This window comes from Methanobrevibacter sp. (assembly GCF_017432245.1).
In the GTDB taxonomy this organism is placed as follows: domain Archaea; phylum Methanobacteriota; class Methanobacteria; order Methanobacteriales; family Methanobacteriaceae; genus Methanobrevibacter.
The window spans coordinates 1-51,048 of the sequence record NZ_JAFRJO010000028.1; the positions used below are offsets into that span (position 1 = coordinate 1).

Below are 51,048 nucleotides of genomic sequence, written 5' to 3' on the forward strand. Positions count from 1 at the left end.
AATAAAAATTATTAATAATAATAAAATTTAAAATCATTCTGGACGATGAACTGCCTCTTGAGGAGTCATTCCAGAAGGCGCTTGAATATATATTGCATGCTCACTCGTTTTAATCTGAACATCACCTTGGTCAAGCACTCTTGCATGAACACCGACAGCATTTCCTCTTATCTCAGAAGACATATCTACACCATTTACAACAACTTTCTGCAGTCCTGCAACTGGCAGCAAATAATACTCTGCATCTCCAGTAGTGTCAGTCATATTTGGTTTTCCAGTGCCTGTGCCAGTGTCATCACCAGTTACAGATGCCGCACCGAAAGTACTGGTCACCACTAAAAAGATTAGTAAAGTAAATAAAATGTCAATAAAAGGAACTAGCTTAATCTCAGGTTCATCCCGATTCATCTTTTCCTTATGACGCTTAATGTCAATTGCCAACTTAACAGCCCCTTGATTATTGTCTTAATTTACTTTCAGTAATTTCAGATTTGACATCACATTTTTCCAATATGATGTTACTTATACTCTTTTCAAGCATACTTGGCTTAAATGAGATTTGAATATTTGAATAAGGATCAGAGATTTCCTTTACGCTAACAATACCTTCTGCTTCCTGAAGCGCTTCAATTACACAAGGCAATTTTTCATAAACTCTGATTTTAATTACTGCATAACTCCAATTGGTCATTTTAGTAGCTAATTCAATCTTATCCATCTCAGCATCAATTAAACCTTTGATATAAGTGTATAATGGCATAAGAACAATAGCTACAGTTAACCCTGCAATAGTAGTGATAAGAGCAATATAAATACCTTCAGCCATAGCTGCAGCATCAGGATTTACACCTAAATTCTTAAATGTCATCCAAATACCCAATACAGTACCAATCAATCCTAAGAAAGGAGCAAGTTCAATGATGGTTTTTAATGCGCTAATTCCATTGGTCATCTTTGAGAGTTCAACAATGAAGATTTGCTCCATACTTTCTTCTACTTCAATTTTGTTTTTATAACCGATTTTCAATGCTTCAGACATGATTCTTGAAACAGGGTTCTTATAGTGACTGATATTCTTTAAAGCTTCAATAGCTCCACCTTGTTCCATGGATGAGGTAATTGTCCCCATAATCTCTGTAGCATCAATTTTACTTATTTTTCTAAGGTAAAATATCTTCCTTATAGATATTAACAGACCATAGATACCAAGCAAAAGAATTATATAAGTGATAACTCCCCCACTTTGGAGCATCTCCATAATCATGTCAAATCCATTAATAAGACCTTCTATAATCATAATATCCTCTAAAGAATTCAATTAATAATTAAATAATCTAATAAATTAATAATAAAAGTGATTATTAATCATACTAATAATAGATTTATTATTTTTAATATAAAAGCATATTGTTAATTTTTAAAAAAAATAAAGCATAATCGTTAATTTTAAAAATAAATTTACAACAATACAAATTTATAGTGAATAACAATAGTTTTTTATATTTTATTAATATAACATTTAAATATGACTTTAAAATTATATGGATTAAAAGAAATTCCTTTAGTTAAAAAAGGAGACGATATAGCTAAGATTATTGAAGATGATTTGGAAAAGGAAAATATTGTTCTTGAAGATGGAGATATTTTGCTTATTGCTGAAACATTGATTTCAAAGGCTGAAGGCAACTACATTAAAATTGATGAACTTGAGCCAAGCGAAGAAACAATTAAAATCGCAGAACAATGCAAAAAAGATCCAAAACTTGTTGAAGCGATTTTACAGGAATCAAATGAAATTGTTGCAGTAGGACCTAATTTCATTGTAACTGAGACTAAACATGGATTCGTTTGTGCAAACTCAGGAATTGATGAATCCAATGTGGAAGAAGGATTGGCAACTCCAATGCCTAAGAATCCTGACCAATCCGCTAAGGAAATAAGAGAATATCTAGAAGAAAAAACTGATAAGGAAATTGCAGTAATAATTACAGATACTCAAGGAAGAGCATTTAGAGTAGGTGCAATTGGAACCGCTATTGGTTGCTCTGGAATTAATCCACTTTGGGTAAGAATCGGTGAAGAGGACCTATTCGGCAGAGCTCTTGAAACAACCGAAGTTGCTACCGCAGATGAACTTGCAGCAGCGGCATCATTATTGATGGGTCAAGCAAATGAGGGAATTCCTATCGTATTGATTAGAGGATTTACTGCATTTGACCATCTTAGAGACATTGAAACTGGAATCAAACCATTGCTTAGGCCTAAAGAGTTTGATGTATTCAGAAAATAAATTAATAAATAAATAGGTAAACCATTAAAAATTAATTATCAAAAGGAACAACCAAAGAGCGATAAAATGGCTGAAATTAAATTTAAATGCACTAATTGCGATTTTGCATTTACAGACAAGAATTTGATATTCTACTTGAATTCCAAACTTGAGGATTTGGAATCCATCTTAAATTCAAATTCAGAAGATCTGGAACTTATTGAGGAAAGTTTGAATAAGGAAAATTCAGACAAAATGACCAAAGCATTAATTTCAGGCTTTTTATATGAAAACTACTGTCCTCACTGCAATGAATTAATCAGGACTTATGTTCCCGAAGCCAATGAACTCTTTAATCTGGAAGAAATCGAAAAGATACTGAATAAAGAGATTTCCAAAAATGCTTCTGAATATAAGATACTGTTTTTTGATTTCAAAAAGACATTGTATAGAGACAGACGAAAGATTCTTGAGAATAACCAATGTCCAAACTGTGAAAATGAAATGTCTTTAGTAATTTCTGAAAAGACTCCATGTCCCAAATGTGGAGCTTCATTAAAAGAAGAATTTTAAAGTTATAAAACCAATGATCCTTTGCTTATTAAGCATTATATTTATAAAGCAAATTATTTTAAAATCAATATTATTCAATTTTATTATATTTAAGAAGTGATATCATGATTACCATACTTTCTGGAGGTACTGGAACTCCAAAATTAATTCAAGGAATTAAGGAAATCTATCCTGAAGAAGATATTACAGTTATTGTAAATACTGTTGAAAACCTATACATGTCTAGAGGATACATTGCAGCAGACATTGATACTGTTATGTATACATTTGCAGATATGATTGATGAAGAATTCTGGTACGGAATCAAAGGTGACACATTTATAGTTAGAGAACAGCTAATTGAAATGGGAACTGAAGAATTGCTTAGATTAGGTGACAAAGACAGAGCAACCAAACTTCAAAAAGCCATTCTCTTAGAGGAAGGATGGACATTGACTGATATTGTGGAACTTCAAAAAAATAAATTAGGCATTAAGGCAAGCATATTGCCAATGAGTGATGATGAATCCGATATAACCATTGCAACAAAGGAATATGGTGATATTGAGTTCCATGACTTCTTAATCAAATACCAATGCAACTGTGAAGTTCTTGAAGTGAAATATGGGGATGTGAAACCTAGCCCTAAGATTATTGAAGCAATTGAAAAGGCAGATAAGGTTATATTCGGACCATCAAATCCAATCACTTCAATAAGACCAATCATATCCCTTGAAGGTGTGGAAGATACATTGAAAGAAAAAGAAGTCATCGCAGTTTCACCATTTGTAGGCAAATCCGCATTTAGTGGACCTGCAGGACAATTCATGAATGCATTTGGTTATGAAACCTCTTCCAAAGGTGTTGCAGAGCTTTATAAATCATTCCTAAACACATTGGTGATTGACAAGCAAGACGAAGAGTTTAAAGAGGAGATTGAAGAGATTGTTCCAAATGTCATAGTAACCAACACTTTCATGAAAACAATTGATGATAAAATCAATCTTGCAAAAACTGTTTTAGAATAACAAATTCAATCAAAAATTTTTTTAAAAAATTTATTAATAAAAAAGCATGAAAAATTATTAAAAACTATAAGATTTTTAAAAAAATAATTAATTAAATGCTTAAAGTTTAAATACTAATTTAGTTATAACTAAATATATTACTATTAGGTGAAAATATATGATACAAATGACTTTGATACAAATCGATAATTATGGTCCATGGACAGTAACTCCAAGACCACGTACAGAATCTGACCTTCAAATTTTACAAGCAGAACTTTTTGCAGATGTACAAAGATTAATAGCTGCTAAAAAAGGTTTAGTGTTCTTTACAAGATTTGATAATTTACTTGCAGTCACAAACGGTCTTAACGAAGAAGACCACATGAGAATCCAAAGATCTATTAGAAACAGATACCCAATTACCATCAGTATGGGTGTAGGAGCAGCAGAAACTGCACACGAAGCTCAAAGATTAGCAACCATCGCACTTCAAAAAGAAGGTGGAGCTCAATCTTCTGGAAGAAAAGAAATTTTAGCAATAAACAACTTAATTGAAAACCCAGAAGACAGTTTCGTACAAGCTGCACATATTGACATCAACAGTGTAACTGAAACATTGACTGATATTGAATCTGCTTTCGATACAAGCTTTATGGTAAACAAGGCTCAACACTACTTAATGACTAAACTCAGAGAAAAAGGAGCATTATTATTCTTCATTGGTGGAGACAACTTCATGTCCCCTTGTAACGGATTAAGTGAAGAGGACATTACCCAAATCCTTAAGGAAATCTACGATGAAATTGGTATTGGCTTGAAAGCAGGAATCGGAAGAGCAGACAACATGGAAGATGCTGCATATATGGCTGACATCGGACTTGAAATTATTCGTGCAGGAAATAATAAAGATTGGATACACGTAATTGAAGAACTTTAATTATAGCATATTTTCACTTAATTTAACTTTTCTTTTTATTTCCAAACTTTTAAAAAAAGTTTGATCAAAACTTTTTTCTTTTTATTTTTCAATTTTATCTATTTTTATTTTAATTTTATAAATGAATGTAAAACTATTTTTAGAATAAAAACTTAAATTTAAATAAACAGTATTTAAGGAAGTGTTAACATAAAAGTACTTGCGCCTATGGCAGGGATAACAAATGCAGAATTTGCAATGAAACTCATACCTTACGGATTTGACACAGTCACTATTGGAGGATACAATACAGATAATGAGTCAATAGATGCTTGTGAAAAAATCATTGCAAGAGGCAGGAAAGAATTCAATTACCCTAAAGAAGAGATTTACAGTGTAATTGAAAATGAAGTTAACACAATAAAAGATAGTTTTGATGTGACTGTAAGCGCTAACTTAAGGGGAACCACTCCAGACCCTCTTATTGAAATCAGCAAAATAAAAAACCTTGACATAGTTGAAATCAACTGCCATTGCAGACAGGAAGAGCTTGTTGCAGTTGGATGTGGACAAAGCATGTTGCTCAGACCAGACTTGGAAGATTACATTAAAGAAGTTGTCAAAAAATCAAAATCAAAAGTTTCAATGAAAATGAGAGCAAATGTTGAAGGTGTTGACAACCTTGAAATAGCAAAATTAGCTGAAAAGTGCGGTGTAGACTATTTGCATATTGATGCCATGAAAAAAGGAGTAAGAGACGCTGATTTCGATTTAATCAGACAAATATCTGAAAATACAAATATCTTTATCATTGGAAACAACTCAATCAATTCCATTGCACAAGCAGAAAAGATGTTAAATGCAGGAGCAAATGGAATTTCAATAGCTAGAGCAGCTATAAAAGGAAAATTAGATTTTGATTTGAATGAAATTAAAATTTAATTATTTTTTCTGAAATAACATATTTTTTAAACTATTTTTATTATTTAATACATGAAATCATATAGTCATCACACTTAATCATCATTCTCTTTTTTAGCAAATTCTCCTAAAAAGTTAACAGCCTCTCCTCTTTTTGCTCTCTCATAATAATCAACTGTAGCAGTGAATAAAGGATCTGAACTTGAATTGAGAGCAGTTTCAAAGGAATCTTGAATTACACCAATGATAAAACCTACTGAAATGGCTTGAAGAGAAATGTCTGAAGGAATTCCAAATAATGAACAAGCCATCGGAATAAGCAATAGGGAACCTCCAACAACACCTGAAGCCCCAAATGCACCAAATGTAGAAACAATGCATAATAGAATAGTGGTAGGTATATCCACACCTATTCCTAATGTATTACACACGGCCAAAGTCATTATTGTAATGGTAATCGCTGCACCTCCAGTATTCAATGTAGACCCTAAAGGAATGCTGATTGAATAGAGATCCTCATCAAGACCAAGCTTTTCGCAAAGGATCATGTTTACTGGAATGTTTGCTGCTGAACTTCTTGTAAAGAATGCAGTAATGGAACTTTCCTTTAAGCAAATGTAAAGAAGAGGATAAGGGTTACGCCTTAAGATAATTGCTACAATGAGAGGATATACAATCAAAGCTGTAAAAATCATGCAACCAACAAGCAGTAATATTAGCTCTCCGTATTCAAGAAATATGCTTAAACCGTTTTGTGAAACTGCAGTGAATACAAGAGACATGATACCAATAGGTGCAAATTGTATAATTCCAACTACAACAATAGTTAATGCATCTGAAAAATCGATAAGCATTTGCTTAGTATTTGCACTAGCAACTTTCCTTAAGGCAATCCCTATAACAAATGCCCAAAATAAGATTCCCAAATAATCCCCTTGAGACAGGCAAAGCAAAGGATTTGCAAAAATATTATGCAGGAGATTGCTTACAATTTCCCCTAATCCTCCAGGAGGAGAGAGGGAACTTGCTTCAGTAAGTGTCATACTAACTGGAAACAGAAAACTTCCAATAACTGCAACCAATGCAGCTATGAAAGTGGAAACTAAGAATAAGCAGATAATTTTTTTAAATTTGTTTGCAATTCCGCCATCAGTTTTTGAAAAGGCAGAACTGACCAATAGAAAAACAAGAATTGGAGCAATAGCTTTTAAAGCATCTACAAATAATTCTCCTGGAAGGCTAATCATATCATATTGGGGAATGGTAAGTCCTAAAATAATACCGATGATTAAACCAATGATTATCTTTAATATTAAGCTAGATTCAGTCCACTTTTTAACAAAATTATTCATAAAATACCTCTTATGCCAATTTTTGTTTTTTAAATACTTAATTAATCTTTTATTATTCTTATTTAAATTATTTTTTCTTTTTAATTTTTTAATTTTTTTATCACTTTTAATCTCTTTTAATCTCTTTTAATCTCTTTTAATCTCTTTTTACTTTTGGGAATTATAAAAATCCCTTAAATTATCTTTATCCTCTTCTGACAAATTGTGCCAACGAATATTTTGTATAGCGCCTTCCAATGCCATCAATCTATTTAAACATGCACTATCATCTATTTCCTTAATTTTTAACCATGTCTCTTTACTGCCAAGATTAATCAAGTCATCTATAGTGTTAATTCCAACATCATTTAATTGTTTTTCAAGTACTTTACCAATATTTGGCAGTTTAGATAGTTCACCCATTTCAATACCTCAAAAATGTTTGACAAAATTGATTTATTCTATTTCTCATAAAAATCGTTTATTTAAAATTTGTATTTTTAGTTAAAAAAATTTTGCTATAAACGATTTTACACATTTTCAAAAGACAAAATATATATTAAATGTTATGAATATATATTCATAATAAATATATATTCATAATGAATTTGTTTTAGGGTTCATTAAAATATAAATCCATTAGTAAAATATTAAGGAGAGAATAAATGGTTAGGCCAAAGATAGAAAGGAGAATTGTGAAAAAACCTGATTTCACTTGCCTAAAGCATGGAGACATCTTGGAAGATGATCAAGAGACAATCAAAATGAATCTTGATGAATTTGAAGCAATCAGATTAGGTGATTATCACAATATAAAGCAAAAAGAGGCTGCAGAATTGATGGGAATATCACAACCAACCTTCCACAGAATCATTAACTCTGCAAGAAAAAAAACAGCCATGTCCTTAATTGAAGGCAAAAAAATTGAAATAAACAATGAAAACTTTCAAGCAGAAGAAAAGATATACATCTGCAAGGACTGTGGATTTCAATGGAACAATCCAAAAAAGGAATACACAAACTGTCCAGACTGCAAGTCTCAAAACATTGAAATAATCAAAAATGATTTGAACGATAACTCAGAATCTCTAACTCCACAAATGTTCAATGTACCTGAAGCTTCAAAATATCCTTTGAATGAGAGGAGGTCATTTGGAGGATCTGGAAGTGGAAGAGGACCGTCCAAAGCATGTGAATGTCCAAACTGTGGCCACATAGCACCAAAAATCAGAGGATTCCCATGCAGAAATGTAAAATGTCCAGAATGCGGAACACCATTATGTGGTTCAAATCATAAATAAGAAAATAAGATAAAAGTATTAAAAACATCAAAAAATATCAAAATTTATATTAATAATATCGTTTATAAATAATATACATATAATTTAATAAAACATAATCTATATTAAATTTCTATAATAATTTAAAAAAATGAAATTAAAATAAAATTATATTTACAACTAATTATCAAGGTGGGCTTATGTCTTTCATAACTTTAAAAAATATTAATAAGTCATTTAATGGGGAACCAGTTCTTAAAGATATTAACTTAACAATAGAAGAAGGTTCTACCTTAGGTATTCTCGGTAGAAGTGGTAGTGGAAAATCTGTTTTAATCAACATGCTAAGAGGTACTAAAGAATATGCTCCAGACAGTGGGCAAGTGCTCTTTAACTTAGCAATCTGTGAAAACAAAAAATGCTTGCATGTTGAACCTGCTTCAAAAGCTGGTGAAAAATGTCCAGAATGTGGAGCTGAATTGAAAGCTAAGGAAATTGATTTCTGGAATGCTGACAGATTGGAAAAAGCTGCAATCAGAAGAAGAATTTCTATCATGCTTCAAAGGAACTTTGCATTGTACGACGAACAAAGCGTAATTGAAAACGTATTGAATGCAATGGGTGACGAAGGCAGATACGAAGAAGAGAATATCTACAATGCTATTGACTTATTGGAAATGGTCCAAATGAGTCACAGGGTAACTCACATTGCTCGTGACTTAAGTGGAGGAGAAAAACAAAGGGTTGTACTTGCAAGACAATTAGCTAAAAACCCAATGTTGCTTTTAGCTGACGAACCAACAGGTACCTTAGACCCACAAACTGCTGAAAAACTTCACCAAACCTTGATTGAAGGTGTTAAAAATGAAGGAATCAGTATGGTAATCACTTCCCACTGGCCAGAAGTTATGAACCAATTAGCAGACGATGCTATATGGTTAGACAAAGGAGAAATCATTGAGCATGGTCACCCAGATGTCATAGTTCCAAAATTCCTTGAAACCGTTCCTCAAGCTGAACAAGTGGAAAAGGTTGAGCACACCGAAGAGATAATTAGAGTGAAAGACATTAAACAGCATTATTATTCCATTGAAAGAGGGGTTGTTAAAGCTGTAGACGGTGTAAGCTTAACAATTAACCAAGGAGAAATTTATGGTATTGTTGGACTTAGTGGATCCGGAAAAACAACCTTAACCAGAATGATGATTGGTTTGACTGAACCAAGTGCTGGAGAACTTGAAATCAAGTTAGGTGATGACTGGATTGACATGAAAAAGCCAGGCCCATTAAACAGAGGCCGTGTAACTCCATACTTAGGTTTATTACACCAAGAATACTCATTATACCCTCACAGAGATATTTTAGGAAACCTAACTGATGCTATCAGTTTGAACTTGCCTGCAGAATTTGCAAAAATCAAGGCAGCACATATCCTTGAAACTGTAGGATTTGAAAAGGAAAAATCCATGAGCATATTATCCAAATGGCAAGATGAGTTAAGTGGAGGGGAAAGACACAGAGTAGCTCTTGCACAAGTTCTTATCAAAGAGCCTAACATTGTCGTATTGGATGAACCAACAGGTACTATGGATCCAGTTACAAGAATCATCGTAACCAATTCCATCTTGAAAGCAAGAGATGAATTGGACCAAACCTTTGTAATCATTTCTCACGATATGGATTTCGTATTGGATGTTTGTGACAAGGCAAGCTTAATGAGAGGAGGAAAACTCCTCAGTACTGGAACTCCAGAAGAAATTGTTGCAGAGTTAACTGGTGAAGAAAAAGCCGACATGATCAAAGATCACTAACTCTTTTTCTTTCTTTTTTATTTTTTCATTATTATTATTTTTAATTTTACTATTTTTCTATAGATAACACTTTAAAAATTTATTGGCATAGATTATACTACTATTTTTAAAGATTTTCAATTTATAATTAAAAACTTATATTAATATAAACAAACAAAGTTTATAATGTTATAATATTAATTAAATTAAAACTATTAATATTCATTAAATTTTATTTTATAAAAATTTGAGGAAAAATTATGGTATGGGAAAATTCACCGTCACATATTTGTAGAGGAGGAGATGTAAGAGGACTCGCATTCTGTTGTCCTCCTGTAAAACCTTGCCCTATTATGGGAGCTTTAAAAGAAGTTGGACTAACTCCTCAAGAATTCTTAGACATAAAACAAAAATTTGCAAGAGAAACTAGATTAGGCGAAGGTCCAGCAACCTGTTTCGGATCACTTGTATGGTGTTGTAAAACTTCAAAACCTTGTCCTTTAAGAGACATGACCTTACACCAAATAGGCATGAGTGAAGAAGAGTACATGGACTTGAAAAAGGAATTGTCTGAAGTGATTTTAGCTGCAGGAACACCACCTACATCAAATGAAGCTGTGTTTGCCCTATCACAAACCTTTGAAATCAGTGAAGCCGAAGCTGAAAAAGTGCTTGCAGACTGTAACAATGACTTAAGAATGGCTGTTAAATTATTAAAACTTAAACAATTGGAAGAAAAATAAATTTTTAATCTATCATAACCATCTAAAAATTAGATATGAAAACCAGATGGGGAAATCAATTGAACTAAAATAAATGATGTGATACTATGGGAAAAACTTCTCTTTTCTTTGAAGTGGAAAACAAGAATGTCTTTATTTTAGGCACTGGAGAGGTAGCTACAAGAAGAGCACATCGCTTTTTAGATAAAGGTGCCAATGTAATATTGGCAGGAAATTCAATTGATGAGGAATTAACAAAAAAAGGAGCTATTTTAACACCTTTAAAAGACCTTGATGAAATGGTTAAATGGAGTGACATAGTGATTACTGCAAGCGGCGATGAAAAGCTATGTGAATACATCGCATCCATCAGTCAAGGAAAATTAATTAACAGGGCTGACAAGCCTGAAAAAGGAAATATTATAGCCCCTACAAGTTTCTTGATTGACGATATAGAGATATCCATTTACACAAATGGGCAAAGTCCTTTAATGGCAAGAGAACTTAGAAAGAAAATACAATCAATCATTACAGAAGAGGATATTCTCGAAATAAAGATTCAAGATCATGCTAGAAAAATACTGAAGGAGAAAACAGAGAGTCAAAGATTAAGAAGGGAATATCTTGAGAATATTCTAAAAGATGAAGAAATAAAGCAATGCCTAAAGGAAAATAAATTAGATGACGCCAAAGAACTTGTAGAAAATTTCATAAATTCTAACTTATCAAAAGAATAGAGAAATTATTTAATCATAAAATAAAGGAGACTCAAAATTGATTATCAATATACGTGTAGACCATACCCTTGCAGACATAGAAACTATGGAAAAGGTATCAAAAGATTTAAAAGAATTGTTTTCAACCTTAAAAGAACAGATTGATGTTAAAGAATATATTGAAATCAATACATGCAATAGATATGAGTATTTCCTTTACACTGACGATTACAATGAACTTGACTTAGACTGTGAAAACAAATATGTCATAATACAATATAGCGATGAAGCGGTATTGCATTTATTCAGAATGACTTCAGGTCTTGAATCCATGATTATTGGTGAAGACCAAATCTTAGGCCAAGTAAAGGATGCGAAAAGGAAAAGTGAAAGGGAAGGCCATTGTGGAAAGAAATTAGATGCAGTTTTCACAAAGGCAATTCATGTTGGTCAAGTTGTAAGAAACAAGACTAAAATCAATCAAGGATCAATTTCCATTGGTTCTGCAGCAGTTGACCTTGCAGAAGAGCATCTCGGAGACTTGCAAGACAAGCATGTTCTTGTAATTGGTGCAGGAAAGATGGGAACCCTTGTTGCTAAGGCATTAGCTGAAAAGAACTTGAAAGCTATTTTTGTTGCAAACAGAACTTATTACAAAGCAATTAAACTTGCAGAGGAACTTGATGGAGAGGCAATTCTCTTTGATAATCTTGAAGAAAAACTGCTTAATGCAGACCTTGTAATCAGTTCCACTGGTGCACCACACCCAATTATAAATAAAGAAAGGTTATTAAGAGTATTTGATGAAGAAATACCTGATAAGATGATTTTTATTGACATTGCAAATCCAAGAGACATTGAAGATGATGTGAAGGAAATAGGCATTGACTTGTTTAACATCGATGACTTAAGGGGAATTGCAGAAAAAAATAAAAAGCTTCGTGAAAGGGAAGTCATAGAAGCAGAAAAGATAATTGAAAGTGAGTTTGATTTGCTTAAAGAATCCTTCAATTTAATTGAAATAAATTCAATGCTCGGTAGTTTAAGAGAGTCTATGGAAGAGATAAGACAACGTGAGAGTCAAAAAGGTATAGTTAAACTAAATAGTGTAGATGCAAAGGATATAAAAGTCATAGATAAGATGACTCAGTCAATAGTCAACAAAATATTTTATGACATTTCTGAAAACATTAGACAAACAGCAAAAAACAACGAAGAAGATTTCGTTAAAATTTGTGAAATGATCTTAAAAAGAGAACAAGCCTAAAAGTTTAAAAAAATAGATTAAAATAAGAAATAGATTAAAATAAAAAATAGATTAAAATAAGAAATAGCAGAAAAATTATAAATTAAAATAAAAAAAAATAGTTGATAAAAATTAGAAAATAAAATAATAAAGGATGTTGATTATTCAAACATTCCTTTAATTTCTTCTTTTTTATATTTATTGATGTCTAATGCAAAATAAATATCATCCATTGTTACTTTTTCCTTATCATTTATAATTGCATTGTGAAGAGCAGTTTTCAATATCTTTTCCTTAATGTCCCTACCAGACATTCTTTTGGAAAGCTTGACTAATTTTTCAATATCCAACTCATAATCCATTGGGAATGTATTAAGGTTTAGCTCAAAGATTTCTCTTCTTTCATCATCATTTGGAAGCTTGAATTCGATTTCCTCTTCAAAACGACTTCTGATTGCAAAGTCGATTGAAGACGGGTTATTGGTTGCTGCAATTGTTACAACACCATCATTTGGATTTATTCCATCCATTTCAGTTAAAAGGGAATTTACAATTTCAGAAACATCCCCTCTCAATGATTGGAATGACCTATGCAATGCAATCGCATCGATTTCATCAATGAAAATCAAAGATGGGGAGGATTTCAATGCAGTTTCATATAAATCATGAATCTTATTTGCTGCATCTCCAACATGGTCCCCGATTAATGAGGTTGCCTTGACCAAGAATAAGTTGATGTTCAATTCATTTGACAATGCCTTTGCAAGCATGGTTTTACCGGTTCCCGGAAGACCATAGAATAGAACATTCTTAGGAGCCCAATTGCCAAACTTCTCAGGGTCTTGGAGATACTTGTAGATGAGTTTTGATTTCTTTTTAGCATTCTCTTGACCTACTACATCATCAAAGAAAACATTGGATTTCACTCTTTTAATGGAATCATGCTTCTCCACATCTGGAATGACTATTTCAATTGAAGTGTTTTCTCCAATAACAGAGTCTTCAGGATATGCAGTTATGATTTTAAATGCAAAATCTGGAATGATCTTTTGGTCAAAAAGATAGGAACCAGTTCTAACTGATGTGCCACTCCATTGGTCTATAGCATACTGTTCAAAAAGAACTTTATCAGATATCTCTAGATTAGGGCTTTCCAATAATCCAAAATTGAAAGGATAACCTGCAGTTTCCAATACGAGAACCTTAGTTTCAATCTCACTGAAACTAGCCCTATTCTTAATGGAAACCTCTGATTTCTTTTTGCTTGAACTTTTGTTTTCAGATTTCACATTTATCACATCAAATCAAATGTTTAAAATAATTAAAATTTTTTTATGAATGTTTAGATTACTTAATATATTTTTAACATTATTTAAATATTTTCATAAAAGAATTAAGTTTGAAATTTGAGAAAAAATTTAGTAAAATTTTAAAAAAAATTACCTAAATTAGACTGTCATAAAGCTGTTTCATTCTTAAGGCATCTTGGTCAATTAAAGGAGTTTCGCAAATAATGGTAGCTTTCCAATCGTTTTCAATCAGATTCAAAAGCAAATCCTTGATGTGTGGACCATACTCATCAGCTTCAGCTAATGTGTGATGCTTCTTTTCACCCTTATCAGTATACTCAATTGTAGTGAAATGACAATGCAATCTATCAATGTCCAAATTATCTTCAAGCTTTGAAAATATGCAATTGTAGTCTTCCTTCTTATTTAGGATTCCTCTTCCTCTTGCATGAACATGTGCAAAGTCAATTGTAGGCTCGAAGTGGTCAAAGCTAGCACACATTTCAATGATTTCATCAATATTTCCTAATTGAGAACGTTTTCCAGTTGTTTCAGGCGCAAAAGTAAAGTTTTCTATTCCTTCCTCTTCGCATCTTTCAAGGAGTCTAGTGTAAGTCTTTTTAGCTAGATCCATACAGGTTTCAGGTTTTCTGCCTGAATAGAATCCCGGATGGAATACAAGCCTATATGCACCCATGAATTCTCCAACTTTTGCAGATTGAACCAATCTGTCTATTGTACTGTCAATCTTTTCCTCCTCTTTAGAACAGACATTAACATAATAAGGGCAATGCATAGACATCAGGACCCCATTTTCCTCTGCAGATTCCCTAAGCTTAAGTGCAGAGGATTCACCAATTCTTACACCATAAGTGGACTGATATTCAAAAGCATATAATCCTAAAGGTCCTAAAAATTCTGGAGATTCATGTGCCTTTCCATTAAACTCTATTGGTTTTCCAGCCGGACCAAAAATAACTTTATCTCTCATAAAAACACCATAAATAATTTAAAAGGGCAAATATAAAAAAATGAAATTAAAACAAATTAAATTAAAACAAATTAAATAGAAATATAAATTTTTGATTTAGAAAAAAAGTAAGAAAATTAAATAGAAAAATTCTATTTAATTAATTAAATCTGAAATTATAGTCGATTTATAAAATTCCCATAGCTTTGTTGGTTTTAGCAATGGATTTTTCATTATCAGATTCCATTTCCAACATTGCACGGATAGCATCTACGTTTTCAGGCACTACATCAGATTCTTGGTGTACTGCTTGCATGTAGAACAATTCATTGTCTACAACGTTAATGGATTCTTTCCATACTGGAATCTCATATAAATCATTTCTGCTTCTTCCTAAATCTTTAGCATATTCCATAAGTGCTGCAGTTGAGTCAAGGCCAGCAGCAGCTTCAACAACCATAACTCTGGAACGTTTTTCAAGTACATCGATTACTTCATCATTTGTCACTTCATTGCCAATTTCAACCATAAGGTTGTGTTGGTGCATTAAAGTGGTAGGAACAAGTAAAGCCATTGTAGTAACATCTATACCTTTCATTACAGTCTGTACATCAGGACCGTGGTGAGAAGGTACTTTTGGAGGGTTAGGTACAATAGCATTAATAGGACCTTTCTTGATTTCAGATGGGTCAGATCCTCTTCTAACCATTACAGCACGAACTTTCTTAATGTCAACCAATGGATTGAGAGTGTGTAATGTACGGGTTAAACCGGTAGTGTTACAAGATACTACTCTAGCATAGTCTGCACCATATGAATCATCATAATTAGCAAAAGAGTTAAATGATAATCCAGTTAATTCATGATCTTCTCCACCTTGGTAAATAGCTTTTACACCAGCTTTTTTATACATTTCAAGGTTTTGAGGACCAATGTTTCCAGGAGTACAGTCAACGACGATATCTGCTTCTTGAACCATATCTTCAACAGTACCTGCAATTTCAATTCCTGCTTCTTTAAAGAGACCTTCCCTTTCAGGAATTCCAATGTATAAAGGATATCCCTTTTCTTCTACAGCAGTTTTTGCTTCAAAGTTTGGTCTGGTTTTGCTCACACCAATGACTTTCATATCATCTTGAGCAGCTACAGCATCAGCCACCCTTTTACCTATAGTTCCAAATCCATTAATAGCTACAGATTTCATTTTTAAACTTCCTTAAGAATACTAAATTTATATAAAAACATTAAATTCAATAATTATATAATTAAAGTTTTATAATTCAATCTATATATAATTTGATATTCAACTTTGAGAAAAGATTAGAATACCCATTCCTGACTCTCAGGAGCGGAATGTTTTGTACCCTCATCATCAATATAATATTTTGTACCATCACTTCTGTGGTGAATATATACATGACAGTCATATCCTGCCTTATCAGACAAATCAAGGTCTTCCACCCATTCAGTAGTGCCTTTACTGCTTGAACTGCCAGATGCTGAGTGCTCTGCTTTAGTGATTGATTTTGCAGTGACTGTTCCATTTCCAATAGCTAACTGTATACTATCGTCAGTGGCTAAACTAATATCTGCACTATCCAATACATTTCCCTCTTCATCATATAATTTGACAATTGCACGGTCAGGATACTTGTCATATGAGTCCTTACTTTCACATACAATACTTCCATCCGCACCAACCGTTTTTGTACTTTTATCCCCATCATTTAAATTAGCACCTCCACGACTATATAAAATGCTTACAATAACATTCTCATTTGAATGATTAGAACCTACATTAATAGTACAGATGGTTTTTGCATCTAATGAATGGTCGGTTGAAAAAGTAGTATTTATAATATGCATAGGCTCTTTTTCACTTAAAGGATTGATTCCCCCATTTGAGTTTAAGTATAATACAGTCCCCAATATAAAAGTTACACAAATTATGGCAACTACAATAATTATCGTATTTTTATTATTTAATTCCATTTTAATCCCCCTTTAAATTATTCTAAAAATTAATTCTAATTATTCTAAATTTTAAATTAATTTATTCTAATTTTCCTAATTATTCTAATTATTTAATTTTGATAATTATTCTAATAAAACTAAACCATAACAGAAATAGCTATTATTCTCTTTATCAATGCCTAATATGTCATATCCATTGTTTTCAATGGTTTTATGAATATCCACTCCACAAGCTTCTCCAGAGGGACGGGCTTCATTTGGATACTTGCATCCATCCAAATTACACGCTTCACCTTTGGACTGGCACACTAAACAAGTTCCTGCACCCATACCAAAAGCCTTATAATATCCATGATGAGCACAGCAATTTTCAATATCCACTGCTATTTTAGTTATTCCCCCAATATTGTCTTCAATAGAAGCTAAGCTGATTTCAAATAAAATAGCTGTTTTATATGAATTGACCATTCCCACAAATTCCTCCGCTTTCGGAGTATATGGTGGACAAACCAATGTTTTTCCATAACTAGGGCAACCATATTGACATTTTAATCTTGTCCATGGCTCTACAACAATGGAGCTTACATCAATATATTCAAACTTAAAATTCTTATAATCTTTTGTTAAATCGAATATTTCCTCTTTTAATTCATCCAAGCTAATCATAAAATCCTCCAAGATTTAAAAAAAAAAATAAAAAATACCTTATTAAATAAATTTTGAATACAATAATAAATAAAATTTTTTAAATTATATTAAAAAAAGTTAATAAAAGAATTAAGGAAAAATAGGAAAAATGATAAATAAGAAAAATAAAAAAAGTAAAAAAAGTTAATATTGGAATCTTAAAAGTAAAGATGAATAAATAATCACTATTACAGATCCAATATTATGAACAAATGCTCCACCAATAGGACCTAAGTATCCAAAAGCAGCCAGTGCAGTTGCTATAATATTTAATCCTAATGCAAAGCCAATCCCAATATTAATGGTTCTAATGGTTTTTCTTGAAAGTGCAAGCAAATGTGGAATATTCTTAATATCATCACTTACAAGACATACATCAGAGGCTTCAATTGAGATATCACTTCCGACACCACCCATTGAAATGCCTATATCTGCTTGTCTTAAAGCGGGAGCATCATTTATTCCATCTCCAATCATAGCCACTTTTTTATTAGTGGATTGGAACTCTCTGATTTTAGAGATTTTATCTTCAGGCAAACAATTATACTTCAAATCATTGATTCCCACATTAGATGCAATATGCTCCGCAGCATTCTTATTATCTCCTGTAAGCAAAGTGGAACTTATTCCTAATTTGTCTAACTGACGAATAAGTTCATAAGCATCATCCCTTAAAACATCAGACAATAAAACTGCACCTAACAATTTACCATCTTCTCCAAGGTAAATGGCTGTTGCACCAAGATTTAAATCTTCAGAAATCTTTTCTTCCATGAACTCATTAGGAACATCCATCTCCAATGAATTCAAGAACTCTTCATTTCCAGCACAAAGAGAGCGATTATTTAAATTAGCTTTTACACCTTTACCAATAATCATTTCAAAGTTTGATACTTTTTCCAAACTGTCTTCATAATTCTCCTTATAATATTTCACAATTGATTTTGCTAAAGGGTGTTCAGAAGGACTTTCTAATGAAGCAAGCAAGCGAATAAGATCTTTTTCACTTATATCCTCATTATATGGAATCACATTTGTAACAACTGGCTTTCCATAAGTCAAAGTACCTGTCTTATCAAAAATCATTTGATCTATTTTTGCTAATTTTTCAATGGAAATTCCCTCTTTAACTAAAATACCAACTTTAGTTAAATTACCGATTGATGCCATAATGGCAGTTGGAGTAGCAAGCACCAATGCACAAGGGCAGAACACTACTAAAATAGTCACTGCACGGATTATTTCACCTGTAAAGATTAAAGTTAAAATAGCACAAATAAATGCTACAACAACTATGAAGGTTGCCCATTTATCCGCAGCTTTAACCACTTCCGCGTTCTCAGGATTTGCAGATTCCACTAATTTGATTAATTTCTGAAGAGAACTGTCTTGTCCTTTTTTAGTGGCTTTCATCACAAATGAACCATAAAGATTAATGGTACCGCTAAATACTTCATCACCAACCATTTTATCTATTGGTATAGACTCCCCTGTCATAACAGACTGGTCTATTGAAGATTCCCCCTCAATGATTACCCCATCAACTGGAATAATCTCACCAGGAACAACTTTTAAAATATCCCCAACTCTAATCAAATCTGCAGGGACTACCAATTCAGTTTCAGAGTCAAGATTATAGTTCTTTATTAAAGTACCTTTAGTAGGACTTAAATCAATGAGCTTTTCAATTCCTGCTTTTGTTTTAGAGACTGTATAATCTTCTAAAAAACCACCAATTGCCATGATAATAGCAATTACACCTGCAGCAAATAATTCACCAATAAGAATTGAAGAGATGATTGCTATGGATACAAGAACATCTGCCTTAATGTCAAATTCTGTGTAAAGTCCTATGATTGCCTCTTTAAAAATTGGAATACCACAAAATATCACTGCTATCCAAATTAAATCAAATCTCCATAAATTTGCTCCAATTAAACTTAAGATTACTGAAATAATAGAAATTACAATAAATAAAATATCTCTTTTTTCACCATCCTGGAAAAAGTCTCTGATATTTAATTTAGGCCTATTAAACTCAATGGATGTTTTATCATCATTGTTAGAGAAAAATTTTTTCATATTCATTTTATGGTCCTCCAATTTCATGATACACAATTAGATTTTTAATATTTTATAGGTATACCCTTATAGGTATACTAAGTATTTGAAAAAAATAGATTAAATTGTTTAGAAATCAAAAAGAAATATTTAATCCCTAAAAACAATTTAATCTATAACCTTGAATAATATTCTAAAATAGTAGAAACATCATTAATGGCCTCATCACTTTCTCCTGCCTCAATTGCATTTCTAATACAATTTTCTAAGTGACCTTCTACTATAATGTGGCCTACTTTGTGTATAGCAGATTTAGAAGCGTTTACTTGCATTAAAATGTTTTCACAAGGAATATCTTCTTCAATCATACGATCAATAGCATTTAACTGTCCAATAATTTTATTAATTCTTCTGTGAAGATTGTCTAAATCCATACATTGTTTCATAATAACACCTTAATAATTTTTTGATATTTATTGATATACCTATAAGGGTATATCTATACTAATGTAGAACTTTCTAGTATATAAATGTTTTGAAAAATATCGAAAAATAGTAAAAATAGTAAAAATTTTCAAATGGGGATCAAAAATAATAAAGTATATAAAATTAAAAAATTTAAAAAATAGAAAGAATAAAAAAAGAAAAAATAAATTAATTTAAAAATTAATTTATTATAATTGTCCAAATTGTCTTAATTTCTCTGGGAAATATGTGTCTACTACATATTCTAGACCATATTTGGAGAAAGATTGCTGTTCTGCTTTTTTACCAATCTTAAGCATTTTCTTAATCTCGGTTTGCCAGAACTCAGTTTGATACCTTGGGTCTTTTGAAAGCTCTTTCAATCTCAATACATCGATATCTTTCAATGGATCTGTTGGAAGATCATATTCAATGATATCTGTTGCAGTTACTCCTAAGAACTTAGCATCAGGAGTAGCCAAATCATGATTTACGTGAGCTAATTTTGCACTTCCAGATATAATTACCTGTCCGATGTGGAATCCCCAAGGGTCTCCGTCGTTACAGATATAAACTGGAAGGCCTAATTCTTCATTTACCCTTTTGATAAATCTTCTTGTAGCACGAGCAGCTTGACCTTTAAGACCTACAATCAAACAATTGAATCTATTGTGAGCGTCCTCTTGAACTAACCTGTGGAACATCCCCATGGTTTCCACTGCAAGTACAAAGTCTGCACCACAATCCAACAATTCAACTTGGTCAATGGTTGGAGAAATGGTATAACCGGATTTACCTGCCCTTGCAGCATTGATTTCAAATTCACCATCAAGCAAGGTAATGTCACCATAAACGGATGCACCGTCTTCTTCAGGCATTAATCCTAAATCTTCACGGGTAGCACCTAATGCTACTTCAAGGTCTTCTCCTACAATGTTAGATTCCTGTTGGTTATTGAATTCAATACCCCAACCTTCAGAGATATAGTACATCTCCCTGATAGTAGCGGTTTTATCTCTTAATACCAAGTCCTTACAGAAATTAGCAACATAAACCATTTGCCCTAATTTTCTGATTTGCTTTACATTTCCAAGAGACCTTTTACCAAATCTGTCACCGAGGATATAATAACGTTTATCTGGGTCGTAAACAATGTTTCCAGTACCTCTAGAAGGAATTCTTAATGTAGGTACTTTCTCTTTTTCAACGTCCTCTATAATTTCTTGACCAAAGGCCTTAAGTTTATTGAAAGTGTATTGTCTCCTTTGCTCTTTGTGAGTATGTTTATGAGTAGTAGTTTCTTCAGCCATCTAATCATACCTCCTGGTCCTCTGAGTCAAACAATGTAGACTGTTCAGTTTTTTTAGATTTTTTCTTTCTAGGTTTTTCATCATCTAAAAACGCTTCATCCAAATCAGATTCTTGAACTCTATCCTTACGACTTGAATGTTCCTTGTCTACCACATGACCGAATTCGTCAAGCTCTTCAAGTAAGGAGTCTACGTAATCTTCCTCTTCTATCTCTTCTTCAACTTTTTCTCCCATCAATTCTGCTAATGCTCTTCTTGTAACCTTAGCAAGAACCGGTTTATAATCAGGAACACCAGTTTCAGCAAGTGCTGCTGCCTCTTCAATGATAACAGGAACATAATCTTCAAATATTTTAGATCTCATAGCTTTTTCCTTTTCAGCTTTTTTGGATCTTATATGTCTTTGAAGCTTTCTTGCAATTTTCATGGTAGCTTGTCTAATCTCATGAACAATTTCAGGTTCTGGTGCAATACTTTGCTTACCAGTGGATAAATAAGGAACTTGAGTGGAAATAATGTTAACAAATAAAGTTAAAGGAGTGTTATCCAAGTCTCTAAGACCATATCTTCTCCAATCAATGGATTTCAATGCTTCTGTAATGGCACAGCTTCCTGCATCAAAAGTCAATGGAACTCTGTTTGCAAATCTTAAGATTTCTGATTTTCTTTGTTCATTTACAATTCTACCAGCATCTCCTCCATAAGCGATACCTGCTTCTACGATGAATGCTACACCACCTTTATAGGTAACAGGAGCTCTTGTAATTGTAGTGATGAATTCAGGTTTCAATATTAATTTCATACCTTTTTCTATTTGCTCTTCACCAATTGGAATAAGACCAGAGGTAGGAGGAGCCATGAATTTCATTTTTCCGAATGCTTCTACAATAGCTTCCGCTTCTGCCCAAGTCATGTTTTTTGGACGTTTTTTCATGTCAATGCCAGTAAGCTCTTGAAGCTCTTTGATTTTCTTGGAAGACATTCTGGATAAATTAGTTGTAAGCATGCTTTTGAAGTTTCTTTTATCAGTAGTTTTTGCAATATGAGTAATGTCATCAGCAGTTACTCCTTTAGGGTGAGGCAATACTTCTTTAGGTAAGACTGGAACAATTTCTGCAGCTCTTTTAAAGATGTATTTATGTCCTTTAGGATCTCTAAATGTAATCTTTGCATGAGGGTTAGCAATCATGGTTCTACGAATGTACTCAAATGCACCTTGTTCAGCTAATGAATAGGACACCTCTTTAAAATGGAGTTGGATACAAACACCAGTACTTTCTGGAGTGAAATGCTCTGTTTTAATAACATCCCCAACGTTGTTTTTTACATCCATCTTAAATTCCATTTTGACACCTTTAAGCTCACCATCCTCTTTCCATCCGGAAATTACATGGGTGGACTCACCAGTAGTCATTTGGGATAAAAGTACACAACCACTACAACCTAAACCTTGTTGCCCTCTTGATTGGATGTTTCTAAATTTGGAACCTGCAAACATCTGACAGTATACTTGAGTTACAAATTCCTCAGGGATACCTGGACCATTATCTGAATGTCTTAAAAGATAATGCTCTTTTCCGAGTTGCTTTAAATCAATTCTAATTTCCGGCAAAATTCCTGCTTCCTCAGCAGCGTCAAAACTGTTTGTAATCAATTCGTGGAAAACAATAGTTAAAGACCTGATTTTACCAGAAAATCCTAACATCTGTTTATTTTTTCTAAAGAACTCTGATGGAGTCAATTGGTCAAAATTCTCAAAGAGTTCTTGCGCTTGTTGAGACAAATTAAACCTCCTCTACATGTTTTTAATTAACATATGAATTAATTAAGCTAAAATCTAATTAAGCTAAATCATTAAATAATCAATAATACTTAATTATTTAAAGTACTGAACTTTCATAAAAATTCTCCATAAAAAACATATAATGAATTTTTTATATGGTAATGTAATCATAAAATAGCATATATTTAATAAATGTTTTATTAAAAATATACAAAGATTATTTTTCTGGAAAATTTTTATACAAAAATGAAAAAATTACTAAAATTTTAGACAAAATAATATTTAATTATAATCAAAAATGTGCCAAAACTATAGTAAATATATCACTATATATACATATGTTGTTGAAAGTATATAAAAGTTTTTAATTACTATAAAAATTTTAATAAAAAAATCATCATATAGTAAAAAAATTTAGGCTAAATATAATTAAATTACATCACATCAAAAAATATTGTTAAAAAATATTAAACCATACATATATCTTTAATGAAAAATAACAATTAATTAAGAAAATTGATTCGGACAAATAAAAACAATATCAATTTGTAAAAATAAAATTGATGAATCAGATATTAGAAATAAATTTAAGAAATTAAAAAAAATGAAAAAATAGAAAAATAGCAGGATTAAAAAATAAAAAAATTAAGAAATAAAAATCGAGATGTTGATAGAAAAAATAATAAAAGTAATAAAAAAGTAAAAGAAAAAATTTCTAATCTAAGTCATCACGGAATTGAATTTCATCTCTTTCAATTCCAACAACTTCTTTGAATTCTTTCATTTTACGTTCATTTTTCTTATTCTCTAAAAATGCATAGACAGATTTATGCCTTGATCCATTAAGAATCATTTCAACTGCTTCCTTAGCAATCATTACATTTTCAAGCTCGCCGATTAATGAAACAGTCTTTCCATAAATAGCCATGTCCACTTCAGCCATATCAACAATTATTTCTCTGGTTTTTCCATCTTTTCCAATTATTCTACCTTTGTATCTTGCCATAGCCTTTTTGGATTTTCCAACATACAAAGGCAATTTGATTATTTCCAAATAAGTATCATCTTTATTTAATTTTAATGCTACACGAGGATTGAATCCACGAGCAATAGCCTTTACAATATGATTTGCTTTCCATACACCAAGAGGATCTTCCATATTTTCATTAGGATAAACAGCTACAGTGCAATCTTCACTATCAATATCCAAATGAGTATTAGTTGCATTTTCAATTAATTGTTTGGTTTCTCCTTTTGTTCCAATTAAAGCACCTACTCTATCTGCAGGAACTCTAAGATAATCGGTTTCCGGCAATTTATTCACCTCTTTGATTTGTTTTATAAATTCATTTACAATTATATATTAAATATTTCAATTAAATTTAATAAATATTTTGATAAATTAATGTTTTAATAAAATTAACTTAAAATTAAAAAACACACAAATGGAAACCTAATTGGAACTTAAAAATATTTATTTAATATTAATAAAAAATAGGTTTCCTAAGAGCATTTGAAAAGTAATATTTTTAAATAAGACTTTTTTCTTAAATCTTCTCTTCGAGAAAGATTAAATAATTAATCTTTAATCAAACGATTAGTTAAATCTTCAATGGAAGTGTCCACGCCCATCTTAGAAAATTCAAAACTAATGTTCTTTATGTCTCTTTCAAGCAATTCGCGAGCTATGATATGATCTTTTACAACAGATTGAGAAACATCTATAATAACTGGCTCTTCATCAAAATTTAGAATGTTATAGCTTGATAAGTCACCATGAATCAAATTGGCCTTGTTTATGAACTTATCCATTTGATCAACTAATTTCTCATAAAAGTCAATAGGGTCTTGTGGAGGCAAGTTTTTCACAGTTGGTGCAGGATTTCCATCTTCATCCCCGATGAATTCAATTATCAAAACATTGTTCAAGCTTGTTATGGCTTCTGGAACATTCACTCCTGCATCCTTAAGCCTTGTTAAATTCCTATATTCCTTATTCACCCAATTATTTATCAGCTGTCTTTTATTGCTTGACCTAACATTAAAACGAGGGTCTCCTGCAATGTAATATTGCATTTTCTTAAAATCGGAAGTGGCAATCCTATAAATCTTAACAGCAACTATGGAACCATCATCCTTAATCCCTTTTAGTACATTAGCTTCCTTACCAGTGCTAATAGCTCCATTTAAAACATCCAAATAACCTTGATTAGCTAATTTATAAAGTACCTGCAAAGTTGCCTTGTCAAAGATTTCACTAGATACCTTCCTATCATCAGAATCCTTAATTCTTTTTTGTGAAATCAATTTTTGAACTTGTGCATCCGCTTTAGCCACTCTCGGATTTTCGTCCATCACTTCTTCATCAGATTCAACTTCCATTGAATCATCTTCCATAAGCTCCTCATCAACAAGTTCCTCATCAACATTAGCCATTATTGGATTCTCTTCCATAAAAACACCGTTTTAAAATTAGATAAAAATTTAGAAGTAGTTCAAAAAGTAATTAAAAAAATTAAGTAAAATTTAGGTAAAAAAAGAAAATTAAAAAAGTAAATCAAAGGATTTACTTAATTTACATATTCAAATAGCCTTTTCTTTCAAGCCAGTTAGATTCTGTTCTTGTGTATCTCCAAATTACATCAGCCTTTTGGTCTGATTGGAAATCCCATGGTTTTACAAGAACAACATCACCTTCACGTATCCAAATTCTCTTTTTCATTTTACCTGGAATACGTGTCATTCTGATATTACCATCAGCACATCTTACTTTAATTTTTCCATGACCCATAATTTGTTCGACTACCCCTGGAATTTCGCCTTTTCTAGGAGTACGTACTCTTCTATATTCTTGTTGATCATTATTTTGTGGTTTACTCAAAAATTCTCCTCCTACTCATTCTCCAAATATTTAATAACACATCATTTTAATAAATCAGTTAAATAAATCATTTATATAAATTAATATTTGATTAAACAATTTTCTAAATAAATTGAAAATTTCGTTTAAATTATTGTTTAAGAAATACCGCTAATAATTTATTATTATATATTATATATTTCTTAATATAAATACTAACAAGATAATTTATAAAGGTTTTGATTTTTAATGTGAATTTTTATACAAAAATACATAATATAAAATATATCTATTAATAAATTATTAAATAGAAAACATTATCAAAAATATTTTTGATATGTTATATATTATAATTTTTTTAAAATATTTTTTAAAGTTTCAAAGGTAATACAATGGGTGTAGAATTTTTAAAGATAAAAGAAGTAGATGAAGCAAAAGAAATCATTAATGAAAAGTTTAATGAATACTATACTCCACAATCTGAAATCATTGATATAGCAGAAAGCAATAACCGAATTACATTCAGTAAAATCGAAAGTAAAATTGATTTTCCACCATTTAACAGATCCCTTAAAGATGGTTTTGCAATAAAATCAGAAGATAGTTATGGGGTTAATGAAGAAAATCCTAAAAAGCTTAAAGTCATTGACTTTTTAGAGGCAGGATCATTTACTGATAAAACTGTAGAACTCGGAAAATGTGTAGAAATCAGTACAGGTGCACCAATTCCTGAAGGTGCAGATGCAGTTGTTATGGTGGAATTTTCCAATAGACCAGAAGACAATGATGAACTTGAAGAAGACGAGATTGAGATATTGACCAGCGTGACTCCTTCCCAAGACATTGGACAAAAAGGTTCTGATGTTAAGAAAGGACAGACAATTCTTGAAGAAAACATTCTACTTAATCCTCCTAAAATAGGAGTGATAGCTGCTCAAGGAATAGACACTGTTGAAGTGTATAGAAAGCCTAAAGTTGGAATTATCTCTACTGGAAATGAATTATTAACCAATCAGGAAGAATTGCAACCTGGAAAAATCTATGATGTTAATAGTGAAATGATTAAGGCAGGTGTAGATAACTGTGGTGGAGAAGGAAAATGCTTAGGAATCGTTAAAGACGTTTATGATGACTTAAAGGCTAAAATTCAAGACTCATTGAAAGAATGTGACATCTTGCTATGCTCTGGCGGAACTTCCGCAGGAGTTGGAGACAATATACGGCATATTCTTGATGAACTGGGAGAAGTTTATATTCATGGGATTACTGTACAGCCTGGAAAGCCAACTATTCTTGGAGTTGTTGATGGAAAGATAGTCATAGGACTTCCTGGAAATCCAGTTTCTGCAATTGTAATCTTTAATGTATTTGTTGCACCAGCAATTAAGAAATTAGCAGGTTACAAAGATGAGGAAGAGCAAAAAACAATTAAAGGAACTTTAAGAAGAAGAATCCATTCACCAATTGGAAGAATGCAATATCAATTGGTCAGATTGGAAGGTGATGATGTGATTCCGATATTTAAAGACTCTGGAGCTATATTCTCACTTGCTAGTGCAGCAGGATATACAAAAGTCTCTAAACAGACAGAATTGCTTGAAGAAGGAGAAGAAGTTGAAGTAATTCTCTTTAATTGAATTAAAATGAAAATTTAAAAATTATAAAAAAGATATATCATTATAATTATCAGGTGTAAACATGGAAATTAAAGAAAAAACTATTGAAGATCAAAAAGTAGCTATCATGAATTATAAGGGAGCTCTAAAGGATATGGATGTTTTGGTTTCTAAATTAACCGGATGGGTTGAAGTTGAAGAAATTGAAACTGCTGGAGACTTATTTGCAATATTCTACAATAACCCAAGAACCGCTAAGGAAAATGAAGTTGTTTACGATGTAGGAATTCCAATCAATCCTGAATTAGACCCTGATGAAACTGAAGAGATTAGAATCGTAACCCTGATTGAACACAAGGTATTGTCTGGAATCCACAATGGAACTTTGGAAAATATTCAAGAAAGCTATAATATTATGGCAGAATACTCCATTGAAAACAAATATGACATTATCGGTTCTCCTAAAGAAATTTACATAAAAAACAAATACGAAGTGGATAATGAAGAGGACTTAATAACTGAAATTCAATTACCAGTTATTAAAATGGGATAAATTATTCCATACTCTTAAATCTCTAATTCTATTAAATCTACTGGGAAGGAAATGATAAAATGGCTAAAGAGAAAAGTAAAAAAATGACTAAAAAGGAAGAGGAAAAACTTAATGAAAAAGTAGATAAAATAATAGAAAAAAACTTTGCAGACTTTTCATCTCAAGACGAGCTTGAGAACTTCATCCAAAATGCCTTTGACACTAAAACCTCTAAATTCAATAAGAACCTAAAGAAAAAGGAAAAGGAAATAAATAAAAAAGTGTCAAAAGCATACAAAACAGACACTAAAAGAATTGATAGAAAAATGAAGGAATTGGATAAGAAAATCAATGCAAGATTTAAAAATATAGGATAAAAAATAGATAAAAAGTTAAAATACTGAAAAATTATTTTATTTAGGTGGGATTAATTACCCACCACTCTTACATCATGTAAAAGCAATTTAGGAACAATGAAAGATCCTCTTTGCTTTGTCTCTTTACCTACAGCTACTGCATCACCTAGCAAATCATATATATTACCAGAAATCATAGCTTTTTTAATAGGTTTTTTGACTCCTTTATCGATTAAAAATGAATTGCTTGCTTCAACTGAAAAGTCTCCAGTTATCGGATTTGCAGTATGTGCACCTAAAACATCAGTAACCATGAATGCATCATTTATTTCATCTTCAAAAACATGATCTTTAAAGTCAAAAATAATATTTGAACCGCTAACAGAAGGAGTTCCTGCATAGGAACCTCTAAACCCATTGGAAGTGCTTTTGACTCCATCCTTATTAGCTGTATAAATATCATATAAATATCCTTTAAGAACACCATCTTCAACTAATGAGGTTCTTCTTGAAGCAGTTCCTTCATCATCACTTACTCCAGAGTTCAAACCTCCATCGACAGTGCCGTCATCATAAATGGAAAGACCTTCAGTGACTATTTTCTCACCGATTTTACCAGCAAGTCTTGACCTTCCCCTTTGAACATTATCTGCACTAAAACCGCTCATGAAAGTGGAGAGAAGTCCAGTTACCGCATGATAATCCAATATGACATCCTTATCTGAAGTTTCAATATGATCACCATCCAATGAGGACTTTGCCAAATCACATAAGTCTTCAGCCAATTTGATTCCGTCCAAATCATAAAGACATGATGAAACAGAGTCATAAGCAGTTGCCAAATCACCATCTTTTATTGCATTTATTGAAACACCTAATGCAAAACCGGTGGACTTGTCATAAGCTTCAACACCATTGGAGTTTACAATCAAGACTTCACCTTCTGCTGCTGAAAATCCACCTGAAGTGGTTTGACATCCATTATCTTCAATGCAGTTTAATACAGATTTTAAAGAACTTGTAAGTTCATCCAAATCAATTTCCTGGAACTTCTTATCAAAAGTGCCATTGATTTTCGGCAATTTTTCAAGCTCTGCAAAAGAGAAATTCTCATCTTTAGAATTAAGTTTAGAGTTTAAGTAAGCATTTTCACAAGTCTTTGCAATTTCAGACATGTCTGATGTGAAAGCAAAACCTACTGAACCGTCTTTAATAACTCTTACACCAATGCCTAAACTAATCTCTTCTTTTGCAAAATTCAAATCAGTCTTTTGGGAATCCAATTGAAGCAATTCAGTGTTTTCCAAATAAATTTCATAATTATCTGAATATTTTGAAATTTCCCTTTTTGCCTCTTCCGCTAATTCATATAACATATTATCACACTAAATGATATAAATAAGATTAAAATAAAAATTTTTTAAATAATTTAAATAATTTCATTAAATTATTCCACATTAAAAACAAATTTATCAATAGCTTCTGCTACTCCATCCCCATACTTATTCTCACAAACATAATCTGCGATTTCCTTTAGTTCATCACATGCATTAGCCACTGCAACTTTAAATCCTGCAGCATGTAAAAAGTCAATGTCATTTTCACTGTCCCCAATGCACATCATGTTTTCAATATTGTAATTCAAGAGCTTAGCCAATTCAGCAAGCCCTGTTCCCTTATCAACATCAGGATCTGTCAAGTGAAGTGCAAATCCACTATCATAAATTTCAACATCAAAGTCTTGGAGGAGCTCTTTAAGTGGTTCTGAATCCATATTCTTATAGAAACAGATTTCAGAAACCCTAGCATCGGAATCCTCAACAATCTTAAATGGAATATCCTCGCCAAACTTTTCAAGTAAAAAGTCATAAGCCTTTTGAGCTTTGGAAATGTCTCCTAAAACAATTACCCTATTGTCATTATATCCATCTTGATAGATGACTCCACCATTTTCACAAACTAAACCTCCAGTAGTTCCAACAAGTGTAGCCACTGCATAGGCAAAGTGTGAAATGTTTCCAGTAGCAATGATTACTGGAATACCTGCATCTTCCGCTTTACGTAGAGCATCCAATGCACTATGACAAACTCTTCTTTTTCCATCTGTAATTGTTCCATCAACATCTACAGCTATCGCTTCTATTTTTACCATGTTATCAAATCCTTAAAAATGATTGCATAAAGAAACTATAAAATCAATTGTTTAACTTATCTGCTATATCTGTGAGCAATGTTACAGGTTCCTTCCTTACTTACCATACATGCACCGATTGGGTGCATTGGATTACATGCCTTTCTAAACAATTTGCAGTCAGTTGGCTTTGCCATACCTCTTAAGATAGGTCCGCAAATACATCCTTTAGGAGCTTCAGTAACATCTTTCACTTCAATGTCATATTTCTTCCTTGCATCCCACTCGGCAAACTCATCATTAACTTCCAAAACGGAGTTAGGAATTTTTGGGAAACCTCTCCATTCTCTGCTTTCCACATGGAAAACCTCATCCATCATTTCCTTTCCAATGACATTTCCTTCAGTTCTTACAGCACGCTTATATTCATTGTCGATTCTTGGGGTTCCATTGTCAATTTGTCTTAAGATCATATAAACGGACATCAGGATATCCAATGGATTGAAACCTGCCACAGCTTGAGGAATGCCATATTCAGTTGAGAACTTCTCAAATGGCTCAGTTCCTAAAATTGTACATACGTGTCCAGGTTCAATTAAAGCATTTAAATTGGTTTCACCTGAATTGATCAAGAAGTCAATAGCTGGTGGAATCAATCTGTGACATGAAACTATTGAGAAGTTTTCAGGAGGCTTTTTCAATAATTCAGATGCAGTTGCAGGTGCAGTTGTTTCAAAACCTGCAGACATGAATACAACATCATTGTCTACTTTTTCTGCAATTTCCACTGCATTTGGAATACCGTAAACAACCCTTACATCTGCACCTTCCGCTTTTGCTTCAGCAAGAGAGCCATTGGAACCTGGCACTCTTAACATGTCTCCAAAAGTGGTTACAGTAACTCCTTTTTCTATCAATTGTAAACATTCATCAATTTCTCTTGAAGGAACAACACACACAGGACATCCTGGCCCTGCAACAATCTCAACTTCAGGAGGAAGCAAAGACCTTATACCGTGTTCCATAATGGTATGTTCATGAGAACCACAAACATGCATAATTTTAACAGGAGTAGCTAAATCATTTATTCTTTTAATTAAAGTATCAGCCATCTCTTTCATACTAGCCATTATAACACCTTAAATTCTTTATAATAAATTATCTGATTAATTTTAAAATTTTCAATAAATTTCTTCTAAATTTATTTAATATTTTAATTTTCAATTATTTTAATAATTAAAAAGTTCTACTTAATTAACTTATATAATTAATAAAATTTAATATTAATTAATAATATACTATTATTAGTTTGTCTTAATTAATAATATTTTTTAAAATTCAAAAAATTTGAATAAATTTTTTATTTTCAAATAATGAATGAAAATAATGAATGAAAATAATGAATGAAAATAAAAAATGAAAATAATGAATGAAAAAAAATGAAAATAATGATTAAAAATTAAATAGCTAAAGGTTTTAAAATGTATAAGGATAATAGAATTTTAGTTGTAATCCCTGCCAGAGGTGGTTCTAAAGGCATTCCTCGAAAAAACATAAGACTACTCGGAGGAAAACCGCTTATTGCACATACAATAGAAATGGGAAAGGCATCAAAATATGTTGATGACATTATTGTAACAACCGATGACAATGAAATAAAATTCATTGCAGAGAAATTTGGTGCAGAAACTGTAAAAAGAGATGGGAAACTTGCGGAAGACTCAATTCCACTTGATCCTGTAATCCATGACGCTACAATTCAAAAAGAGAAAAAAGATAATGAAAAATATGATGTTGTAATAACAGTACAGCCTACTTCCCCACTTCTTAAAACAAAAACCTTAGATTTAGCTATTGAAACATTATTAAATCCAAATGAAGACAAGGAATTCTATGATACAATTATTAGTGTTGTTGACGACAGACACCTGAGTTGGGGATACGATGAGAAAAACAAGAAGTATTTCCCATTATACAAGGAAAGGGTTAACAGGCAATACCTGCCGAAAGCATATAAAGAGACAGGAAGCATATTTGCAACAAAACGAGAATTTGTAACTGAAAACAGCCGTCTTGGAAATAATATTGGGCTTGTTGAAATATCCAAACAAGAAAGCATTGATATTGACAATTATGAAGACTGGTGGGTAGCTGAAAGAATACTAAAGAAAAAGAAAATACTGATTAAAGCCGATGCTTCCCATGAAATCGGCACCGGGCATATCTATAGGGCATTGGCAATAGCTTCCAAATTAGTCAATCATGAAGTGGTATTCTTGCTTGATGAGGCACAACCATTAGGAATTGAAATCGTTAAAAATAACAACTATCCTTACATTACTCATAACAGCAATAAAGGCAAAGGAAAGAAAGCAGATGAGAAAGCTAAAGAGGAATTGATTGAAAAGATAGTTGAATATGACCCAGATATTGTTATCAATGATATCCTCAATACAAATTCAAAGTATATAAAATCACTTAGGGATAAAGGATTCTTCATAGTTAATTTTGAGGATGTCGGAGGGGGAGTGAAATATGCACATATGGTCTTTGATGCATTATATGAGCATAAGATACCTCTTAAAAACCTTTACTCCGGACATAAATATTACATTCTAAAAGATGAGTTTTACTATCAATCATTTAAGGAAATCAAAGAGGGCGTCGATAAGGTTCTTCTCACATTTGGAGGAACAGATCCAAATAACTTAACTGAGAAGGTTCTTGAAGCGATTTTGGAAAGTGATTACAAAAACAAAATCGAGATTATTTTAGGACTTGGTTATGGAAACAAAAAGGAAATCCAAGATAAATACAAGGATGATGAAAGAATAGAAATCTATGAAAACGTTAAGAACATGAGTGAGCATATGCACGATGCTGACTTGATATTCACTTCTGCAGGAAGAACCATGTATGAAATAGCTTCACTTGGAGTTCCTTGCATCTGCCTTTGCCAAAATGAAAGAGAATTAAGCCACATCTTTGGAAATGTGGAGCATGGATTCATTAATTTAGGTTTAGGCAGCGAGGTCTCTAAAGAAGAAATAAAGGAAACATTTGAAAATACAATTGAAGACTTCCAATTAAGGAAAGAAATGAACAAGAGAATGAGTGAAGTTGACTTGAAACATGGCTTTGATAACATCAAAAGGTTAATCAAGCAATCATACAAAGAATGGAAAGAAGAATTGAAAATGGAAAATAGATGAAGATGAAAAATAGGTGAAAATATGAGCATATTCAATGAAGAACCATTTTTAATAGCTGAAATTGGTGTAAATTACTATGATATTGCAAAAAAGGAAAATATAAGCAATATGGATGCAGCTAAACTAATGGTTAAAGAAGCAAAAGATGCAGGTTGCAATGCAGTTAAATTCCAATCATATAAAGCGAATACAATAGCTTCCAAGAACTCTCCAGCATATTGGGATACAAATGAGGAGCCTACAACTTCACAATACGAATTGTTTAAGAAATTCGATTCCTTTGGAGAAGCGGAATATAGGGAAATAGCTGATTACTGCAATGAGATTGGAATAATGTTTCTATCAACACCTTTTGACTTTGATTCCATTGATTATTTGGATGAATTCATGGATGTCTATAAGATATCATCATCAGACCTTACAAACATTCCTTTCATAAAAAAAATTGCAGAAAAAGGAAAGGACATTATCATTTCAACTGGAGCTTCCACTCTTGATGAGATTAAATTAGCAATAGACACTATAGAAAAGACCAATGAAAAATACACAAGCGGTGATGCTGGAATAGGAATTATGCATTGTGTCCTTTCATATCCAACTGACAACAGCGATGCAAACTTACTTATGATTAAAAACCTTAAGGATTTGTACCCTAACTATGAAATCGGTTACTCAGATCATACAAAGCCTGATGAAAACATGCTTATTTTAACAACCGCTTACCTTTATGGAGCAACAATCCTTGAAAAGCATTATACATTAGATAAAACATTGCAAGGAAATGACCATTATCATGGAATGGACCCAGATGATGTAAGAAAATTCAATGAAAACATAAAACTTATCAAAACAATCAATGGACAATACGATAAGGTCCCTCTATCTTGTGAAAGCGAATCAAGAAAGCAAGCAAGACGTTCCATTATTGCAAAAGAGGAAATTAAAGAAGGGACAGTGATTTCTGAAGATATGCTCACATACAAAAGACCTGGAACAGGCATTTCACCAAGTGAACTAGATAAAATCATCGGTAAAAAGGCAAAAATGGATATTGCTGAAGATGAATTGATTAAATATGAATATTTGGAATAAATTATAATCATCAAGGAATTTTTATGACTTTTACAGTGAAAGAGATTTGTCAAGAGATTTGGAATCTTGAAGAGAAATATGAGTTGAATCATAAGGAGATTCAAGGTTGCTATCCTTGGCAATTGATTAGAATGTATTTATATTATGAAATAACTAGAAAGACAAATGTTTTTGAATCTGCTCAGCAGTCCAGTCTTTCCTTATTTGATAAGATAAACTCATTCTTGCCTTTTCTCAAAAACAGCATTTTATCAAACCCTTTAAGCGGGAGAGAAAATGTGGATGTTTTGATATTCGACCATCCAAGAAAAGTCATATTTGAAGATGAATACCAAGATATCTATAGCTATTTTTTAAAAGACACTCTTAATAAAATTGGGAAAAGTTTTGAAACAATTGAATCCCCTTATCTTAATCAACATTTTAGAAACAATGAAAACATTAAGGAAAATAATGTCAAATTCAATGACAGAATTCTCTTAGGTTCATTCATTCATAAAACAAGAAATAGAGGAAAATTGTCTTTTACTGAAGATGAAAAGCAACTGATAAATGCAGTGAAAGAAGAGCTTGAAACTGATTTTAAAATTGAAATTGACTTGTTTACAATCATAGAAGACCATATCCTGAATTTCCAATATGATTATGAAAAGTATATTGAACTTCTTCAAAGGAAAAATCCTAAAGTCGTATTTCTTGTAGTGGCTTATGAAAATAAGGCATTAGTTGCAGCCTGTAAAAAAATGAATATAGAAATTATCGAATTGCAGCATGGAACCATCAGCCCATACCATTTAGGATACAGCTATCCGGAAAACACTATGAAATCCAATGATGAAATCAAGGAAATTGAATACTTCCCAGACAAGATTCTAAGTTTTGGAGACTATTGGAAAAATGCTTGTCCATTCCCTATAGATAGTGAAAACATTATTTCAATGGGTTTCCCATACTTTGAGGAAAACTCAAAAACATATATGAAAATAGCTGATAAAAAAGATAATGAACCTAATGATCAAAAGCAAATATTATTCATTTCACAAGGAGTTATTGGAAAATACTTATCTGAATTAGCATATGAAACAGCTTCAAACATCCATGAAAACAATGATTCTCAAAATTTCAAATTTATCTATAAATTACATCCAGGGGAATATGGAACTTGGAAGGAAAATTACGATTACCTAACAAAAGCAAACGATGAATTCGATAACTTTACTGTAATTGATAAAAGTGAACCTCCATTATACGAACTGTTTGCTAAAAGCCACTACCAAATAGGTGCTTTTTCAACTGCAATCTATGAAGGGCTTGCATTCAATTGCAAAACTTTCATAATAGATGTTCCTGGTGTGGAATATTTAGATGACCTAATCGATAAGGATATTGTAAAAAAGGTTAAAAACAGTGAAGAACTAATTAATTACATAAACAGTGAAAACATATCAATTCAAGAATATGATAAGGATTATTTCTTTAAGAGCTTTGATGAAACTATTTTTAAAAGTATTTTAAGTGATTAAATGAGCGAATATGTGCGATTTATACAAAGAATAGGTTTGGTGGGACTCACAAACATCCTAATCTCTCTCAGTAGCCTAATCTTTATTCCAATCATTACAAAGTCATTCACCACCGCAGAATACGGTATGTGGGCACAGGTAAACACTACAATCGCACTTGTTCCAAATATTGCAAATCTTGGACTTCCATACACAATGGTAAGGTTCCTGTCTGCTGAAAAGGATAAGGAAAAGATCAAGGATTCATTCTATCCAATGATTAGCCTAACATTCATTTCCACATTGATAATTTGTTCATTATTCCTAATCTTTGGAAACACAATTGCAAATGCACTATTCAATGGAAGCATGCAAGTATTGTACATAACTACTGCAATCTCATTCTTCGCATGCATGAACCTGATGCTAATAAGCTTCTTTAGAACATTCCAGAAAATGAAAAGATACTCATTATTCCTTGTTCTTCAAAGTTATATTGGTGTGTTTGTAAGCATTTACCTCACTTATGCAGGATATAATATTGAAACTGTTGTGCTTGGTCTTTTGACAGGTTATGTGGCAGTATTCATCATGATGGCATTCCTAATTGTCAAGTATCTTGGAATTGGAATTGGAAAATGGTCTAACCTAAAGGAACAGCTTGCATTTGCTCTTCCTACAATACCAAGCAATGTGTCCAGTTGGGTTGTTGATTCAAGCGATAAGTATGTCATCGGAATCCTTATCGGATCAGTTGCAGTTGGATGCTACTCACCAGGATATGCATTAGGAAGCATACTATTAATGTTCCTTTCCCCATTTGCAGTTCTCCTACCTGCAGTCTTGCCTGAACATTATGAAAAGGGAGACATAGGGGAAGTGGATAAGTATCTCAGCTACTCAATGAAATACTATCTCTTGCTAACCGTTCCTGCTGCAGTTGGAATGAGTGTGCTTTCAAAGCCATTATTATACATAATCACAACTCCAGAAATTGCACTTGGAGGTTATATGGTAACTCCTTTCGTTTGCCTTGGAGCAATATTCATGGGAATGTATGGAATAACAAACAATATTCTCATCCTTGAAAAAAATACAATGATTCTTGGAAAGCTATGGATTGTTGTGGCTATTTCAAATATAGTCTTGAACTTATTGCTTGTTCCTTACCTAAACATCTTAGGAGCAGCCATTGCTACACTTATCTGCTACATATTGGCATTTGCAGTAACAGCAATTGCAAGCAAGAAAACCATGAGATTGCCATTCAACAGAAATGATCTTTTAAAAATCATTATTGCATCAGCTATTATGGGAATTGCAGTATATATGATGCATCCAATTGGAATTATTAATGTCTTGATATCCATTGCCACAGGAGTAATCATATACTTTGCAATCATCTTCATTTTAAAGGCAGTGACAATAAAAGAAATTGCAATCTTTAAAGATTTGATTCATTAAATTGAAGCTAAAATTAATTAAAATGAATGAACTTTTTTTGTGAAAAATAGTAATTGTGCAAAAATGAAAAATATGTAAAAATAGCAATTATATAAAAATAAATCATGAAAAAATTAAAAGATGATAACTATTAATGAAACTTTCCTTCTTTTTTTAACTTTTCATAATGATCCTTATCTCTTGAAGAGAAGACCTTTGCAGGATGCCCACCAGCGATTGCATATTTTGGTATATCATTGACTACAACACTTCCCGCTTGAATTATGGCACCTTCACCAATAGTTACCCCTGGAAGAACAATGACACGATTTCCTAACCATACATTGTCTTCAATAACTACATCCTTAGAGATGACAGTGCTATCATATGGAATAGCCTCACCTTCATAATTATGGCTATCTGTAATAATCATGCATTCTATGCCACTGTGAAAATTATCTCCAATGATTACATTGGCTGTTCCTTGAATCTTCATTCCATTGAAATTCACATTGTTTCCAAGACTTGTTTTAGGAGTGATATATGAATAGGCATTGACAGTCAAATCATTCCCACATGATGCAGATACCCTTTTTACTCTAAAAGTGTAATATTTCCTTTTAATTGACTTAAAAACATTTAAAACTTTAGAAATCATATTTCATCACAGCTTGAATCTATAGAAACAAAATAAATTTTGAAATTGAATAATTAATAATCTAATTTAAGTTAATTTAAAAAATGTGAAAATAAATAAAAAAAGTAAAAAATTAAAGTATTATACTACAGAACAGTCTGCAGAATAATAGGATAATAATCTTGCTATCTTAGCAACAGTCAACTCATCAATTCTTCTTTGACCACGAATCATTCTATTGAACAATTCATCTATAAAGAGGTCTTCATTGGTAAGAATTACATTTAAAATAGCCAAGTCATCATTAACAAAACCAATTAATGGCTCAATGTAAATTCCGCTAAATCCTTTATTATCCAAGAAAATAGCTAAATCTTCATTTAACTCTAAAGCTTTGCGTTTGATTTGACTATTGTTTACAAAATGAATCTCTTCATTTCCAAATTCAAATCTTGTTTGGTTATCCTTGTAATCAGTTTGAAGCTCTAAAGTATTCTTCTTATCCATGTAATTTTGGATAGAAGCGGAATCATTTACCATAGCATCTGTTTCACTGTCAGATTTTACCTTATTCTTATAGTCTTTAGAGTCATATCTTTTGGATAAGATGGTATATACACCAGTAGGCCCAACAACCACATGGTTAATGATATCCTTGGATTGTGGCGGTTGAACTGCATAGAATACATAGAAATCATTTGGAAGTGCAAGCAATCTTTCACGAATGATTCTTCCACGAGCGATATAATTATTGAAAGCATATCTTTTGTAAATACCGTAACTTAGAATGAGAACACCTATGGCAATAGCAATCAATACATACCATATTTGGCTAATAAAGTAATAATATGCAGCTGAAACGACTAAAATGAATGCTCCAATCAACATGTATAAATCAGCATTGGTTTTCTTAGGTTCATAAGCCCTATTTTGAGATTTCATTAGCTCAACTGTTTCTGGAGTGACCAATGCATCCTCTTCGCTTGCGGTTAAGTTTCCACGTTTAACGCTTTCTTCACCTTTTTTGATTAAGCGTTTGACAGAACTTCCCTTATAAAATTCCTTATCCATACTTCTGATATATTCATCTTTAAGAACATCAGACAAGGCAGTGTAATACTTATAACGAGCAAGCTTAAATGCTTCATACTCTTCAGGACTATCAAAGACCATTTCATTTTGAACTCTTGCAAATAGCTTTTGATCTTCTTCAGACAATTCCTGTCTAGCTAAAGACACTGGAGATTCAGGCATTTCATCTTCTGGAATGTCAGTGATTTCAACAAGCCTTGTTCCTCCACTTCCATATTCATCTTCATACTCATCTCTATAAGCAAATCCAGAAGCTATGTCTCTTGAAGTTTCCATATGCCTTCTTTCTGCATGTATAGGAATGATCTCATCAACATCTCCAAGTGTAGAGTCATAAATTGAACCATAAGAAATCATTTCTTCCTCTTCATATGATTCTAATGTATCAGGCAATATCTCTTCAGTTTCATAATAATATTCCTCATCAGCATATCCTGCATCTTGAGCATTTAACTCAGCATGTATAGGAATGATTTCGTCAACATCAGAACTAGCATAGAGAGAATCATCTACATAATTAGCTTCCGCATGAATAGGAATAATCTCATCAACATCAGAACTAGCATAGAGAGAATCATCTACATAATTAGCTTCCATATGAATAGGAATAATCTCATCGATTTCATCATCAGCGAGCGGGGTTTCTGTGAGTGGGTTTTGTGTATAATAAGTTGAATAAGTGGTTTCGGTTGATGCAGAGTCCATATTGGAAACGTAATCTAATGAACCTCCACAGCTATTGCATTCAAATTCGTTAATATTGTCATTTTCAGTCAATTGATATTTCAATCCGCAATTAGTACAATAAACAAGTACTAAATCAGAAGGATTCTGCGAATCATAACCAGAGGAAACTTTTTCTTCATCGTTTGAGAAGCTATCCAATTCCTCTAGATTTCCAGAACAAACAGAACATTCAAATGCGTTAATATCATCTTCGTCATCAAGTTGATATTTTTCACCACAGTTCTGACAAACTACCACTTTCATCTTATCCCTACTCAATCTGATTAATGATAAAAATCTTATCAAAATATAATCTAAAAAGTGATTAAAATTAGAAATTCATAAATCACTCTAATAAATCTATATTAATATATAATTTATAATTTATTAGATTTAAACATTATGTATTTATTGAATTTATTTGATTAATTTATTTAATTGAAAATAAAAAGAATTTAAAAAAATTAGAGAAATCTCTTATAGATTTCTAAAATTTGACTATTAATTATGTCCCAATTATATTTCTCTTTTATTAGTTTCTTGCCGTTTTCAGCAAAAATGAGAGACATTTCCTCATCGAATAAGATTTTTTCAATAGCTTGTCTTAAAGAGTCCTTATTGTCTTCACAAGCGAGACCTACATTTCCATCCACCCAATCGTGAATATGATTATTTTTAGTCAATACCAAAGGTTTGGAACATGCCATTGCCTCAAGACCACTTGTTGTAAATGATTCATATTTGGAAGGCATGACAAATAGGTCACAATCAACTAAAGCCTCTTGCTTTTCCTCCTTATACAATGGACCAGTGATAATGACATTTTCTTCAAGAGAGTATTCTTTAATCTTTTCTTCCAGTTTAACTAAATATCCATCATCAGGACCTACAATAGCTAACTTAATGCAAGAACTATCAATATCCTCTAAAATGTTTTCTTCATCATTTTCTTCATCATTCTGATTAATCAAATCATTAAAGGCATCTATCAATAGATCAAGCCCTTTTATTTCATGGATTCTTCCAACAAAAAGAATTAACTTATCATTTTCATCAATATTGAATTTAGAGCGGAATTTTCCAAAAGATGGAAGGTTCTCATACTCTTCCAAATTGATTCCAAGAGGAACAATTTCTATTTTATCCTCATCAACACCCATTTTCAAATATTGTTCCTTTTCAACTTCTGTAAGAGCAAATACACATGATGCATTGTGAAGCATCTTAAAGCCAAAGACTTTATCAAAAAGATTCTTTAACCCTTCCTTTTGGAAAAATGGAAGAACAGAACCGTGGGCCTGTACAATGTATGGAATATTGTTTTTCCTTGCAAAATAGCTTGCAATAATGGCTAAGGTTTGTCTATGCTCATGAATATGCACAATTTCATAGTCTTTAATGTCTTTTCTAATCTTAAATGGGGCTGTCAAAGGAGTGTCTAACATGGTTTTAAGCTTAAATCTGTTAGATAGGTTTCTGAAATAATCAACTTTGATTCCATCTACATCAACATCATAACGACCTTTTGGGAATTTTAATCTTTCCTTACATGAGTCTGAGCTGATAACCTTCACGTCATTATCCTTGCTTTGATTGGATGCAATTTGATAGCTTGCATTAACCACTCCTCCTGCAGACAAGCAAGGATAAAAGAAATGTGCAACATGTAAAATTTTCATAAAATTCACCATCTTAAAATTTATGATTAAAACATTAAATCATATTTTAATTAATCCTCTCGTATAAATATAAACCTTCTTTTTGATAAATAATAGTGTAATTTGATAGATTGAAATTGTCATCAGATATGTAATAAGTGATATTGCTTGACTCCAAATAATCCAATTGATCATCTGTAATTGGAATTGTATACTTCTTTAGGAACCAATTGTAAGACCTTTGATGGAATACAGCAACATCCTTTGACATATAATCAGAATCATATTCAGTTAAATAATCTGCAATTACCTTATTCTTATTGAAATCCTCATTATAATTAACTGTAGAAGTGAATGTAAATGCAGAGAATATGCAAAATAGAATCAGGATTATTGGAATAACCTTTAAAATATTCTGTTTTTTAAACTCAAAGAACTCCAATTTCCTAGACAAATCCAAAATCTCATTTAAGGCATAGATTACAAAATAAATGAAAGCAGGAAATACGGTTATGATGTATCTATTCACCTTAATATTCAAGAATGTGAAGAAGATGAAGTAAACCAATAACCATGCCAACATAAGCATATCTGTTGAATATAACTCCCTATCAATGCCAATTTTCCTGAAAAATGAAAACAGAATAACCAAATCAATTAATATGATAGTGATTGTGATAAGTGAATTTATCTTAAAGCATAGAATTGAAATTGCTAAGAGCACAATAAATAAAATACCTACATGATACTTGTATTTAGACTCTTCTTTTTTCTTAGCGTTAATCAATTTATATCCAAAATACAAAATTCCAATGGCAAATAGTCCAATCAAGAAAAATGACATTGGATTTGAACCGTTTAATACTGGAATTACATTATCAAAGCTTACATAATCTGAGTATAGGAAATTCGGAAAGTCATGAAGATAAAAGAATGTATCTGTTGTATATGCATTATCAATCACTTCCCCTTTAGAACCTGAGGCAAATGTAGAACTTTGTGTTAAGAATGACAAATTAGATCCATATGCTAAAATTGTGGCTGAAAAGAGCACGACTAAAACGAAAGCTATTGCACATGCTTTTAAAATATTCCTAAATTCCTCGCTTTTTATGTAGGATTTAAGTTTTCTAGAAAATTCTTTCCCATCCCCAATCAATAAATCCAAATTTGTGAAAAAATCATGCTTGGAAAGGTAATACAAAAGTATCAAAGGGAGTAAAAATAATGCAGTGTAACGTGTGAAAACAGCTAAAACAAAGAATGGAATAGCTATCATATAATACTTTGAATCCTTATCAACTGCAAGAATTGTAAAAATGATTGCCCATATGGATAAAGCGACTGCAGGAACATCCAATGTCCCATTTGCCCACCAAAGCAAAGTAAGGGAAAAACTACCAAAAAGAAATGCACCGCAAAGGCTTAATAAGGAACTGAACTTATTCTTCAAAAGCACGTAAATGCCTAAATTTGCAAATATGCAAAAGATTCCAGTTATTAAATAAAGAGCGGCTTCAGATAAAAATCCTAATTTGAATAGAATAGCTGTTAAAATACAAATGACTGGAGATAAGTACAGATATAGGATACTTGATTCATAACCTGCAAAAACAAGAGAATTGGACAAATAAATAAAAACGTCTGAACAGTAAATTCCTAAAACCAGATTGAAATTTATTAGGGCATAAGTTATGAGAATGCTAAAAATTGTTAAAATGAATAGATAGAAAAAATCATTCTTAGAGACATTTAAATCATCAAAAAATTTTTTAAACATCATAATTTCACTATCCTAATAATTTCATTTAAATTTTAACAATTTATTCAACATGATTTAAAAAACTATAAAAAACTAAAAATATTAAAAGATCCCACTACAAATGCTATAAAACTGATTAGCATAGCTATCTTTAGATTTTTAGAAACTTTTGCACATGTCTCTTCAGGGGGGTTCAACTTTAAGCTATAAGCGCTATACAAGAATATGATTATAGGTATAATCATTATAATCATATACCCAAGATTAAAAATTTTGAAAATGTAAAGAATAGGACACATTAAAGTTGTTACAACAATCAAAATTATTGATATGATTGAAGAGATCTTTTTACCATATAAAATAGGAAAAGTTCTTGCTCCTTCCTGTTTATCTCCCTCAATATCTTCCATGTCCTTTACTATTTCACGTGCTAATGTCATGAACATTGCAAATAATCCTAAATAAATTGAGATGAATAAAATCTTTAATGAACTTGTAGCGCATGCTATTACAACACCTGCGATTACAAAACAGAACCCTGTTAAAGTAGCTACAGTGAGATTTCCAATGAGTGGCATGGCCTTTAAGTTTCTTGCATAAAGATACATTATGATTGCAGCAGGAATGACAATTACAGAAGGCCAAATTGAATTTACCAAATAACTGTCTACAAAACTTAAAACAATGCCTATTCCAAAGAGAACAAAAGCATAATTTCTTGCATTTTCAAGACTGATTCTTCCTGATGGAATAGGGCGATTAGGCTTGTTGATTTCATCTATCTTCACATCAAAAACATCATTTATAGTGTTTCCTGCACCAGTACATATGAAAACAATCAACGCACAGATGATTATAGGCAAAGCATAATAATGCCCAACAAACATCATCAAGATTACAGCAATAGCTGCCATAACTGCATTTCCTAGACGGATAATTTCTAAATAAGCATTCATTTTAGTTCCTCAATTTTTATTTCCATATTTATCTTCTAAATAAATTTATATTTTATAAGTATAAATCTTTTATTTTTTTAATATTAAAATTATTAATTTTAAAACTGTTAATCTTATAAGAATTAATATAAAATTGCTATTTTATAATTCATTCAATAAATCAGCAAATTTCTTAGCCATATTTTCCATGGAATAATCTTCAATATTTATATCTGATCTTAATTCAACAGTTCCCTTTTCAATAAATTCATTATAAATGTCCAATAATGCTACTTTAGTTGATTCTAAATTTGAAACATGATATCCTACCTTAGTTTCCTCAATCAAATCTTTTAAGGAACCATCTTTATATCCAATTGATAAAACAGGTTTCTTCAATGCAAAATATTCATAAATCTTTCCTGGAATAAACATCTTTTCCTTTTCATTATCCCAAGATATCAAGAGGAGAACATCACTATCCAATTGCTTTTTCAATACTTCCTCGTGAGCTATTTTGCCGCCAATATGAAGAATATCCAAAAGACCATAACGTTTAGCTATTTCTTCCAAATCTGTGCTGTCACCATAAAATTCAATTGAAATCTTAGATGAATCCAATTTATTCTCATCTTCCAATTGGCGAATAGCTTCAAATAAATAGCTTGGGTCTCTTTTACCACCATATAATGATCCTGCATAAATAAACTTCAATTTTTCTGAAAAGCCAGTGGAAAAATCATCCTTTTTAGAAATTAAGTCCTCTAAAAACTTAAAGTCATCCTTGTCATAGCCTGATAAAATTGGAACTATTTTACTCATTGGATGCAAAGTGGACAATGTCTCCGCAGCTAAATCGGTAGTGGTTGTTAAAGCATCAGCATTTTCAAATGTCTTCAATTCCAATCTTTTTTCAAAATAATTTCTTATGAAAGTATGTGAAACATATGGATTTAAATTCCAAAGGTCCCTTAAGTCTGCTATCCAAGGAATATCCTGATGCTCCTTTAAATCCTTTGCAATTATATGGCAGGTTATAGGCCAGGAAGAACTTATGATAGCATCAATCTCTTCCTCATCCATAATGTTAGAAGCTTCTTTGAAAGCAGATTCGTGCCAGTATTTCATCCCATCAGGATATGCAAATATTTCACCAGCAATTGAAATGGCTTTTGAAGCAATTGGATTTGAAAATGATGAGGAGTCCTTTAACTTTTCATCATTAAATTCTATAGACTCTTTAGAATCATTAAAATCATTGAAATTAGAATTATTGGAATCAATTGATTTAGATTTCTTAAATTTATTGGAGAAATGACTGAACATATCCTCATATTCAGTGTAAATTATTCTGCAATCCAAATCATCGTTTTCCTTCGGAATGAAACCTAAATCAGGAACAATGACTATAGGTTCCCATCCAAATTGAGGCAAATATTTTGCAAGTGCCCTTAAACGCTTTGAAGCAATTTCATTTACCTGATTAAAATAAAATGCTATTAAAATCACTTTTTTCATTTAACCACCGAATAAAAAATTAAAATCCAAATCAAATATGATGATATGAAGGACTATTTTTTGAAAATTCATCAATTTTTGAAAAGATTTATATAAATAAATGATAATATATTAAAGTAATATGATTTATATTTATTTTTATTCAATAATGTTTATATAAATTTTTAAAAAAATCAAAATATACTTTATTTAAGCAATAACAAATTGAAAAATCAAAAAATTAGAATTATTTTATTACTGGTGAAAATATGAGCAAAATTAAAATAGCTGTAGTAGGAATAGGAAACTGTGCAAGTTCCCTTATACAAGGAATCTATTATTATAAAGATAAGAATCCTGAAGATGCAATTGGCCTTATGCACTGGAAAATTGGTGAATGGGATCCAACTGACATTGAAGTGGTCGCTGCTTTTGATATTGATGCAAGAAAAGTTGGAAAAACTGTTGATGAAGCTATCTTTGCAAAACCAAACTGTACTACAGTTTTCCAACCAGAAATACCAAAAAGCGATGTAGTTGTCCAAATGGGACCTGTTCTTGATGGTGTCAGTGAACATATGGCAGAATTCGAAGATGATTATACTTTTATAGTAGCTGATGAAGAACCAGTAGACGTTGTTGAAGTCTTGAAAGAAAGTGGAGCAGAAATATTACTCAGTTATTTACCAGTAGGTTCTGAAGAAGCTGCAAGATTCTATGCACAATGTGCATTAGATGCAGAAATTGCTTATATTAATTGTATGCCAGTATTTATTGTAAGTGACCCAGAATGGGATGCAAAATTCAGAGAAAAAGGACTCCCTGCTGTTGGTGACGACATTAAAGCACAAATCGGTGCAACTATCACCCACAGAACCTTAAGTAACTTGTTTAAGGAAAGAGGTGTTAAATTAATTCACACTTACCAAATCAACACTGGTGGAAACACTGACTTCTTGAACATGTTAAACAGAAAACGTTTAGACTCTAAAAAAGAATCTAAAACTGAAGCTGTTCAATCTGTACTTGCAGAAAGAATGGATCCTCATGACATTCACATTGGTCCAAGTGATTATGTGCCATGGCAAAAAGACAACAAGATCTGTTTCTTAAGAATGGAAGGTAAAACCTTTGGTGACGTTCCAATGGACATAGAACTCAGATTAAGTGTAGAAGATTCTCCAAACTCTGCAGGATGTGTAATTGATGCTATTCGTTGCTGTAAATTAGGACTTGAAAGAGGAATTGGTGGACAATTAACTTCAATTTCATCTTATGTTATGAAACACCCTCCAATCCAATTTACTGATGATGAAGCAGCAGCTAATGTTGAAGCATTCATTAATGGAGAAATAGAACGTTAAGATTTATTTCTTAACTTTTTTTACTTTTTTTCTTTTTTTATCTTTTATTATTCTTTTATTATAGTTTATTTCTATTTTCTATTATTTTTATACTCTTTTTGACACTATTTTTCGTTTAACTTAACTCTTTAAACTATTTTTAAAAAAACCTCTTAAATATGGCTAAAAATAGATAACTTTTATTAGTAGTTATAACAATAAATAATAATATAATGTAATATAATCGTATGTGATTTAGGAAATAATAAATTATAATTTACATTTAGAAATCAACAATATGATTGAATTAAATTTATCGTAATATTTAAAAATTTTAGTGAGGTGTAAAGATGAAAGTGAAAATAACAGAAACTGCATTCAGAGATGCTCACCAATCCCTTTTAGCAACCAGAATGAGAACAAGAGATATGGTTCCTATTATTGAAGAAATGGATAAAGTCGGATATCATGCTATAGAAGCATGGGGTGGAGCTACCTTTGATACTTGTATTAGATTTTTAAACGAAGACCCATGGGAAAGATTAAGAATATTAAAGGAAAACTTTACTGAAACTCCATTGCAAATGCTCCTTAGAGGTCAAAACTTACTCGGATACAAACATTATGCTGATGACATTGTAACTAAATTTGTAGAAAAATCCTATGAAAACGGTATTGACATCTTTAGAATCTTCGATGCAATGAATGATATTAGAAACATGCAACAATCCATTAAAGTAGCTAAAGAACAAGGCGCTCATGTTCAAGGAACTATTAGTTATACCATTAGCCCAGTTCATACTATAGACAAATTCGTGGAATTTGCAAAAGAGCTTGAAGCATTGGAATGTGATTCAATAGCTATTAAGGATATGGCTGGTTTAATCACCCCATCTGTTGTATTCGAATTGGTTAGCAGATTAAAAGAAGAAACTGACTTATTAGTTAATTTACACTCACATTGTACCAGTGGTATGACTCCTATCAGTTATTATGCTGCATGTCAAGCAGGTGTTGACATTTTAGATACTGCTATCTCACCTATTGCTTGGGGTACTTCCCAACCTCCAACAGAAAGTATTGTAGCATCCTTACAAGGCACTGAATTCGACACTGGTCTTGATTTGAAAGCATTGAACCAAATTAAAAAATACTTCGAAACCCTTAGAGAAAAATACGAAGGATACATCGATCCTATTAGTGAAAGAATCGACACTGATGTATTGATGTACCAAATTCCTGGTGGTATGCTTTCCAACTTAATTTCACAATTAAAACAGCAAAATGCGTTAGACAGATACCAAGACGTATTGGAAGAAATGCCTCGTGTTAGAAAGGATATGGGATACCCTCCACTTGTAACTCCAACTAGCCAAATCGTAGGTATTCAAGCTGTAATGAACGTTATAAATGGAGAAAGATACAAAATCGTTTCTAATGAAGTTAAAGATTACATGAAAGGTTACTATGGACGTGCTCCAGCACCAATCAATCAAGAAATCGCTAAAAAGATCATTGGTGATGAAGAGCCTATTACCTGCAGACCTGCAGATTTAATAGAACCTGAATATGAAAACTTCAAAAAAGAAGGTGAAGAGTTAGGAATCATCAAAAAAGAGGAAGATGTTCTTACTCTTGCAATGTTACCTCCAGTTGCTAAACAATTCCTTAAAGGCGACCTCGAAGAAGAAGCATTCCCAGAAGCCCATATCGGCAATGGTAGTGAAAACGACTTGGGAGCTATTCCAACTGAATACTCTGTAGAGGTTGACGGAGATATCTTTGATGTGAAAATCATGCCTACCGGATACTTACAAATTGATCCAAATGGATCTGGAAACATTGGCCCAATTCCTGGTGCATTAACTGCTTCCATGCAAGGTATGGTACTTAAAATCAAAGTAAATACTGGAGATAAAGTCCAAAAAGGTACTGTAGTGGCAGTTCTTGAAGCTATGAAAATGGAAAACGATATCTATGCTGAAGAGGAAGGTATTGTAGAACAAATTTTCGTAGAAGAAGGTGACACTGTCAATGCAGGTGATAACTTAATGTTGATTAAACCTTTAGACGAATAATGGTAATTATTTACCATTATCTTTTATTTTTTTTAGATTAATCTAATGCTGATTAGATTTAATCTCTTTACACCTTATTTAAAATTAAACAAAAAACTATTTTTAAAAATCTTACATTTTAAAATCTGAAATAATAGACATTTATTTCATCCCATCATTAATTCGTATAATATAAAACTATTATTGGAATGATAAAAAAAGAAAATGAATAGATGAGCATCATCCATTTCCAATTCCTAAAAAGAAATAATCATAAGTGTTTTCTAAAGTTTCAGGAGCCATCCAAGGATAAGTTTTAGCCAAATATTCCTTAATCTCATCTGATCGGGTGATGACATCTGCCTTATTTGCAAATTTCTGTGCTCTGAAATAATCATTCAAATCATCACTGATTTCACGGGATTCCTCATACAAATGCTCTAAATGAGCAGGCGGAATATGAGGCAATATCTCCCTAAGAATGTCAATAGGAATCAAATCAAAATGATTTGCAATTGCAAAATTAAAAATCACATTCAATACAAGATCTTTGGTATTAAGAACAACACGTCTTGGAATGGATTCCGCTTGTTCCTTAGAGATAACACCATCCTTTAAAGCTCTATCCACATCTGTTTCAACAACAATCTGAAAAGACTGATTGTACTTTCCTTGTCTAAATCGAATGGCAAATATTACCATGCAAATAACAGACAATACAGCAAATATTAAGGAAATGAATGAAACCAAGCTGGATTGGAGTTTGAATTCATTATAAATCAATAATATAAGAGCCAGTATGATGAAAAATCTTGATAGAAATGCTAAATTTATTCTTGGAATTTTCATATTTTCACATATAATAATTATTCTTATTCTTATTTAAGAATTTCTTATTGAACAAACAAAATATTTTACTCTCTATTGTTTTCCAAATAATCACGAATCATTGTGTTTGCAACATCCCTAACTTCAATTAAAGGAATGTCCTGTTCTACAGAGATTCTGCGTAAATCCTCATATTCAGGCCTATGAGAAATAATTTCATCACCAATCAACCCTATTTTGAAGTTGATTGTATAAATATGATTGCCAACATTAATATCCAAAGGAACGAATTGTCTTTCAGCCACTCCTCTATGAGTGTTTTCAGAGACTCTAATGCCTAAAGTGCCTGTTTCCCTAAAGAGGATATTTACCAAATGATCAACCAAATCCGGTTTTGAAATAATTTTAATTAAATGGCCCGGCCTATTTTTCTTCATGGTAATAGGCACCATTGAAACATCTCTTGCCCCTTCAATC

The 51,048-nt window shown here is 31.8% G+C and carries 46 protein-coding genes; 19 read left to right on the forward strand and 27 right to left on the reverse strand.

Going from position 1 to position 51,048, the window contains the following annotated elements; all coding sequences use genetic code 11:
- Positions 1 to 33 precede the first annotated feature (33 nt).
- Both IJI80_RS02245 and IJI80_RS02250 read right to left on the reverse strand, forming a co-directional pair.
- Positions 34 to 441, reverse strand: coding sequence for a biopolymer transporter ExbD (locus IJI80_RS02245; protein ID WP_292787256.1), 408 nt, complete (start codon positions 439 to 441; stop codon positions 34 to 36).
- Between the two features lie 16 nt (positions 442 to 457).
- On the reverse strand, positions 458 to 1,297 hold the full coding sequence (locus IJI80_RS02250) for a MotA/TolQ/ExbB proton channel family protein (RefSeq protein ID WP_292787260.1): 840 nt from the start codon (positions 1,295 to 1,297) through the stop codon (positions 458 to 460).
- 228 nt (positions 1,298 to 1,525) lie between these two features.
- Here IJI80_RS02250 and IJI80_RS02255 point away from each other — a divergent pair, with 228 nt between their 5' ends.
- The 5 genes from IJI80_RS02255 to IJI80_RS02275 all read left to right on the forward strand — a co-directional run bounded on the left by IJI80_RS02255 (position 1,526) and on the right by IJI80_RS02275 (position 5,689).
- Positions 1,526 to 2,290, forward strand: a complete 765-nt coding sequence (locus tag IJI80_RS02255) for a coenzyme F420-0:L-glutamate ligase (RefSeq protein WP_292787262.1) — start codon at positions 1,526 to 1,528, stop codon at positions 2,288 to 2,290.
- 66 nt (positions 2,291 to 2,356) lie between these two features.
- Positions 2,357 to 2,842 carry a hypothetical protein gene (locus tag IJI80_RS02260; protein WP_292787263.1) on the forward strand — a complete coding sequence of 162 codons (486 nt, stop codon included), beginning with the start codon at positions 2,357 to 2,359 and terminating at the stop codon, positions 2,840 to 2,842.
- A gap of 104 nt (positions 2,843 to 2,946) precedes the next feature.
- On the forward strand, positions 2,947 to 3,849 hold the full coding sequence (gene cofD, locus IJI80_RS02265) for a 2-phospho-L-lactate transferase (RefSeq protein WP_292787266.1): 903 nt from the start codon (positions 2,947 to 2,949) through the stop codon (positions 3,847 to 3,849).
- Positions 3,850 to 4,006: 157 nt separating this feature from the next.
- Complete coding sequence (locus IJI80_RS02270) at positions 4,007 to 4,768, forward strand: GTP cyclohydrolase III (protein WP_292787269.1); 762 nt, start codon at positions 4,007 to 4,009, stop codon at positions 4,766 to 4,768.
- Between the two features lie 207 nt (positions 4,769 to 4,975).
- The gene (locus IJI80_RS02275) at positions 4,976 to 5,689 is read left to right on the forward strand and encodes an MJ0144 family RNA dihydrouridine synthase-like protein (RefSeq protein WP_292787270.1); all 714 of its coding nucleotides are present in this window, start codon (positions 4,976 to 4,978) and stop codon (positions 5,687 to 5,689) included.
- 74 nt (positions 5,690 to 5,763) lie between these two features.
- Here IJI80_RS02275 and sstT read toward each other — a convergent pair whose 3' ends face one another.
- Both sstT and IJI80_RS02285 read right to left on the reverse strand, forming a co-directional pair.
- Positions 5,764 to 7,020 (reverse strand): serine/threonine transporter SstT, encoded by a 1,257-nt coding sequence (sstT, locus tag IJI80_RS02280; RefSeq protein ID WP_292787271.1) that lies wholly within the window; start codon positions 7,018 to 7,020, stop codon positions 5,764 to 5,766.
- A 147-nt stretch (positions 7,021 to 7,167) separates the two neighbouring features.
- Positions 7,168 to 7,422, reverse strand: a complete 255-nt coding sequence (locus IJI80_RS02285) for a TfoX/Sxy family protein (RefSeq protein WP_292787272.1) — start codon at positions 7,420 to 7,422, stop codon at positions 7,168 to 7,170.
- Positions 7,423 to 7,664: 242 nt separating this feature from the next.
- Between IJI80_RS02285 and IJI80_RS02290 the strand changes: the two genes are divergently transcribed.
- The 5 genes from IJI80_RS02290 (at position 7,665) to hemA (ending at position 12,774) form a co-directional block, all read left to right on the forward strand.
- Positions 7,665 to 8,300, forward strand: a complete 636-nt coding sequence (locus IJI80_RS02290; RefSeq protein WP_292787275.1) for a DUF134 domain-containing protein — start codon at positions 7,665 to 7,667, stop codon at positions 8,298 to 8,300.
- Between the two features lie 179 nt (positions 8,301 to 8,479).
- A complete protein-coding gene (atwA, locus tag IJI80_RS02295) occupies positions 8,480 to 10,090 on the forward strand; it encodes a methyl coenzyme M reductase system, component A2 (protein WP_292787278.1) in 1,611 nt (536 codons plus the stop codon).
- 239 nt (positions 10,091 to 10,329) lie between these two features.
- Entirely contained in the window at positions 10,330 to 10,812 is a 483-nt protein-coding gene (locus tag IJI80_RS02300; protein WP_292787281.1) for a methanogenesis marker 9 domain-containing protein, read from the forward strand.
- An 86-nt stretch (positions 10,813 to 10,898) separates the two neighbouring features.
- On the forward strand, positions 10,899 to 11,528 hold the full coding sequence (locus IJI80_RS02305) for a bifunctional precorrin-2 dehydrogenase/sirohydrochlorin ferrochelatase (RefSeq protein ID WP_292787284.1): 630 nt from the start codon (positions 10,899 to 10,901) through the stop codon (positions 11,526 to 11,528).
- Positions 11,529 to 11,565: 37 nt separating this feature from the next.
- Positions 11,566 to 12,774 carry a glutamyl-tRNA reductase gene (gene hemA, locus IJI80_RS02310; protein WP_292787287.1) on the forward strand — a complete coding sequence of 403 codons (1,209 nt, stop codon included), beginning with the start codon at positions 11,566 to 11,568 and terminating at the stop codon, positions 12,772 to 12,774.
- 140 nt (positions 12,775 to 12,914) lie between these two features.
- Here hemA and IJI80_RS02315 read toward each other — a convergent pair whose 3' ends face one another.
- From IJI80_RS02315 to eif1A, 12 genes are all read right to left on the reverse strand, one after another.
- Positions 12,915 to 13,994: an AAA family ATPase gene (locus IJI80_RS02315; protein WP_292787364.1), complete on the reverse strand. Its 1,080-nt coding sequence runs from the start codon at positions 13,992 to 13,994 to the stop codon at positions 12,915 to 12,917.
- A 202-nt stretch (positions 13,995 to 14,196) separates the two neighbouring features.
- Entirely contained in the window at positions 14,197 to 15,033 is an 837-nt protein-coding gene (locus tag IJI80_RS02320; RefSeq protein ID WP_292787289.1) for a TIM barrel protein, read from the reverse strand.
- 166 nt (positions 15,034 to 15,199) lie between these two features.
- Positions 15,200 to 16,216: a phosphorylating glyceraldehyde-3-phosphate dehydrogenase gene (locus IJI80_RS02325; RefSeq protein ID WP_292787291.1), complete on the reverse strand. Its 1,017-nt coding sequence runs from the start codon at positions 16,214 to 16,216 to the stop codon at positions 15,200 to 15,202.
- Positions 16,217 to 16,332: 116 nt separating this feature from the next.
- The gene (locus IJI80_RS02330) at positions 16,333 to 17,004 is read right to left on the reverse strand and encodes a hypothetical protein (RefSeq protein ID WP_292787294.1); all 672 of its coding nucleotides are present in this window, start codon (positions 17,002 to 17,004) and stop codon (positions 16,333 to 16,335) included.
- Positions 17,005 to 17,109: 105 nt separating this feature from the next.
- Positions 17,110 to 17,652 (reverse strand): DUF2284 domain-containing protein, encoded by a 543-nt coding sequence (locus IJI80_RS02335; protein ID WP_292787296.1) that lies wholly within the window; start codon positions 17,650 to 17,652, stop codon positions 17,110 to 17,112.
- 165 nt (positions 17,653 to 17,817) lie between these two features.
- The gene (locus IJI80_RS02340) at positions 17,818 to 19,761 is read right to left on the reverse strand and encodes a cation-translocating P-type ATPase (RefSeq protein WP_292787298.1); all 1,944 of its coding nucleotides are present in this window, start codon (positions 19,759 to 19,761) and stop codon (positions 17,818 to 17,820) included.
- Positions 19,762 to 19,907: 146 nt separating this feature from the next.
- A complete protein-coding gene (locus IJI80_RS02345) occupies positions 19,908 to 20,180 on the reverse strand; it encodes a metal-sensing transcriptional repressor (protein WP_292787301.1) in 273 nt (90 codons plus the stop codon).
- Positions 20,181 to 20,408: 228 nt separating this feature from the next.
- On the reverse strand, positions 20,409 to 21,509 hold the full coding sequence (locus IJI80_RS02350) for a DNA topoisomerase IV subunit A (protein WP_292787303.1): 1,101 nt from the start codon (positions 21,507 to 21,509) through the stop codon (positions 20,409 to 20,411).
- Between the two features lie 4 nt (positions 21,510 to 21,513).
- Positions 21,514 to 23,292 (reverse strand): DNA topoisomerase VI subunit B, encoded by a 1,779-nt coding sequence (gene top6B / locus IJI80_RS02355; RefSeq protein WP_292787306.1) that lies wholly within the window; start codon positions 23,290 to 23,292, stop codon positions 21,514 to 21,516.
- Positions 23,293 to 24,007: 715 nt separating this feature from the next.
- Positions 24,008 to 24,607: a KH domain-containing protein gene (locus tag IJI80_RS02360; RefSeq protein WP_292787309.1), complete on the reverse strand. Its 600-nt coding sequence runs from the start codon at positions 24,605 to 24,607 to the stop codon at positions 24,008 to 24,010.
- 263 nt (positions 24,608 to 24,870) lie between these two features.
- Entirely contained in the window at positions 24,871 to 25,647 is a 777-nt protein-coding gene (locus tag IJI80_RS02365) for a serine protein kinase RIO (protein ID WP_292787366.1), read from the reverse strand.
- 220 nt (positions 25,648 to 25,867) lie between these two features.
- Positions 25,868 to 26,173, reverse strand: a complete 306-nt coding sequence (gene eif1A, locus IJI80_RS02370) for a translation initiation factor eIF-1A (RefSeq protein WP_292787311.1) — start codon at positions 26,171 to 26,173, stop codon at positions 25,868 to 25,870.
- A 371-nt stretch (positions 26,174 to 26,544) separates the two neighbouring features.
- Here eif1A and glp point away from each other — a divergent pair, with 371 nt between their 5' ends.
- From glp to IJI80_RS02385, 3 genes are all read left to right on the forward strand, one after another.
- Positions 26,545 to 27,789 (forward strand): gephyrin-like molybdotransferase Glp, encoded by a 1,245-nt coding sequence (gene glp / locus IJI80_RS02375; RefSeq protein WP_292787312.1) that lies wholly within the window; start codon positions 26,545 to 26,547, stop codon positions 27,787 to 27,789.
- A 61-nt stretch (positions 27,790 to 27,850) separates the two neighbouring features.
- Entirely contained in the window at positions 27,851 to 28,321 is a 471-nt protein-coding gene (locus IJI80_RS02380) for a GyrI-like domain-containing protein (protein WP_292787313.1), read from the forward strand.
- 59 nt (positions 28,322 to 28,380) lie between these two features.
- Positions 28,381 to 28,677, forward strand: coding sequence for a hypothetical protein (locus tag IJI80_RS02385; RefSeq protein WP_292787315.1), 297 nt, complete (start codon positions 28,381 to 28,383; stop codon positions 28,675 to 28,677).
- Positions 28,678 to 28,727: 50 nt separating this feature from the next.
- Here the strand turns inward: IJI80_RS02385 and IJI80_RS02390 are convergent, their stop codons facing one another.
- The 3 genes from IJI80_RS02390 to hypD form a co-directional block, all read right to left on the reverse strand.
- A complete protein-coding gene (locus IJI80_RS02390; RefSeq protein ID WP_292787317.1) occupies positions 28,728 to 30,032 on the reverse strand; it encodes a TldD/PmbA family protein in 1,305 nt (434 codons plus the stop codon).
- Positions 30,033 to 30,103: 71 nt separating this feature from the next.
- Positions 30,104 to 30,808, reverse strand: coding sequence for a phosphoglycolate phosphatase (locus IJI80_RS02395; RefSeq protein ID WP_292787319.1), 705 nt, complete (start codon positions 30,806 to 30,808; stop codon positions 30,104 to 30,106).
- 56 nt (positions 30,809 to 30,864) lie between these two features.
- The gene (gene hypD, locus IJI80_RS02400) at positions 30,865 to 31,908 is read right to left on the reverse strand and encodes a hydrogenase formation protein HypD (RefSeq protein ID WP_292787369.1); all 1,044 of its coding nucleotides are present in this window, start codon (positions 31,906 to 31,908) and stop codon (positions 30,865 to 30,867) included.
- Positions 31,909 to 32,268: 360 nt separating this feature from the next.
- Here hypD and pseG point away from each other — a divergent pair, with 360 nt between their 5' ends.
- From pseG to IJI80_RS02420, 4 genes are read left to right on the forward strand one after another with little or no spacing between them, the layout of a single operon-like run.
- The gene (pseG, locus tag IJI80_RS02405) at positions 32,269 to 33,999 is read left to right on the forward strand and encodes a UDP-2,4-diacetamido-2,4,6-trideoxy-beta-L-altropyranose hydrolase (RefSeq protein WP_292787321.1); all 1,731 of its coding nucleotides are present in this window, start codon (positions 32,269 to 32,271) and stop codon (positions 33,997 to 33,999) included.
- A gap of 21 nt (positions 34,000 to 34,020) precedes the next feature.
- Positions 34,021 to 35,091, forward strand: a complete 1,071-nt coding sequence (locus IJI80_RS02410) for an N-acetylneuraminate synthase family protein (protein ID WP_292787323.1) — start codon at positions 34,021 to 34,023, stop codon at positions 35,089 to 35,091.
- A 23-nt stretch (positions 35,092 to 35,114) separates the two neighbouring features.
- Positions 35,115 to 36,614: a sialyltransferase gene (locus IJI80_RS02415; RefSeq protein ID WP_292787325.1), complete on the forward strand. Its 1,500-nt coding sequence runs from the start codon at positions 35,115 to 35,117 to the stop codon at positions 36,612 to 36,614.
- Positions 36,615 to 38,057 (forward strand): flippase, encoded by a 1,443-nt coding sequence (locus IJI80_RS02420; protein WP_292787327.1) that lies wholly within the window; start codon positions 36,615 to 36,617, stop codon positions 38,055 to 38,057.
- Positions 38,058 to 38,187: 130 nt separating this feature from the next.
- On the opposite strand, the gene IJI80_RS02425 is transcribed toward IJI80_RS02420, so the two are convergent.
- From IJI80_RS02425 to IJI80_RS02450, 6 genes are all read right to left on the reverse strand, one after another.
- Positions 38,188 to 38,694 (reverse strand): acyltransferase, encoded by a 507-nt coding sequence (locus tag IJI80_RS02425; RefSeq protein ID WP_292787329.1) that lies wholly within the window; start codon positions 38,692 to 38,694, stop codon positions 38,188 to 38,190.
- A 120-nt stretch (positions 38,695 to 38,814) separates the two neighbouring features.
- Positions 38,815 to 40,755, reverse strand: coding sequence for a hypothetical protein (locus IJI80_RS02430; RefSeq protein ID WP_292787331.1), 1,941 nt, complete (start codon positions 40,753 to 40,755; stop codon positions 38,815 to 38,817).
- A gap of 200 nt (positions 40,756 to 40,955) precedes the next feature.
- Positions 40,956 to 42,170 (reverse strand): glycosyltransferase, encoded by a 1,215-nt coding sequence (locus IJI80_RS02435; RefSeq protein ID WP_292787334.1) that lies wholly within the window; start codon positions 42,168 to 42,170, stop codon positions 40,956 to 40,958.
- 46 nt (positions 42,171 to 42,216) lie between these two features.
- The gene (locus IJI80_RS02440) at positions 42,217 to 43,932 is read right to left on the reverse strand and encodes a glycosyltransferase family 39 protein (RefSeq protein WP_292787336.1); all 1,716 of its coding nucleotides are present in this window, start codon (positions 43,930 to 43,932) and stop codon (positions 42,217 to 42,219) included.
- A gap of 62 nt (positions 43,933 to 43,994) precedes the next feature.
- The gene (locus tag IJI80_RS02445) at positions 43,995 to 44,867 is read right to left on the reverse strand and encodes a UbiA family prenyltransferase (RefSeq protein WP_292787339.1); all 873 of its coding nucleotides are present in this window, start codon (positions 44,865 to 44,867) and stop codon (positions 43,995 to 43,997) included.
- 141 nt (positions 44,868 to 45,008) lie between these two features.
- Positions 45,009 to 46,364, reverse strand: a complete 1,356-nt coding sequence (locus IJI80_RS02450; protein WP_292787345.1) for a glycosyl transferase GT4 family protein — start codon at positions 46,362 to 46,364, stop codon at positions 45,009 to 45,011.
- Between the two features lie 248 nt (positions 46,365 to 46,612).
- Here IJI80_RS02450 and IJI80_RS02455 point away from each other — a divergent pair, with 248 nt between their 5' ends.
- Both IJI80_RS02455 and oadA read left to right on the forward strand, forming a co-directional pair.
- Positions 46,613 to 47,707, forward strand: a complete 1,095-nt coding sequence (locus IJI80_RS02455) for an inositol-3-phosphate synthase (RefSeq protein ID WP_292787353.1) — start codon at positions 46,613 to 46,615, stop codon at positions 47,705 to 47,707.
- Positions 47,708 to 48,036: 329 nt separating this feature from the next.
- Entirely contained in the window at positions 48,037 to 49,764 is a 1,728-nt protein-coding gene (gene oadA, locus IJI80_RS02460; RefSeq protein WP_292787354.1) for a sodium-extruding oxaloacetate decarboxylase subunit alpha, read from the forward strand.
- A 219-nt stretch (positions 49,765 to 49,983) separates the two neighbouring features.
- Here the strand turns inward: oadA and IJI80_RS02465 are convergent, their stop codons facing one another.
- Positions 49,984 to 50,592, reverse strand: coding sequence for a hypothetical protein (locus IJI80_RS02465; protein ID WP_292787357.1), 609 nt, complete (start codon positions 50,590 to 50,592; stop codon positions 49,984 to 49,986).
- Between the two features lie 65 nt (positions 50,593 to 50,657).
- Positions 50,658 to 51,048 (reverse strand): nickel insertion protein (gene larC, locus IJI80_RS02470; RefSeq protein WP_292787361.1); only part of this gene is annotated, 391 nt, incomplete at its 5' end.

What these genes read in the sequence shown, in the direction of transcription:
- IJI80_RS02250 (WP_292787260.1), bottom strand. Translation starts at nt 1,297, where the DNA reads ATGATTATAGAAGGTCTTATTAATGGATTTGACATGATTATGGAGATG.
- IJI80_RS02255 (WP_292787262.1), top strand. Translation starts at nt 1,526, where the DNA reads ATGACTTTAAAATTATATGGATTAAAAGAAATTCCTTTAGTTAAAAAA.
- IJI80_RS02260 (WP_292787263.1), top strand. Translation starts at nt 2,357, where the DNA reads ATGGCTGAAATTAAATTTAAATGCACTAATTGCGATTTTGCATTTACA.
- cofD (WP_292787266.1), top strand. Translation starts at nt 2,947, where the DNA reads ATGATTACCATACTTTCTGGAGGTACTGGAACTCCAAAATTAATTCAA.
- IJI80_RS02270 (WP_292787269.1), top strand. Translation starts at nt 4,007, where the DNA reads ATGATACAAATGACTTTGATACAAATCGATAATTATGGTCCATGGACA.
- IJI80_RS02275 (WP_292787270.1), top strand. Translation starts at nt 4,976, where the DNA reads ATGGCAGGGATAACAAATGCAGAATTTGCAATGAAACTCATACCTTAC.
- sstT (WP_292787271.1), bottom strand. Translation starts at nt 7,020, where the DNA reads ATGAATAATTTTGTTAAAAAGTGGACTGAATCTAGCTTAATATTAAAG.
- IJI80_RS02285 (WP_292787272.1), bottom strand. Translation starts at nt 7,422, where the DNA reads ATGGGTGAACTATCTAAACTGCCAAATATTGGTAAAGTACTTGAAAAA.
- IJI80_RS02290 (WP_292787275.1), top strand. Translation starts at nt 7,665, where the DNA reads ATGGTTAGGCCAAAGATAGAAAGGAGAATTGTGAAAAAACCTGATTTC.
- atwA (WP_292787278.1), top strand. Translation starts at nt 8,480, where the DNA reads ATGTCTTTCATAACTTTAAAAAATATTAATAAGTCATTTAATGGGGAA.
- IJI80_RS02300 (WP_292787281.1), top strand. Translation starts at nt 10,330, where the DNA reads ATGGTATGGGAAAATTCACCGTCACATATTTGTAGAGGAGGAGATGTA.
- IJI80_RS02305 (WP_292787284.1), top strand. Translation starts at nt 10,899, where the DNA reads ATGGGAAAAACTTCTCTTTTCTTTGAAGTGGAAAACAAGAATGTCTTT.
- IJI80_RS02320 (WP_292787289.1), bottom strand. Translation starts at nt 15,033, where the DNA reads ATGAGAGATAAAGTTATTTTTGGTCCGGCTGGAAAACCAATAGAGTTT.
- IJI80_RS02325 (WP_292787291.1), bottom strand. Translation starts at nt 16,216, where the DNA reads ATGAAATCTGTAGCTATTAATGGATTTGGAACTATAGGTAAAAGGGTG.
- IJI80_RS02330 (WP_292787294.1), bottom strand. Translation starts at nt 17,004, where the DNA reads ATGGAATTAAATAATAAAAATACGATAATTATTGTAGTTGCCATAATT.
- IJI80_RS02335 (WP_292787296.1), bottom strand. Translation starts at nt 17,652, where the DNA reads ATGATTAGCTTGGATGAATTAAAAGAGGAAATATTCGATTTAACAAAA.
- IJI80_RS02340 (WP_292787298.1), bottom strand. Translation starts at nt 19,761, where the DNA reads ATGAATATGAAAAAATTTTTCTCTAACAATGATGATAAAACATCCATT.
- IJI80_RS02345 (WP_292787301.1), bottom strand. Translation starts at nt 20,180, where the DNA reads ATGAAACAATGTATGGATTTAGACAATCTTCACAGAAGAATTAATAAA.
- IJI80_RS02350 (WP_292787303.1), bottom strand. Translation starts at nt 21,509, where the DNA reads ATGGCTGAAGAAACTACTACTCATAAACATACTCACAAAGAGCAAAGG.
- IJI80_RS02365 (WP_292787366.1), bottom strand. Translation starts at nt 25,647, where the DNA reads ATGGACGAAAATCCGAGAGTGGCTAAAGCGGATGCACAAGTTCAAAAA.
- glp (WP_292787312.1), top strand. Translation starts at nt 26,545, where the DNA reads ATGGGTGTAGAATTTTTAAAGATAAAAGAAGTAGATGAAGCAAAAGAA.
- IJI80_RS02380 (WP_292787313.1), top strand. Translation starts at nt 27,851, where the DNA reads ATGGAAATTAAAGAAAAAACTATTGAAGATCAAAAAGTAGCTATCATG.
- IJI80_RS02385 (WP_292787315.1), top strand. Translation starts at nt 28,381, where the DNA reads ATGGCTAAAGAGAAAAGTAAAAAAATGACTAAAAAGGAAGAGGAAAAA.
- IJI80_RS02390 (WP_292787317.1), bottom strand. Translation starts at nt 30,032, where the DNA reads ATGTTATATGAATTAGCGGAAGAGGCAAAAAGGGAAATTTCAAAATAT.
- IJI80_RS02395 (WP_292787319.1), bottom strand. Translation starts at nt 30,808, where the DNA reads ATGGTAAAAATAGAAGCGATAGCTGTAGATGTTGATGGAACAATTACA.
- hypD (WP_292787369.1), bottom strand. Translation starts at nt 31,908, where the DNA reads ATGAAAGAGATGGCTGATACTTTAATTAAAAGAATAAATGATTTAGCT.
- pseG (WP_292787321.1), top strand. Translation starts at nt 32,269, where the DNA reads ATGTATAAGGATAATAGAATTTTAGTTGTAATCCCTGCCAGAGGTGGT.
- IJI80_RS02410 (WP_292787323.1), top strand. Translation starts at nt 34,021, where the DNA reads ATGAGCATATTCAATGAAGAACCATTTTTAATAGCTGAAATTGGTGTA.
- IJI80_RS02415 (WP_292787325.1), top strand. Translation starts at nt 35,115, where the DNA reads ATGACTTTTACAGTGAAAGAGATTTGTCAAGAGATTTGGAATCTTGAA.
- IJI80_RS02420 (WP_292787327.1), top strand. Translation starts at nt 36,615, where the DNA reads ATGAGCGAATATGTGCGATTTATACAAAGAATAGGTTTGGTGGGACTC.
- IJI80_RS02425 (WP_292787329.1), bottom strand. Translation starts at nt 38,694, where the DNA reads ATGATTTCTAAAGTTTTAAATGTTTTTAAGTCAATTAAAAGGAAATAT.
- IJI80_RS02430 (WP_292787331.1), bottom strand. Translation starts at nt 40,755, where the DNA reads ATGAAAGTGGTAGTTTGTCAGAACTGTGGTGAAAAATATCAACTTGAT.
- IJI80_RS02435 (WP_292787334.1), bottom strand. Translation starts at nt 42,170, where the DNA reads ATGAAAATTTTACATGTTGCACATTTCTTTTATCCTTGCTTGTCTGCA.
- IJI80_RS02440 (WP_292787336.1), bottom strand. Translation starts at nt 43,932, where the DNA reads ATGATGTTTAAAAAATTTTTTGATGATTTAAATGTCTCTAAGAATGAT.
- IJI80_RS02445 (WP_292787339.1), bottom strand. Translation starts at nt 44,867, where the DNA reads ATGAATGCTTATTTAGAAATTATCCGTCTAGGAAATGCAGTTATGGCA.
- IJI80_RS02450 (WP_292787345.1), bottom strand. Translation starts at nt 46,364, where the DNA reads ATGAAAAAAGTGATTTTAATAGCATTTTATTTTAATCAGGTAAATGAA.
- IJI80_RS02455 (WP_292787353.1), top strand. Translation starts at nt 46,613, where the DNA reads ATGAGCAAAATTAAAATAGCTGTAGTAGGAATAGGAAACTGTGCAAGT.
- oadA (WP_292787354.1), top strand. Translation starts at nt 48,037, where the DNA reads ATGAAAGTGAAAATAACAGAAACTGCATTCAGAGATGCTCACCAATCC.
- IJI80_RS02465 (WP_292787357.1), bottom strand. Translation starts at nt 50,592, where the DNA reads ATGAAAATTCCAAGAATAAATTTAGCATTTCTATCAAGATTTTTCATC.